We start from the raw sequence: 55,862 nt of genomic DNA, 5'->3' as shown, positions 1-55,862 counted from the left end.
CCAGCTTGACCAGCTTGACCGGCTTGATCCGTGGGCCGGGAGACGGTGCGCACGGTGCCCCGGAGGATCTCGGCGCCGTAGCGGGTCGCCTCGGCCCGGCCGGCGGACAGGATCTCCGCGGGCGCGGCGCCGTCCCTGGTGAGGAGGCCGTGCGCGTGCGCGGCCGGGGCGTTGCGCGGTCGGCCGCCGTCGACGACCAGCACCGAACGGCGGGCCCTGGCGAGCGTCAGCGCTCCGCTGAGCCCCGCCGCTCCACCCCCGATGATCACCACCTCGTAGCGGTCCTCGCGTGGGTTCTCTTCGTTCATCTCGGTCTGCTCCCTGTCGTCGGCCGATCGCACAAGCTCTCCCCGGTCGTCCCCGGTCGTCCCCCGTCGTCCTCCGCTGGCGACGATGCGGGAAGGGAGACCGGTTTGACAAACATCGTTGCCGTGTCGGCAAATGGAGGGATGGTGGAACAGCACACACGGTGGCGAGCGGACCCGGACCCGGACGCGGAGCCCGACAACGACGAGGGGGGCGCGCTCGCCAGCGTGCTGAGCGGCGTCGGCCCTCGGCTGCGCGCCCTGCGACGGGAGCGCGAGATCACCCTGGCCGCGCTGAGCGAGCGGACCGGGATATCCGTGAGCACCCTCTCCCGGCTGGAGTCGGGGCGCCGCCGCCCCACCCTGGAGCTGCTGCTGCCGCTGGCCACCGCCTACCATGTGCCGCTCGACGAGCTGGTGGGCGCGCCGGCCACCGGCGATCCCCGGATCCACCCGCGTCCCTTCACCCGCTTCGGGCAGACCTTCGTCCCGCTCACCCGCTATCTGGGCGGGCTGCACGCCTACAAGCAGATTCTGCCCCCGGGCTACAACTGCGGCGCCGACGGGCGGCCGGCGGAGCCGCGCACCCATGAGGGGTTCGAATGGCTCTATGTCCTCTCCGGACGGGTGGCGATGACGCTGGGGGACCGGCAGTTGACGCTGGTCGCGGGCGAGGCCGCCGAGTTCGACACCAGGGTGCCGCACGCGTTGGCCAACCCGGGGGCCCAACCCGCCGAGTTCCTTAGCCTGTTCGGGGCCCAGGGCGAACGCATCCATGTCCGCGCCCGACCGGGTGGCGGCGCCCCGGCGGACGGGCCCTGATCCGCTGTGGCAGGCTGCGGACATGGGCGACCGTGGAGAGGCCGGGACGGGCCCGGCCGAGCAGCCGCTGCCGGGGGGCTTTGTCAACGAGGTGACGCGCGTCGGGGACACCGTGCGGCGCGTCCCGCCGGCGACGGCCCCGTTCACCCACGCCCTGCTGCGGCATTTCACGCGCGCCGGCTGGCGCGGGGCGCCCCGGCTGCTCGGCGTCGACGAGCGGGGGCGCGAGGTGCTGGAGTACCTGCCGGGGCGCGCGGCCCACACGCCGGCCGAACGGCGCGCGGCGCGCGGGGACGAGACGCTTGCCGAAGTCGCCACGCTGGTCAGGGAGTTCCATGAGCTGACGGCCGGCACCTCGCTGGCGGGCAAGCGCGAGGTGGTGTGCCACAACGATCTCTCGCCCAGGAACACCGTCTACACCGAGGAGGGTTGGCGCCCATTGGCGCTGCTCGACTGGGACGGCGCCGCGCCGGGCGAGCGGATCGAGGATCTGGCCCATGTCGGTTGGCAGTACCTGGGGTTGGGCCCCGACGCGGGCGAACCGGCCGAGGCGGCCCGGAGGTTGCGGTTGCTCTGCGACGCCTATGGGCTGGCCGGCCGCGCGGCGCGGGCGCCGCTGCCCGATGTGGTGCTGTGGTGGCAGGACCGCTGCCGGCGCGGCATCGAGGCCGGTGCGGAACGCGGTGAGCCGGCGATGGCGCGGTTGGTGGCCGCCGGGGTGCCGGCCGAGGTGCGGCGGGCGCACGCCTGGGTGGTCGAACACCGCGCCACCCTGGCCGCCGCGCTGCGTTGAGCCGGCGGGCCCCGCCCCCGGGAACGCGAAAGCCCCGGACCCCCGCCGAGGCGGGCGCCCGGGGCGCATCGACCGTCGTCCCCCGACCGACGTCCGATGTGCTGGTGGTCGAGCTGGGCCTGATCCGGACGATGCCCCCTCCGCACCGCCCGAACCACCCCCGCCCTGACCCTGTCCGGCGACTCCCCCGTCGCCGCCGAACAGGTCCACCGGGGAGGCCGGCCGCGCACCCCTGTGCGGCCGGACAAGGATGAGCATGTCAGGCAGTCATAAACGAGTGATAAACGTCTGCGGGCGGCCCCGGGAAGGGGCCGCCCGCGTGGTGGCATGCCGTCGGATCACACGGCGGGAGGCTCAGTCGCCGGACTGGGAGGTGCCTCCGCCGCTGATGAAATGGTCGGCCTGCGCGGTGCCGGCCACTCCGACCAACAGCGCGGTGGTCAGGGCGGCGCCGATAGCGAACCTTCTGAAACGGGTCATGCCGGGACTCCCTCGTTGCGAATACCGAACTGCGCTCGGTGCGTCGATCTACGAAACGTCAGTGCGAGGTGAAGCGGAAGTACGCAGACGCGAGGGCCGGTTCCCGGACCCGGGAACCGGCCCTCGTCCGCCTATTGTGCGGCTCAGGACACGTAGTGGTCTACCGGGGCGATCGGCCCCGGCTTGTCCTTGGGCTCGCTGGACACGTAGTGGTCCTGCGGCTTGACGCGAGGTTCGTCGTTCTCCTCGCCCTCCTCGGCCTCGGCCTTCGGGTCGTCACGCTCCGGCTTGTGGCCCGGGACCTTGGGCTCGCTGGACACGTAGTGGTCCTGCGGCCGCACGTCCGGCTCGTCCGTCTCCTGCGTCGGTGCGGTGGTGTCGGTCAACGTCAGCTCCTCGACGGTGTGGCTGAGGTGGGGCGACACGACAAGCCGACGAATCCCCTTGTCCGTCGACCGTTTCCTGGCCGGAAACGGTCACCCCCGTTGTCAGCGTTTGGTGCGCAGAGACTGACACGCCAAAATAAATGACCGATAAACGTGCCAACTCGGTGCGCTTTGGGCTCTAGACGCCCGCGGGCACCAGAAGGTTCCTTGTCATCTCCGCTTCGTGGCTGCCGAACTGCTCGAAAATGGACAGGGCTTCCTGCCAGCAGACCCGGGCCCGGTCCGTCTGGCCGAGCGCTTCCAGGGCCTGGCCGAGCAGCAGGAGCATCGTCCCCTTGCGCCACTCGCCACCGATGCCGCCCAGGGCCAGACCGCGCTCCGCGTGCTTGGCCGCCTCGGCGGGAGAGCCGGCCGCCAGGTGGAGTTCGCCGATGCGGAAATGCGTCACGCCCTCCCAGAGCCGCTGGCGGCTCTCCTGGAAGCCGCCGATCGCCGCGGCCAGCTCCACCAGCGCCTCCTGGTACCGCTTCGCCTGGCTCAGCGTGACGCCCAGCGCGTAGCGCGCGTTGGCCAGCCGGGTCGGCGGCTGGCCGTTGCTCCGGAAGCGGTCCACGCACTGCCGTGCCAGGTCGATGGCGCTGTCGACGCGCCCGGTGTCCAGATGGACTCGGGAGAGATTGCTGAGCGCGCTGGCCTCACCCGGCACATTGCCGTCCGCGCTGAAGTGCTCTATCGCACGGGTGAGATAACGCTCGGCCTCCTCGCGCCTGCCCTGGTAGATGGCGATGATGCCCCGGTCGTTGAGCGCTGTGGAGATGGCGTAGGTGTCGCCGGCGGTGGTGGCCAGCAGCATGGCCTGCTGAGCCTCGGCATCCGCGAGATCGAACCTTCCGCCGACCGCGTGGCTGTGCGCCAGCAGCCCGTGGAGCCTGGCCTGTGCCTGATCGTCCTCGGCCGCCTGAGCGGCGGCCAGCACCGCGTGTGCCACCTGGTGGAACTGGTAGGAGAACGCGCCCGATTCACCGAGATCCTGGGCCGTGATCAGGGTGTCGACACTGCGCCGCAGCATCGCGGGGCCGGCTGTCTGGCGCACGCAGGCCAGCACGCACTCCGCCTCGGTGTAGAACCAGTCGAGCGCCGAGGCGAGATCGGGGAAGGACAGCCCCGGGTGCTCCGTGATCGCCAGATGGTCGACCAGTCGGTCGCCCGGGCGTTCCAGCGCGTAGACCTGTGCGCAGCTCGCCAGGTAGAAGTCCAACAGGCGGGCGCGGGCCGCGTCCCGTTCGGCCGGGGGCTGTTCGTCCCGTTCGGCGCAGGCGCGGGCGAAGAGCCGCACCAGGTCGTGCATCCGGTAGCGGCCGGGGGCGGCCGACTCCAGCAGCGAGGTGTCCACCAGGGACTCCAGCAGCTCCTCGGTGGTCTCCAGATCGCGCGCCAGCAGCGCGGCGGCCGCCGGCAGCGAGATGTCCGGGCCCTCTGTCAGCCCCAACAGCCGGAACGTGCGGGCCTGTTCCCGCTCCAGCTGGCCGTATCCCAGCTCGAAGGTGGCCTTGACCGCCTGGTCGCCCGCCTTCAGCTCGTCCAGCCGGCGCCGCTCGTCGCTGAGCTTCCGCGCCAGCGTGGACACCGTCCAGGTGCGGCGGGCCACCAGCCGGGCGGCGGCGATCCGGATCGCCAGCGGGAGGAACCCACAGGCGCCGACCACGGCCATGGCCGCCTTGCGCTCGCCGCGCACCCGGTCCTCGCCGACGATCCTGGTGAACAGGGTCAGCGCCTCGTCGGGGCTCATCACATCCAGATCGACCAGATGCGCCCCCGCCAGGTCGACCATCCGCAGCCGGCTGGTGATCAGGCTGGCGCAGCCGGGCGTGCCGGGCAGCAGATCCCGCACCTGGGCGGCGTCCCGCGCGTTGTCCAGCAGCGTGAGCACCCGGCGGCCGTCGAGCAACGAGCGGTAGAGCGCGGCGCGTTCGTCCACGCCGTCGGGGAGCGACCGGTCGGGGATGCCCAACGCCCGCAGGAACGAGGCCAGTACGGCGGCCGGATCGGCCGGCGCCGCGCCCGCGCCCTGGAGGTCCACATAGAGCTGACCGTCCGGGAAGTGGTCCCGCGCGGCGTGCGCCACCTGCACGGCGAGCGTGGTCTTGCCGACCCCGCCGATGCCGGCCACCGCCGAGACCGCCATCACCTGGCCGCCGGCCGTGGCGAGTTGGGCGCCCAGCTCGGCGACGAACGAGGCCCGCCCGGTGAAGTCGGGGACGGCCGCCGGCAGTTGCGCGGGGCGGACGCTGGGCGTCGGCGCGCTGCTCTGCTGGGTGGCGAGGTTGAGGCCCGGATCGGCGTTCAGGATGCGCTGCTGGATCTCGGACAGCTCGGCGCGCGGCTCCACACCCAGCTCGTCGATCAACAGCCGCCTGGCGTCCGCGTAGACGGCCAGCGCCTCGGCCTGCCGGCCGGCCCGGTAGAGCGCGAGCATCAGCAGCTCGCGCAGCCGCTCCCGCAGCGGGAAGGTGGTGGTCAGCTCCGTCAGTTCGGAGATCGAGTCCGCGTGCAGGCCGGCCTGCAGGCCGACGTCCAGGCGCTGTTCGCGCAGGCTGAGCCGCTGTTCGGACAGCCGGGCGCGTTGCACCTCGGCCTCCGGGCCCGGCACGCCGGCGAGTGCCTCGCCGTCCCAGTGGTCCAGCGCCTGGCCGAACAGCTCGTGCGCCTGCGTCAACTCGCCGGCGGCGGCGGCCTGCTCGGCGGCCGAGGTGATCGACGCCACCTCGTCGAGGTCGAGTCGGTCGCTGGGGTCGAGCCGCAGCGCGTAGCCGCCGAACTGACTGACCAGCACCGCCGATCGGGGGCCGAAGGACTTCCGCAGGCGGGAGGCGTAGGTCCGCAGGGCCGCGACCGCCTGCTGCGGCGGCTCGTCCCCCCACAGCGCGTCGACCAGCTCGGACACCGACACCGGGCGTCCGCGCCGCAGCAACAGGACGGCCAGCAGCGCGCGTTGCTGCGGCGAGCCGGCGGGCAGTAGTCGGCCGCCCTGCCAGGCACGAATCGGGCCAAGCACCGCGAAGCGCAAGGCAGGCGTGTAACCTCCCGTGTTCCCCGTCCCCTCACCAACGGCCATGGCGTCCTCTGCTTCTAACCTCTGCGCGTATGGGGCGAACGTTGGAGTCTATCCGCCCGAACCGGCATCGATAAAGACCGGGTGGTCGAAGTCCTCGCAGTGTGGCATGGACTCGACCAACGGGGGAGAAGGATTCTCCCGGGACGCGCGACTCCTGGCCATGTGCCCTTCGCCTCATGGAGGGCTGTGGCGCATCCTCTTATCCTCGGAAGCATGACGACAAGTGCGCACGTTCCCACGGCCAACTCGATGCGGCGAGCGCTGCGGAGGGCCCAGGACGGGGTGGCCCTGGATGTGGCGGAGGCGACCGTTCTGCTCCAGGCGCGCGGCGCTGACCTGGAGCGCCTGGCCCAGTCGGCGTCGCGGGTGCGGGACGCGGGCCTCGCGGCGGCCGGCCGGCCCGGAGTGATCACCTATTCCAAGAAGGTCTTTATTCCGCTCACGCGACTCTGTCGGGATCGTTGCCACTACTGCACGTTCGTGACCGTTCCGGGCAAGCTGCGGCGCGCCGGGCACGGCATGTTCCTGTCCCCCGACGAGGTGTTGGACATCGCCAGGGCCGGCGCGGCCATGGGCTGCAAGGAGGCGCTGTTCACCCTGGGCGACCGGCCGGAGGACCGCTGGCCCGAGGCCCGCGAATGGCTGGCCGCCGCCGGCTACGACGACACCCTCTCCTATGTACGGGCCATGGCCATCCGGGTGTTGGAGGAGACCGGGCTGCTGCCGCACCTCAACCCGGGCGTGCTGACCTGGACGGACTTCCAGCGGCTCAAGCCGGTCGCCCCCTCGATGGGGATGATGCTGGAGACCACCGCCACCCGGCTCTGGTCCGAGCCCGGCGGCCCGCACCACGGCTCCCCCGACAAGGAGCCGGCCGTCCGGCTGCGCTCCCTTGAGGCCGCGGGACGTTCCAGCGTCCCCTTCACCAGCGGGATCCTGCTGGGCATCGGCGAGAACCACACCGAGCGCGCCGAGTCCCTCTTCGCGCTGCGCAAGGTCGCCCGCACCTACCGGGGCGTCCAGGAGATCATCGTGCAGAACTTCCGCGCCAAGCCGGACACGGCGATGCGCGCCATGCCCGACGCCGAGTTGGAGGAGCTGGCCGCCACCATCGCGGTGGCCAGGCTGCTGCTCGGCCCCGACGGCAGGATCCAGGCGCCGCCCAACCTGGTCGACGAGGAGTACGCGCTGCTGATCCGCGCCGGCATCGACGACTGGGGCGGCGTCTCCCCGCTCACCCCCGACCATGTCAACCCGGAACGCCCCTGGCCGGCGATCGACGAACTGGCCGCACGCACCGCGGCCGCCGGCTTCGAACTGCGCGAACGCCTCACCATCTACCCGGAGTTCATCCGACGCGGCGAGCCCTGGCTGGACCCGAGGCTGCTGCCGCACGTCACCGCGCTCGCCGATCCCGAGACGGGCCTGGCCCGCCCGGACGCCGTCCCGCGCGGCCTGCCCTGGCAGGAGCCCGACGAACCGCTCACCGCCGGCGGCCGGGTCGATCTCCACCACACCATCGACACCGAGGGCCGCACCGGCGACCGCCGCGCCGACTTCGACGAGGTCTACGGCGACTGGTCCGAACTCCGCGAGCTGGCCGCCCCGGGACTCGTCCCCGACCGCCGGCGGCCGGAGCGTCTTGACGACGAGGTCACCGACGCGCTGCGGGTGGCCGCCGACGACCCCACCCGGCTGACGGACGCCCAGGCCCTCGCCCTGCTGCACGCGGACGGGCCGGCCCTGGACGCGCTGACCGGAGTCGCCGACGAGCTGCGCCGCTCGGTGGTCGGCGACGAGGTCACCTATGTGGTGACCCGCAACATCAACTTCACCAACATCTGCTACACCGGATGCCGGTTCTGCGCCTTCGCCCAGCGCCGCACCGACGCCGACGCCTACACCCTCTCCCTGGACCAGGTCGCCGACCGGGCCCAACAGGCGTGGGAGGTCGGCGCCATCGAGGTGTGCATGCAGGGCGGCATCCACCCCGACCTGCCCGGCACCGCCTACTTCGACCTGGTGCGCGCCGTCCGGGAGCGGGTCCCCGGGATGCATATCCACGCCTTCTCCCCGATGGAGGTGGTCAACGGCGCCACCCGCACCGGGATGTCGATCAGGGAGTGGCTGCTCGCCGCCCGGGAGGCCGGGCTCGACACCATCCCCGGCACGGCGGCCGAAATCCTCGACGACGAGGTGCGTTGGGTGCTGACCAAGGGAAAGCTTCCCGCTGACACCTGGATCGAGGTCATCAGCACCGCGCACGAGCTGGGGCTGCGGTCCTCCTCCACCATGATGTACGGCCATGTCGACCAGCCCCGGCACTGGTTGGGGCATCTGCGCACGCTGGCCGGGATGCAGCGCGCCAACCAGGAGAAGGGGGTCGCCGGCTTCACCGAGTTCGTCACCCTGCCCTTCATCCACACCAACGCCCCGGTCTATCTCGCCGGAATCGCCCGCCCGGGGCCCAGCGCGCGCGACAATCGGGCGGTGACCGCGATGGCGCGGCTGCTGCTCCACCCCTACATCACCAATATCCAGACCAGTTGGGTCAAGCTCGGTGCCGAGGGCGCGGCGGAGATGCTGCGTTCGGGCGCCAACGATCTGGGGGGAACCCTGATGGAGGAGACCATCTCCCGCATGGCCGGCTCGGCCTACGGCTCGCACCGTTCGGTGGCCGAGCTGACGGCCATCGCCGAGCTGGCCGGCCGCCCGGCCAGGCCGCGCACCACCACCTACGGCGAGGTGCCGGCCGAACGGGTCGCCGCCGCCCTCGCCGCGGACGGCCAACTGCCCAAGCTGCTCCCGGTGGTGGGGGGAGTCGAGTGACCGCCCCGGTCGGCGGCGCGCTCTGGGGGCGCGCCGACCAGCAGGACTTCCGCAGCCGGGTGCGCGGCTGTCTGCTGGGCGGCGCGATAGGCGACGCGCTGGGCGCCGGCGTGGAGTTCGACTCGCTGGATTCGATACGCGCGGCGCACGGCCCCGACGGCGTCACGGACTACGTGTCGGCCTACGGGCGGCGCGGCGCCATCACCGACGACACCCAGATGACCCTGTTCACCGTGGACGGACTGATCCGCGCCCATGTCCGCCGGGACACCGGCGCCTGGCATCCGCCCACCGATGTGCACGCCGCCCACCGCCGCTGGTACCGCACCCAGCACGAGTGGGGCCCCGACGAACGCCGGCCGGACGACGGCTGGTTGGCGCGCCAGGAATGGCTCTACAGCCAGCGCGCCCCGGGGCGGGCCTGCCTCTCGGGGCTCGCCGACGCCACCATGGGCACCGTCGAACAGCCGAAGAACCCGAACTCCAAGGGCTGTGGAACGGTGATGCGGTCCGCGCCGTTCGGCCTGCTGGTCGGCTGGGAGCCGCAGTTGGTCTTCCAGCTCGGCGTCGAGTGCGCGGCGCAGACCCATGGCCACCCGACCGGCATGCTGGCGGCCGGCGCCTTCGCCGCCATCGTGCACGCGGTGGTGCGCGGCGACGAGTTGGACGCCGCCGTGCAGAAGGCCCTGGCGCAGCTGGCCACCAGGCCGGGACACGAGGAGACCACCGACGCCCTGAAGCAGGCCCTGGGCGCGGTCCGCCAGGGCCTGCCGAGCCCCGAGCGGGTCGCCGCGCTGGGGGAGGGGTGGACGGCCGAGGAGGCGCTGGCCATCGGCGTCTACTGCGCGCTGGTGGCCCAGGACATCCGCCATGGCCTGCTGTTGGCGGTCAACCACGGCGGGGACTCCGACTCCACGGGCTCCGTCGCCGGCAACCTGCTGGGCGCCCTGCACGGCGAGACGGCCCTCCCGCCCGCCTGGCTGGCCGAGTTGGAGGGGCGCGCGGCGATCCTGGAGCTGGCCGACGACTTCTCGATGGAGATGACCCAGGGGCCGGCGCTGCACGGCCCGGGGGACTCGGCCAAGGTCTGGCTGACGCGCTATCCACGCGGCTGACACCTCGGCCGTGGCGCCGTCCCGGCCCTGGCGCCGTCTCGGGGCGGGTCGGTCCCGCCCCAGGACGGGTCGGCCCCGTCTCAGGGCGAGTCGGCCCCGCCCGTTCCGCAGGAGTCCCGGATGGTGAGGCGCGGGTGGAGCACCACATGGCGGGTCGCCGGGGGGCCGGCCGCCGCCGGGGCGTCCATCCGGTCGAGCAGCAACTGGGCGGCCACCACGCCCAGTTGGTGCTTGGCCGGGGTCACCGCTGTGAGCGGCACCTCGGCGAGCGAGGCGATCTCGTCGTCGTAGGCGATCAGCGCCATGTCCTCGGGAGTGTGCAGCCCCCTGGCGCGGAGCCGCTGCAGCAGCTCGATCGCGTCGTAGTCCGAGTGCACCAGCGCCGCCCTGGTGCCGGTGGCCAACAGCTGGTCGATGAAGGGGTCATAGGGTTTGGCCCCGGTCTGGTAGCTGGGGAGCGAGCCGCCGCCCTCCAGCACGGGCGCCCGCCGGTCGAGGCCGAGGCTTTCGACGGCGTGCTCGTACCCCTCGCGGATCAGCGGCGCGGTCGGCGTGCGGTTGAGGTAGAGCGCGATGGAACGGTGGCCGAGTTGACGCAGCCGACGCATCGCGGTGAAGGCGCCCATCCGGTGGTCGGAGATCACGAACTCGCAGTGCTCGTACGGGTCTTCGGGCTGCCGCTCCAACAGCACGAACGGCAGCCCGGTGGCCCGCAGATGATCCAGGGTGGCCTGCGGCAGATAGTGCCCGCCGGTCGAGGCGATCAGCAGACCTGAGGCGCCGGACGCGCTCAACTCGTCGATCTGCTGGATGTCGCGCGGCCGGTCGTAGTCGGTCAGCCCGATGACGATACGGGCGTGCCGCCGGTTGGCCACCGTGCGCACCCCGGCCACCACGCTCGGGTAGTAGTAGGTCGCCGAGGGCACCAACAGCCCGATGGTGCGGTCGGCCTGGCCCTCGTCGGCCCCGTCGGCGACGGCGCCGAGTTGGTCGGGCTGGCCGGACCGGTTGGTCCCCTGTTCCGCACCGTACTCCAGCCGGATGTCTGCCGGCTCGGTGCGCGCGCCCGGCAGTATCGCGCCGCCGCGCACCTTGGTCAGCTGTCCCGACTCGGCCAGCTCCGCCAGGTCGCGTCTGATGGTGCCGGCCGACACCTCGAAACGCGCGGCGAGTTCGGCGACCCGCACCGCACCGTTGACACGTAGCTCCCGCAGCAGCAGTTCATGCCGTTGTTCTACGAGCATCTCGGCAACCCCTCTCGGTCCATCATTGAGCTTAATGGTTGTTCGTAGGTGATCATCAACGTTTCTGCACACTTCTCTTGACTCATGAACGAACCTGGTTCATGGTGCATGTCATCCGGTCACTCAAGGAAGCGGAGCCGTTTGTGTTTCCTCATCGATGCCGTGCAACGTTGCGGAGCATCCTGATCAGCGCCGCCACAGGTGCGTTGCTCACCTCCTGTGCGCTCACGGGCGGCGCCTCGGACGAGGGGCCGACCACCATCACCTACTGGTCCTGGATCTCCGGTTCACAGCAGATCGTGGACCGGTTCAACGAGACCCACGACGACATCCAGGTCGACTTCCAGCTGATACCGGGCGGTGGCGACGGTGGGTACTCGAAGATGTTCAACGCGGTGCGGGCCGGCAAGGCACCGGACGTGGTGACCGTGGAGTATCCGCAGCTCAACAGCTTTATCACACAGGATCTGCTGCGCCCGATCACGGACTACGGAGTGGGCGAACTGGCCGACCAGTACCCGGAGTGGACCTGGGAGCAGGTCTCCCCGACCGGCAGCGAGGTGTACGCGCTGCCCAAGGACGTCGCCCCCACGGTGCTCTACTACCGGGCCGACCTCTTCGAGGAGTACGGCCTGGAACCGCCCGCCACCTGGGACGAGTTCCGCACCACCGCCGAGCGGGTCAAGGAGTTGGAGCCGAGCGCGGCCCTCACCACCTTCGGCCACAACGACGCGGGCTTCCTCTCCAGCCTCGCCTGGCAGGCCGGGGCCGAGTGGTTCGACACCTCCACCGGCGAGTGGACGGTCAACACCACCGACGAGGACACCGTGCGGATGGCCCAGTACTGGGACGGCATGATCACCGACGGGCTGGTCAACGCCGAGGCGCTGTACGCGGAGAAGCACATCACCGACCTGCAGAACGGCAGGTCGCTGACCATGATCGGCGCGCCCTGGACGGCGGCCAACCTCTCCCGTTTCCTCCCCGAACAGGCCGGCCTCTGGGATGTGGCGCCGATCCCCCGATGGGGCGACGAACCCACCGCCGGCAACTTCGGCGGCTCCACCATGGCCCTGCCCAAGGGCTCGCCCAACCCGGACGCGGCCATCGAGTTCGCCCGCTGGGTGTCCACCTCGCCGGACGCGGTGGCCGCCGCCGCACCGGTCAGCACGGCCTACCCGGCCAACGTCAACCTCCAGGACACCTGGGCCGAGGAGGTCAGCTCGGTCAACGAGTGGGTCGACGGCATGAACCTGCCGGATGTCACCTCGCCCGCCGCGCAGGAGATCAACCCCGCCTGGGAGTGGGGCCCCGACATGACGGAAAGCTTCTCCCGGCTCGGTGACGCGGCCAGTTCCCGGGTCGGACGGCCCGGCGGCCTGGAGGCCGCGCTGCGCGACTGGCAGGACGGCACCGTCGACCAGCTGCGGCTACGCGGCTACAACGCCAGCGACTGACCCGTCCCGTCGACGCGTGAACCCCCGCCCCGATCCGACCGACTCCTGGGACAACCCATGGCCTCACTCACCTCGACCCGAGCACCTCGGGTCGGCGGACCTCCCCGCCCCAAGCGCGGCAGGCGCGGCTCCGGCCCGGTTCTGCTGCTCGCCCCGTTCTTCATCCTCTTCTTCTTCACCTATGTCGGCCCGATCCTCTACGCCGTCGGCCTGAGCTTCTTCAGGGAACGCTTCGAAGGCATCGGCTGGGACGGCCCGCAGAAGGTCTTCGCCGGCTTCCACAACTACTCCCGCGCGCTCACCGACACGGAGTTCCTGCAGGGCGTCGGCCGGGTGCTGCTCTACGGCGCGATCTACGTCCCGCTGCTGATCGCGTTCGCCTCGCTCTTCGCCCTGCTGCTGGACAGCGCCCTCACCGCGTTCCGCAGGACGTTCCAGACGGTGCTCTTCCTCCCGCACATCGTGCCGGGCCTGATCGCGTCGATCGTCTGGCTCTACCTCTACACCCCGGGGCTGAGCCCGGTCATCGACGGACTCGACGTCTTCGGCGTGGAGATCGACTTCCTCAACGGCGCCACCGCGCTGTTCTCCCTGGTGAACATCGCAGTCTGGAGCAACCTCGGCTTCAACGTGGTGCTGATCTTCGTCGCCCTCCAGGCGATCCCCCGCAGCACCATCGAGGCGGCCAAGCTGGACGGCGCGAGCGAGGCGCTGATCGCCTTCCGCGTGAAGCTGCCGCAGGTCTTCCCCGCCGTGATGGTGGCGACCCTGTTCACCATGATCGGCTCCCTCCAGCTCTTCACCGAGCCGTTCATCCTCCAGTCCTCGGGCCTCAGCGACGTCAACTCCACCTGGACGCCCAACATGCTGGCCTACACGGCCGCCTTCCAGTCCAACGACTACCACTACGCGGCCACCGTCTCCGTGCTGATCGCGGTCCTGGCCGGCGTGCTGTCCTTCACCGTCACCAAGCTCTCCAACAGAAGGGCACTGCGATGACCGCCCCGGTAAACCCCGTGGGTACTGTGGGTAGCGCGGGTACCAACGACCGCGCCTGGTGGATGCGTCGCTCCTTCGCCACGCTGATCTGTCTCCTGGCCGCGCTGTACACCCTGATGCCGCTGATCTGGCTGTTGTTCGGCGTCACCAAGACCCTGCCCGACCTGTACAGCAGCAACGGCTTCGCGCCGTCCGCCGGCTTCCACGTCTGGGACAACATCACCGACCTGTTCTCCAGGGACGGCGGGCTCTACGGCCGTTGGATGCTGAACACGGCGATCTACGCCCTGGGCGGCGCCGCCGTGGCCACCCTGCTGTCCGTGATGGCCGGCTACGCCTTCGACAAGTTCGAGTTCCGCGGCCGGGAGAAGTGGTACGCCCTGGTCATCGCCGGCGTGCTGATCCCCAACACCGCCATCGTGGTGCCGCTTTACCTCCTGATGTCCGAGATCCGGATGACCGACACCATGTGGGCGGTGCTGATCCCGGTCATGGTCAACCCCTTCGGGGTCTATCTGGCGCGCGCCTACTCCTCGGGCGCCATCCCCGGCGAGCTGCTGGAGTCCGCCAGGATCGACGGCGCCGGCGAACTGCGCACCTTCTTCTCCGTCGGCCTGCGGCTGATGGGCCCCGGGGCGCTCACCATCTTCCTCTTCCAGTTCATCGCCATCTGGAACAACTTCTTCCTGCCGATGGTGATGATCACCAACAACGACCTCTTCACCCTGGGCCAGGGCCTCTTCACCTGGAACACCGGCGTCGGCCAGGACCCGGACTACGCCAGAATGGTCGTGGTCGGCTCCGCGCTGGCGACCATCCCGCTGATCCTGCTGTTCATCCCGCTGCAGCGCCGCTGGCGCGCGGGACTCACCGAAGGTGGCATCAAGTGACGAACGAGCACCAGGATCTGGCGCTCTCCCCGCACACCGGCTGGACCCGCCAGGACTGGCTGGACACCGCCGACCGGATGCTGGCGGCGGTCCGCCCGCACGCGACCCCAGGCAACTCACTGATCCACCTGCCGGGACCGCCCAGCCGCTCCGGCCGGCTCAGCGACGGACTCGAAGGCTATGCCCGCACCTTCCTGCTGGCCGCCTTCCGCACCGGCGGCGCCAACCTGGACGATCCGCGCTCCGCCGAACTCCTCGCGCCCTACGCCGAGGGGCTGGCCGCCGGCACCGACCCCGACCACCCCTATGCCTGGCCACGGCCCAGCGAGGTGCCGCAGGCCAGGGTGGAGGCCGCCTCGGTGGCCATCGGGCTGCACGAGACCCGCGCCCTCCTCTGGGACCGGCTGCCGGCCGACGTCCAGGAACGCACCGTCGACTGGCTCTCCGAACTCGCCGACGCCTGGGTGCCGGAGAACAACTGGGTGTGGTTCCGAGGCTGTGTCGCCGCCTTCCTCCGCTCCGTGGGCGCGCCCCACCAGGCCGGCGACATCGCGTACGCCATCCACGAGACCGACGGCTGGTACGCCGGCGGCGGCTGGTACGCGGACGGCGCCCACCAGCGCGGCCAGTTCCGCAACTTCGACTACTACAACGCCTGGGCGATGCACCTCTACCCGCTCTGGTACTGCCGGATCTCCGGTGCGGACGCCGAGCCGGGACTGCTCGACCGCTACCGGGCGCGGCTGCGGACCTTCCTTGAGGACGCCCAGCACCTGGTCGCCACCGACGGCGGGCCGCTCTTCCAGGGCCGCTCCCTCACCTACCGGTTCGCCGCCGCCGCCCCGTTCTGGACCGGCGCCCTCTTCGACGCCAGCCCCCTGCCGCCCGGCCGCACCCGGCGCGCGGTCAGCGGACTGCTCAGCCACTTCGTCGACCGGGGCGCCACCGAGGAGGACGGCATCCTCTCCCTCGGCTGGCACCGCCGCTTCGAGCCGATCCGGCAGATGTACTCGGGGCCCGCCTCGCCCTACTGGGCCAGCAAGGGCCTCGCCGGGCTGATGCTGCCCGCCGACCATCCGGTGTGGACCGCGACCGAGGAGCCGCTTCCGGTGGAGAGCGGCGACTTCACCCGCGCCATGGCCGCCCCCGGCTGGCTGGTCACCGGCACGACGGCCGACGGGATCGTCCGCGTCGCCAACCACGGCACCGACCACACCCCGCCGGGACGCCCGGGACGTGACGACCCGTTCTACGCCCGCTACGCCTACACCACCCACACCGGCCCCGAGCTGGGCACCACCCCGCCCCCCGGCGGGCGCCGCGACGACCACCAGCGGGACGGCGACTCCCGGCTCGGCAGCAGCCTCGACGGGCAGGTCACCGTGCTGGACGCGGCCGGCGTGCCCGCCCACCGCAGCCCCTTCCAACGCCTCGCGCTCACCGACACGTTCGCCCTCTCGCGGCACCGCGCGCACTGGCCGGACGACCGGGCGGCCGACGAGGCGGCCGACCGCGACGACTGGCGGCGCGGCCCCTGGCTCACCACCGCATCGGTGCCGCGCGGCCCCTGGGAGGTGCGGCTGGTCCGCGTCTCCCAACCCCAGGGGGACCACCCCGTGTCGGTCGGCGGCCACGCGCTCGCGGACGACACGGCGCCGGCCGGGGACGACGGCGGCGTGCTGCGCCGTGCCGACGGGCTCACCAGCGCCGTACTGCCGCTGCACCCGGCGGACGGCGAGGTCACCGTGCACCGTTCCGAGGGCACCAACGCCTTCGGCCGGCACAGCGCCACCCCGGCCTACCGGGGGGCGGGGCCGCTGCACGCCGTCGCGGTCTTCCTCGGGCGGACCGGGCCGGACGGCGGCCTGCCGCCGGCCCCCTCGGTCTCCTTCCCGACGGCGGACACCGTCACCGTCCACTGGCCGGACGGGGCGCGGACGACCGTGCCCCTGACCGACTGAACCCGCCTGCCCACCCCTCTCCTCCGCTTCCTGCCCTCCCCGGCACGTCCCGGCGGCCGGCCATCGCCGACCGCCGGGACGCCCGTGCGTGCGCCAGGCCGCCGCCCACTGGCAGACTCCTCGACCATGCAGCGCTCCGTTCCCGAAGAAGTGCCCCTGACCGGCGGCAATGTCAGCGGCGGCGTGGTGCGGATCGGCGACACCGTCCGCCGCCCCGCCGGCCCCTGGACCCCCGCCGTCCACGCCCTCCTCGACCACCTCGCCGCCGTCGGCTACCCCGCGTCCCCACGGGCCCTGGGCATCGACGAACAGGGCCGCGAGGTGCTGACGTTCGTCCCCGGCAGCACCGTCTGGCCCGAACGCTTCGCCCAACTGGACCCGCCGACCCGACTGGCCCGCGTCGCCCGACTGATCCGCGAGTTCCACGACGCCGCGGCCGACTTCACCCCGCCGCCGGACGCGCGCTGGCGACGGATGATCCCGCCGGACGGCGAGGAGCAGATCATCCACCACGACCTCGCGCCCTGGAACCTGGTGGTCCCCGAGGGCGCCGAGGACAGCGGCGCCGGCTGGGCCTTCATCGACTGGGACGGCGCCGGGCCCGGCACCAGGCTCTGGGACCTGGCCTACGCCGCCCACGGCTTCCTCCCGCTCTCCGCCGACCCGGCCCTCCGCCGCATCGACCAGGACGCGGCCCGCCGGCTGCGGCTCTTCGCCGACTCCTACGGACTGACCGAGGCCGAACGCCAGGCGCTGGTGCCGCTGCTGGGGGTGCGCGCCCGCTCCATGCACGACTTCCTGTGCGACCGGTCGGCCGTCGGCGCCCAGCCCTGGACCGACCTGTGGCGGGACGGTCACGGCACCGTCTGGCGCGCGGACGCCGACTACGCCGACGCCCGCCAGGACCTCTGGCGCACGGCCCTCCTCGACTGAACCGGCCCTCCGGCGGGTGATATACGTCACCCTCGGCACCGCCGCCGGAACGCCCCGGGGAGAGTCCGCGCGGCCCGGGGAAGTCGGTGCGGCCCGGGGGCGTCGGTGCGGTCCGGGCGCCGTCAGTGCGGCAGCGCGGCGGCGAAGCGATCCGCGAGGCCCCGCAGCCGGTGCACCGGCTCGTTGGCGAAGACCAGGCGCAGATAGCGCTCGCCACTCGGCCCCCAGCCATCCATCGGGGTGGCGACCACCTTGCCCCTGGTGAGCAGCCGCTCGGACAACTCCACGGGCCGCAAGCGCAGTTGCCAGGCGTCGACCAGCAACGACCAGCCGCCGCCCGGACGCACCACCGGATAGTCCGCCAACTCGTCGAGCACCGTCTCGCACCGCAGCCGCCACTCGTCCGTCATCGCGGCCATCTCCTCCTCGGCGCCCCTGGCGGTCAGCGCCTCGGCCACCGCCCGCTGCGCGAGACCCACCTGGCAGACCACATTGGTCAGCCCCACCAGCCGGATATCGCCCAGGATCGACGCGGGCCCCACCACCCAACCGACCCGCCAGCCGATCATCCGCAGCTCCTTGGAGGCCGAGCCCACCGTGATGGTCCGCTCCGCCAACCCGGCGTCGCGCGCCGGATGTCGCGGCGGCAGGCCGTCGAAACGGATGCGTTCCATCGCTGCGTCGTAGATCAGCCAGGCGTCGTGGCGCCGACACGGCTCGGCCAGCGCCGCCCAGTGACGTTCGTCGAGCAGCAGGCCGCTGGGCATCGACGGGCTCATCAGCAACACGGCCGCCGTGCGCGGGCCGACCGCCGCCGCCAACTCCTCCGGATCGACCTCCCACCCCGCGTCCGTCGGCCGCGACCGGACAAACCGTGGCACCCCACCGGCCAGCCGCACCCGATTGACCAGCCCCGCGTAGATCGGGTCGCAGAGCACCACCTCGTCGCCCGGTTCGACCGTGGCCAGCAGGGAGTTGAGCACACCGTTGAGACCACCGGCCACCACCACGCACTCGGTGGCCGGATCGTAGGACCGGCCCGCGATCCGCCCCACATGCGCGGCGGCGGCCTCCCGCAGCGCCATGCCGCCCTGGAACGGCAGATAGCTGTTGGCCGCGTCCTGGTCCACCGCCTGGTGGGTGGCGATCAACGCCGCGTGCGGCGGGCGCAGATCGGTGTCCAGATTCTCCAGGCGCAGCAGCTCCGGATCGGCCAGGGCGTCCGCCGCGTCCCCGAGCACATCCACACCGATCCCGGGGATGTCGCGCAGCCTGCTCACGGTCATCAGGGGCCCCCTGCTCGAACGGAGTTGATGGCGCCCATGACATCACGCGACCCCACCGGCACGGGACCCCACGGCACCGGCCCGACCAGCCGTCCGGAGCCCCGCGCGCCCTGGCGCGCATCAGCCGGGCGGCCCGCTCGGACAGCTCGCGGTAACCATTCGCGCGCCCGCCGCCCGCCGTCGATGACACGATCTCGCCATGAACGCTGATCCGCCGGTGTCTCCGCTGACGCGTCGAGCCCGGGCCCTCTGGTGTGAACTGGCGGGCGAGCCGGTGGCCTTCCCCGCCGCCCCCGGCGAGTTGGCCGCCGTGGTCGCCCCGGCGTCGCGACTGGCCCCCGAGGGATGGGTCGGCGTGCTGGAGTTGGGCGGCTCGGCCATCGCCACGGCGCCCGACGAGGAACAGCGCCGGCGGCTCCTCGAAGCCCTGCCCGCCCCGGCCACCCGATCCGCGCCGCCCACCGAGGGCGTTTCGCTCACCGACCCCGACGCCGCCCTCGCGGCGCTGCCGGTGCGCGAGGTGCTGGGCCCCGCCACCCTCGGCTACACCTCCGCGGCCGACTTCCGCCCGGCGCGACCGACCCCGGGGATCGGGGAGTTGCCCGCCAGGGACCTGCGCCTGGCCGCGTTGCTGGAGCGGGTGGCGGCGGACGAGGCCAGCGAGAGCGGGCTGGACGAGATCGACTCGCCGGCGTTCGTCCTCACCAGCGGCTCCGAGGTGCTTGCCGCCGCCGGCTACGTGGACTGGCCGGGCGCGGCGGCGCATGTCTGTGTCCTCACCGCTCCCGAGCGGCGCGGCCGCGGCCTGGCCCGCCGGGTCGCGTCCGCCGCCGTCGAGCACGCGTTGGCGCGTGGACTCCTGCCCCAGTGGCGCGCCAGGCCGCCGGCCTCCCGAGCGGTGGCCAGGGCACTGGGATTTCAGGAGCTCGGCACGCAACTCAGCCTGCTGCTCGGCCCCTTCGACACCCCCTCGCCCCAGGAACCGACCCGGCCCGCCGACGGGCCCGGCCCCGCGCCGGCGGCCCGCACCGCCGGCGCCGAAAAGACGCTGGGGTAGCGTGCCGATATGTCGCACCAAGCCGTATCGCCCCAGGTCACTCCCGCAGCACAGGACTTGCTCGATCTGCTCCACCGGGTCTCGGGAGCGGCCACCCTCTCCGGCCAGCACAACCAGCCGGTGCATCGCTCCGCCTGGACGGAGCGGATCTCCGCGATCACCGACCGGGTGCCCGCCGTCTGGGGACAGGAGATCGGCTTCTCCGCCCCCGGCACCCTGGACGGGGTCGAGCACCGCGCGGCCAACGCCGACGAGGCCATCGCCTGGCACCGTCGCGGGGCCGTGATCACCTACACCTGGCACGCGGTCTGCCCGGCCGACGAGGAGCCCGTCGCGTTCGACGGCGGCATCATCCGCGACCTGGACCCGGCCGAGTTCGACGCCGTCCTCGAACCGGGCTCCGCCCTCCACACCCGGTGGTGTGCCCAAGTGGACGAGGCGGCCAAGGTGTTGCGGCGACTGCGCGACGCCGATGTGCCCGTGCTCTGGCGGCCCTACCACGAGATGAACGGGCCCTGGTTCTGGTGGGGCGCTCAGCCGGAGCGCCTTGTCGCGCTCTGGCGTCAGCTCTTCGACCGCCTGGTGCACCACCACGGGCTGCGCAACCTGATCTGGGTCTGGAGCCCCAACGCGGCCTACGACAGCGCCGAGCCGTTGGCGCCCTACTACCCCGGCCACGATGTGGTCGACGCGCTGGCCTCGGACACCTACGGGGGCCACTACGAGCCGGAGCACTACGACAACCTGCTCGCCCTCGCCGAGGGGCGCCCCATCGGCCTCGGCGAGATCGGCGATCTGCCCTCGGCCGACGTCCTGGCCGAACAGCCGCGCTGGTCCTGGTTCATGGCGTGGCCCGATGTCGTCACCGACCGGAACAGCGACGCGGCGATCCGCGCCCTCTACCACCATCCCCGCGTCGCCAACCTGCCCGACCTGTCGAACTGGCGGAGCTGAACCGCCCGTCACGCGGCGGGCGCCCGGCCGCCCGGGCGACCGCCGCGCCGACACCCCCACCAGTGCGCCGAGCCTTCCGAGCCACCCTCTCAGTCCCACCAGAACTCCCAGCACTTCTCCCCGACGAGCTCCTGCGCGTAGGCGGCCAGGGTCTGAGGGCCCTCGCGCTGCCAGACGTTGTCCGGGCAGAAGGCGAAGTGCTCCGCCGCGATCGGCAGCGCCTCCGCCAGGGACCGCGCCGGGGAGGCGACGCTCAGAAACAGCGTGTCGAAGCCGACCGCCACGACCCGGGCACCGAAGCGCGCCTCCCAGTCGCGCAGGACGGCGGCGAACTCGCCCGTGTCGCCGTAGTTCATCGGGCCCGACCAGCCGGCGACGGCCAGCGCGTCGGCACCCGAGCCCGTCGTCTCCACCAACCCCAGCCGTGGCTCGGGCAGTTCCTCCGCCAGGCGGACGGCGCATCCGGCGGCCATCTCCTCCGGGTCCGCGATCGGCGAGCCGGCCGGCGCCCGCCCGGGCCACGATCTCCCGAAGGGGGCGACGACGGCGAGCCGTTCCTCCTCGGACAGCTCGTCGCCCTCGCCTGGCAGGGCGTGCTCCCGCCACCAGCCGGCCAACAGATCGGCCGCGTCATGGCTGTCGGGAGAGGACGTCTCCGCCGGAAACAACTCGCCCGAGGCCCAGGGGCGGTACTCGTCGGCCTCCGGGTTCTCGGGATCCAACGGCTCCAGCGGCTCCAACAACAGGGCGCGCACGCCCGTCTTCCCATGGGCCGCGTTGATCCGCCCCCACAGCTCGCCTGAGACCGGCCCATCGCTCAACCACAGCGGCCGCTCATCCCCCTCGCCCTCGTCCGCCGTGACCAGCCGACCGGCCGGCAGCTGGATGTCGAGGGCGACGAAGCGATTACTCTCGGTAGTCATGCGGGTATCCTAAGGGCAGGGTCTGACACTGCGGAGTCGCCGGAGCGGATGTCGGTCCCCACAGGGCAGAACGGCCCGAAAAGAGGCTGGCGTTGACGCCGACGTCAAGCCCTACGGTCAAGTCGACCGGCGCGAGAAGTCGGAAAGGGGTCCTGATGCGCATCGGAGAGCTGGCCCAGGCGGCCGGGACAAGCACGCGCACCCTGCGTTACTACGAGGCGCGCGGTCTGCTCACCGCGCGCCGAGACCACAACGGGCACCGCACCTACGGCCCCGAGGATCTGCGCCTGCTGCGTCAGATCCGCATGCTGCAGTCCTTCGGCTTCGGCCTGGAGGAGACACGGCCCTTCGTCGAATGCCTCCGCGCCGGCAACCCGGCGGGCGACACCTGCCCCGCCTCCCTCGCCGTCTACCGCGCCAAGCTCGCCGAGCTGGACGCGGTCATCGCCGAGCTGACCGAGGTCAGAGCGGTGGTCGGCGAACGCCTCAGCCGCGCCGAGGCCGCCGCGACCCCGGCTCCCGGCTGCGCCTTCGCCCTCACCCCACCCGCCGATCCCACCAGGAGTTCGCCATGACCCACACCGCCGCCACCCTGGTCACCCCGACCAGCGACGCCACCTTCGCCGAGGACGTCCTCGCCGCGCCGCTTCCCGTGCTGGTCGACTTCACCGCCGACTGGTGCCCGCCCTGCCGCATGATCGCCCCGGTGCTGGAATCGCTCGCCGCCGATCTGCGGGACGAGCTCCGCATCGTCTCCCTCAATGTCGACCACAACCCCTGGACCACCGCCCGCTACGGCGTGCTCTCCATGCCCACCCTGATGCTCTTCCACGCCGGCGAACCCCTCAAGGCCCTCGTCGGCGCCCGCCCCAAGGCCCGCCTCCGTGCCGAGCTGGGTGATCTCGGCGAGCTCGGCGATCTCCGGTGAGCGGTGGGAACGCCGCGGCTCTCCCGACGGTCAGTCTCCTTCCCCGGTCCGGCGCCTCCCGGCCGGGGGCGGTGGCGGGGGCCGGCGTGAATCGTCCGGCGGGTCGGGCAGCGCCAGGCAGAGCGCCGCCAGGGCCGATGCGAAGGCGTGGTCAGGGGGTGTGCCATAGCCGATGACCAGCCCTTCGCGCCGTGGCATCGCGCTGTCGGGGTGGCGGTAGGGGCGCAGGCCGTCGAGGGCCAGCCCCTGTCGTCCGGCCGCGCGCACGGCCGCTTCCTCGGTGTCCGCCGGCAGTTCGAGCACGGCGTGCAGTCCGGCCGCGATGCCGCTGACCCTGATATGCGGGGCACGTTCCGCGAGCGTGCTGACCAACTGGTCGCGGCGGCGCCGGTAGTGCTGCCGCATACGCCGCAGATGCCGGTCGTAGGCGCCGCAGGCGATGAAGTCGGCGAGAGTGAGCTGGTCGACGGCGCTCGACCATATCTCCCGGGGGCCCTTGGCGGTGACGATCTCGTCGACGAGCCAGGGCGGCAGCACCATCCAGCCCAGCCGCAACGCCGGTGACAGACTCTTGCTGGCCGAGCCGACATAGACGACCCGGTCGGGATCGAGCCCCTGGACCGCGCCGACCGGCTGCCGGTCGTACCGGAACTCGCCGTCGTAGTCGTCCTCCACCAGCAGCCCCCCGTGCGAACGGGCCCAGTCGACGACCGCCGCCCGGCGTTCGGGATGCAGCGGCCCGCCGGTGGGGAACTGATGCGCGGGGGTGAGCAGCACGGCTTTCGCACCGGTGCGCGGCAGTTCGTCGATCCGCGCGCCATGGGAGTCGACCGTCAACGGGACGGTGCGCAGGCCGGCCGCTTCGAGCAGGCCCCGGTGGAAGTCCAGACCATAGGACTCCACCGCGACCGGGCCCCGCAGCACGCCGCCCAGCAGCTCAAGACCGTGCGCGAAGCCGGAACAGATCACGATCCGGTCGGGCTCGGTGCGCACCCCCCTGGCGCGGGCCAGGTACTCCGAGAGCGCTTCGCGCAGTTCGACCCGGCCACGCGGATCCCCCACGCCGAACGCGTCGTTGGGCGCCGCGGCGACGGCTCGGCGGGTGGAGGTGAGCCAGGCGGAGCGCGGGAAGGCGGCGGCGTCGGGCGAACTGGGCATCAGACTGTGCGGAACACGCCGGTGCCGCGGATGCCGCGAGGGACGGGCACGGTCCACCCGCAGCGGAACGGCCCGCCTGGCCACCCGGGTACCGGAACCCTGCCTCGCCTGCAGCCAGCCCTCGGCGACCAGTTCGGCATAGGCGTTGGCGACGGTGTTACGGGCGATGCCCAGGTCATGGGCGAGACCGCGGTGCGGCGGCAGCCGGGTCCCGGGCGCGAGCCGGCCGGAACGAATGGCCTCCCGCAGAGCGCCCATCAGCCGGCTGCGCAGGCTTCCCTCCCCGGAGAGATCCAGATAGAGGTCGGAACCCGACAGCTGGCCGGGCTCGACCCCATCGGCCCCCGACACCTGGACATTGGCCCACGTTTCCGCCATGGAAATGCACCATACTCCGGGCCTTTCTCGCTCATACGGTCAAGGCATGCCAACGATCCAGGTGCCTGAGCGCATGAACTTCTCCGCCGTCGCCCCCAAGGTCTTCAAAGCCGTCCTGGCCCTCGACGCCGCCGCCCGCGACGGACTCGACCCCGTGCTGCTGGAACTGGTGCAGATCCGCGCCTCGCAGATCAACCGCTGCGCGTACTGCATCGATTACCACACCTCCGACGCCCGTAAGGCCGGCGAGACGGAGGAGCGCGTCTACCAGCTCTCCGCCTGGGAGGAGTCGAGCCTGTACACCGAGAAGGAACGAGCCGCCCTCGCATTGACAGAGGCCGTCACTCTCCTGCCCCAGGGCGTGCCCGACGAGGTCTACCACGAGGCGGCGAGGCAGTTCGACGAGAAGGAACTCGCCCAGCTGATCGCGCTGATCTTCACCGTCAACGCGTGGAACCGGATGAACGTCGCGACGCGCAAGACGCCCGGCACCCCCTGACCCACGACCTCCGCCACGGGCGGTGGCCGCCCGAGCCGGCCACCGCCCGTCGCCCATCGCGTTCGACGAAAGGCCGATGAAGCCGTGACCACCGCCGACCCCCTGGTGTCCGCCGACGCCGGCCGTTCGCCCGTCAAGGGCTGGCTCGCCGTCCTGGCGGTGACCCTGGGCATCTTCTCGCTGATGACCTCCGAACTACTGCCCGTCGGCCTGCTCACCCAGGTCGGCTCCGCGCTGGAGGTGTCCGAGGGCACCGCAGGACTGATGGTGACCGTTCCCGGCCTGGTCGCGGCCGTCGCGGCGCCCGTGGTCACCGTGGCCACCGGCCGCCTCGACCGCCGCGTCGTGCTGATGGTCCTGATCGGCCTGATGGGCGCGGCCAACCTCGCCTCCGCCTTCGCGACCAGCTTCGGCGTCGTCCTGGCCGCCCGGTTCCTGATCGGTATCAGCGTCGGGGGCTTCTGGGCCATCGCCGGCGGGATCGCGCTGCGCCTGGTGCCGGAGAAGCACGTCCCGCGCGCGATCGCGGTCATCTTCGGCGGCGTCGAGGCCGCTTCGGTCCTCGGCGTCCCCACCGGAACGTTCATCGGTGACCTCAGCGGCTGGCGCACCGCGTTCGCCGCCGTAGGCGTCCTGGGCCTCGCCGCCCTCACCTGCATGGTCTTCCTGATGCCGGCGCTGCCGGCGGAACGCACCATCACCTTCGCCGAACTGCCCAGGGTCTTCCGTGGCAACGCCGGCGTACGAGCCGGGATCGCCATCACCTTCCTCGTGATCACCGGTCACTTCCTGGCCTACACCTTCGTCCGGCCGATCCTCCAGGAGGACGGAGTCGACGCCGGCATGATCGGCGCGCTGCTGCTGGCCTTCGGCGTCGCCGGCATCTGCGGCAACTTCATCGCCGGAGCGCTCGTCGTCAGGCGACTGCGGGAGACCGCGGCGGGCATCGCCGTGATCCTCACCCTGGCCATGGTGCTTCTCGCCGTCACCGAGCCCTCCGTCGTCGGCGCCGGGGCGCTGATGATCCTGTGGGGCCTGGGCTACGGCGCGGTCCCGGTCACCTTCCAGACCTGGATCCTCAACGCTGCACCGGACGCCGCCGAGGCCGCCTCCTCGCTCTATGTCTCCACGTTCAACCTGTCCATCGCGCTGGGCGCACTCCTCGGCGGCCTGGCCGTCGACGGCATCGCCACCACCAGCGTCCTCTGGATCGGCGCCACCCTCGCCCTCCTCACCCTGCTCCTGCTGACCCCGGCTCGACGCGCCCGCCGCCACTGTCAGAGGTAGCGGGGAAGATGGGCGTCATGACGAGGACAGCGGCGGACTACACCTGGTTCGAGGACGATTTTCCCGATCTCGCCGAGGCATACTGCTTCACCCTGGCGCGGGGCCCCTCACCCGCCGAGCTGCTGTCCCGCCTCGACGCCCGCCCCGCCCCGTCCCTACCGGGCATAGCCGCGGTCGTCGAAGCGCCCGCCCAGCAGCGCCGACAACTGGTCGCCATGACCACAGTTGGCGCCTGGACGCTGCTGATCGAACCCAACGGCTACCTCGGAGTCACCGAGGACCGCGCGCTGCCGGCCTCCACGGGGGCGAGCTGGGTCTCCCACTTCTCCAACGTCAACGGCGTCGGCACGTTCCTCTGGGCCGAGGACCAGGACCTGCGACTGTGCTTCGACCCCATGTTCCCGACGGACCGCTGGGGCAGGACCCCCGACGAACTCCTCGACACCATGCGGCGCATCGGCTTCCACCTCGACGACGAAGACCCGGACCCGGACCTGTCCGCACCAGCGGCCTTCGCCCTGGCCGAACACCTCACCGGCATCGCCATCACCCCCACGCTGCTCCACACCACGACCTTCACCTGCGCCACCGTGGAAACCCACTGACGGATCTCCATGATCAAGACCCAGACAGGACCCAGAAGCGCGAAAGAGACCCCATCCCGCTCCCGGGACAGGGCCTCTGACCTGTTCAAACACTGTGGACCTGAGGGGATTTGAACCCCTGACCCCCTCGTTGCGAACGAGATGCGCTACCAGGCTGCGCTACAGGCCCGTGTTGACGCCGAAACTCTAGCACTTCGGGGACGGTGCTCCGAAATCGTGGCGTCGGGGCCGTTACTCGCCAGCCGCGCGGGGGTGGTCGTCGTCGGCGAACTGGTCGAAGAGGGGGGTGCGCTGGGGGCCGCGGGATTCCGAGCGGGGGGCCGGGGGCTGTTGCGGGGTGCCGGCCGTGGCGGAGCGGGCGGCGCTCCAGGTGTCGGGGGACTCCAGGTCCACGCCGCGCGAGGTGCGCGGGGCGACCGGGGCCTTGACGTAGGTGGGCAGTGGCACGGGCGCCGGGTCCCAGCTCTGCGGCTCGTCCTCGGGCGCCGGGCTGCGGCGGCGCTGCTGGTCGACCCACTCGGCGTGGTCCGTCTGCTCGACCACCGCCCGCGCCGGCTTCTCCGGGACGACCGCCGCGTTGGCCTGGGTGCGTTCCCGCAGCCGCCGCGCCGCCTCCTCGGCGCGGCGGCGGTCCACCGCGACCGCGTAGCGGCGGCGCTCCTGTTTGCGCAGGTGGACCACGTAGGCGACGAGGAGAAGGGCGGGGATCGCGGGCAGCCAGAGGTAGCCGGCGCTGCTGGACACGGCGAAGATGCCGGACAGCGTGAAGGCCAGAAAGAGCACCATGGTGGTGCGACGGCGGCGCGCGAGGACCCTCGCGCGCGGGTCGCCCGGCGCCTGGGGCGCCGCCTTGGGCGCGGCGGCTGGGCGCGCCATGGTGACGGGCTCGGCGAAGGCCCGGAGGTCGGCTGACCCCTCCGGGGCGGCGGTCTCGTCGGGCTCGGCCGAGCCGGTCTCCGGCATGTCCCCCTGCTCGGCCGGTGCGGGCGCGCGCTTACCGCGCGTCAGCAGCCGGATGGCGGTGCTGAAGCGCTCCGTCGGACGGGAGTCGTTCAACTCGTCCTGCCGGCGGAGCCACATCGGCACGAGGTACGCGGCCCAGGCCCCGACGATCATTGCGAAGATGAGGCCACTGCTGCTCACGGTCACACCGTAGAGGGGATGGCGGGCGTCCATCTGCCAAATAGAGCGGTGTGTCGCACGATCAGGCGGTCATCCCAGGGCTTTCTTCGGATTGTTATGAAGTCAGCCTCGCGTTCGGCTATCCGAGGGGGCCTGGAAGAGTCCAGCTAGGGGCCTTGAATAGACAGAAAATCGAACACGCTTTCCTATTTTTGGGCCGTGTCCTGGCCGGGGTCCTCGCGGATGCCCTCGTGAGAGCCCTCGTGAAGCTCGTCGCGGTCGTTCCGCTGTCCGCCGGCGCGCTGCCAGCGGGTCAGCAGGCCATGGGGAACGTCCTCGACCGTCAATGAGTAGATCAGATGGTCGCGCCACGCTCCGTCGATATGCAGATAGCGTGGTCGCACGCCTTCTTCACGAAATCCCAGTTTCTCCACCACGCGGCGGCTCGGTCCGTTCTCCGGGCGAATGCAGATCTCCACTCGATGGAGACCCATGGCGAGGAAACAGTGGTCGACCGCGAGCGCCACCGCCGTCGGCATCACGCCTCGTCCGGCGACCGACCGGTCGATCCAGTAGCCGATATGGGCCGAGCACATCGACCCCCAGGTGATGCCGGCCACGGTCAGCTGTCCGGCGAGTCGCCCCTGGTAGGTGACCACGAACGGCAACATGCGCCCGGACTGGGCCTCGCCGCGCAGATGCCGCACCATCTGCCGGAACGTGGGCCGACGCGGGGTCAGATGCCCGTGCGGCGGGGGCGGGATGGTGGCCTCCCAGGGCCGCAACCAGTCGCGGTTGCGTTGGTTGACCTCGCGCCAGGCGCGGTGGTCCCGCTGTCGGATGGGTCGCAGCCCGGTGTCGCCCGCGACCAGCTCAACGCTCCAGGAGGCGCTCACCGTCGGTGGTCGCCGCCCCGGATCTGGTCCACCGCGTGCCGCAGCAGCGGACCCAACACGGCGAGACCGTCCCTGACCCCGCCCGTGGACCCCGGCAGATTGACGATCAACGTGCGCCCCGCCACCCCGGCGAGACCACGGGAGAGAGCGGCCGTCGGCACCTTCTCCCGCCCTGCGGCGCGGATCGCCTCCGCGATCCCCGGCACCTCGTGGTCCAGCAGCCGGCGCGTGGCCTCGGGGGTGCCGTCGGTGGGGGAGAGGCCCGTACCGCCGGTGGTGAGCACCACGTCATAGCCGGCGTCCACCGCCTCGCGCAGGGCGCGTTCGACCGGTTCGCCGTCCGGGACCACCCGGGGGCCTTCGGTGGCGAAGCCGAGTTCCGTCAGTGCTTCGACCAGCAGGGGGCCGCCCTCGTCCGCGTAGACGCCGGCGGCGGCGCGGTTGGAGGCGGTGATCGCCAACGCCCGATAGCCGTCACTCATCACTCGCGGCTCCAGTTCCCCGACGCGCCCCCGGTCTTCTCCTCGACCCTGACGTCGGTGATGGTGGCCGCCTTGTCCACGGCCTTGACCATGTCGACCAGCGTCAACGCGGCGACGCTCACCGCCGTCAGCGCTTCCATCTCCACCCCGGTGCGGTCCGTGGTGCGCACCTGGGCGACGATCTCGATCGCGTCGTCGGCGACCGTCAGATCGACCGTGACGCTCGAGACGGCCAGTGGATGGCAGAGCGGAATCAGCTCGGGGGTGCGCTTCGCGCCCATGATGCCGGCGATTCTGGCGGTCGCCAGGGCATCGCCCTTGGGCATCCCGGCGCCACGCAGCAGCGTGACGACCTGCGGGGCGACCAGCACGCGGCCGGTGGCCCTGGCGGTGCGGGCGGTCGTGTCCTTCTCCGTGACATCGACCATCCGAGCCGCCCCGGTGTCGTCGAGGTGGCTGAGACGAGGGCTGTTCATGACGGCTTACCGTACCGCTCCCGCTCCCCGGGCAGCACCACCGAGCTAGCCGAGCAGCACCACGGAGAACTCGCCTCCGGGGGTGGCCTCGGTGACGTGCTCCGGGATCTCGATCAGCGCGTCGGCGCGCGACAGCGCGGCGATCAGATGGGATCCGGAGGCGCCCACCGGTCGGACCGTGCCGGTCGCGGCGCCGGGCGCGGGCGGCGTGTAGCGGCCACGGAGGAACTGCCGCCGGCCGGCCGGGGAGTTCAGCGGGGTGTCGGCCACCAGCTGGGCCGGTACGCGCGGTCGGTGCAGCGCGTCCGCGGGGTGCCCGGCCATCGCGCGCAGGGCCGGACGCACGAACAGTTCGAAGGAGACATAGGCGCTCACCGGGTTGCCGGGCAGGGCGAACAGCGGCGAGCGGGCGCGGCCGACCAGGCCGAAGCCCTGCGGCTTCCCCGGCTGCATGGCGAGCCGGTGGAACTCCACCGAGCCCTGCTCCGGGGGCAGTTCGGACAGCGCCTCCTTGACCACGTCATAGGCGCCGACGCTCACCCCGCCGCTGGTGACCACCAGATCGGCGCTGGCCAGCTGGTCCTCCAGGGTGGCGCGCAGGGTGCCGGGATCGTCCGCGACTGCGGCGACCCGGTAGGCGACCGCGCCCGCCTCGTTCGCCGCGGCGGCCAGCATGAAGCCGTTGGAGTCATGGATCTGCCCCGGGCCCAACGGCGCCCCTGGCGGCACCAGTTCGCTGCCCGTGGAGAGCACCACCACGCGCGGGCGCGGCCGCACCGGAACGGTGGCACGGCCGAGGGCGGCGAGCAGCCCGAGCTGGGGCGCGCCGAGGACCGTCCCGGCGGTCAGCGCGATGGCGCCGGCCGCCGCGTCGCTGCCCGCCTCCCGCACGAACTGGCCGAGGGCGGCGGGCCGGTGCACCCGCACCTGGTCGCCGGACGGGCCCGTCATGTCGACGGCCGGCCCACCGCCGGAGCCGCCGTCCGTCCACTCGACCGGGACGACCGCCTGGGCGCCCGGTGGCAGCTGGGCGCCGGTCATGATCCGCACCGCCTCGCCCGGGCGAACCGGCGGCGGCGCCTCGGCGCCGGCGGCGACCTCGCCGACCACGGTGAGCGAGGCGGGGAACTCCTCCGTGGCACCTTCGACATCGGCGACCCGCACCGCGTAGCCGTCCATCGAGCTGTTGGCGAAGGGCGGCAGGGCGGCCCCCACGGTGATGTCCTCGACGAGCACACAGCCCTGGGCGTCGAGCAGCGGGAGCTCGATCGGATCCAGGGGGCGGACGGCGCCCAACACGTCGTCCAGGTGCTCGTCGACGGACCGGATGTCAGTCAAGGCGGGGCATCTCCTCGTCGACGTAGGAACGCAGCCAGGAGCGGAACTCCGGGCCCAGGTCGGGGCGTTCACAGGCCAGTCGGACGATGGCCCGCAGATAGTCGGCGCGGTCGCCCGTGTCGTAGCGGCGGCCCTTGAACGCCACGCCGTGCACGGGGCCGCCGAGCGTCGGGTCGGCGGCCATGGCCTGGAGGGCGTCGGTGATCTGGATCTCGCCGCCGCGTCCCGGCTCCGTCTTGGCCAGCACGGCGAACACCGCGGGATCCAGGACATAGCGGCCGATCACGGCGTAGTTGCTCGGGGCCTCGGCCCGGCTGGGCTTCTCCACCAGCCCGGTCACCCGCAGCACCCCGTCGGCCGCGGGCTCGACGGCGGCGCAGCCGTAGAGGTGGATCTGTTCGGGCGCGACCTCCATCAGCGCCACCACACTGCCGCCATGCTGCTCGCGGACCTCGATCATCCGGGCCAGCAGCGGATCGCGGGGATCGATCAGATCGTCGCCGAGCAGCACCGCGAACGGCTGGTCGCCGACGTGGGGTTCGGCGCAGAGGATGGCGTGGCCAAGGCCCCTGGGGTCGCCCTGGCGGACATAGTGCATGGTGGCGAGGGCGGTGGACTGCTGGACGCGGGAGAGACGTTCGGTGTCCCCCTTGCGGCGGAGCGCGTCCTCCAGCTCGTAGTTGCGGTCGAAGTGGTCTTCCAGCGCCCGTTTGTTGCGTCCGGTGATCATCAGGACGTCGGTCAGTCCGGCCGCCGTCGCCTCCTCCACCACATACTGGATCGCCGGTTGATCGACGACCGGCAGCATTTCCTTGGGCGTGGCCTTGGTCGCGGGCAGAAACCGTGTGCCGAGACCAGCGGCGGGAATGACAGCCTTACTGATCCGAGGGCGCGCTGAGGTCATGCCGGTCACTTTATCCACCTGGTCCCTGCGTTACCGACACCCGCCGCTGAGGCGCCGTGTTGTGAACGGTTTTGGCTCCAGGGTTGCGTACGGGTTACCTGCTGGTTATTGGTTGGGGCGACTGAAGGGACGGTTGTGGAAGAAAAGATGCGCGTTATTCACATGGCGGATCGGGCGCGAGCCCGGAACGGCGCGGCGGGGGCGAGGCGGTGGTGGTGACGGAGGCGACGCGGCTGAAGCGCGCGGTGCGACGTGATCTGCTGGCCGTGCGTGCCGCGCTCGCCGACGACGAGGTGGCGCAGGCCGCCGAGGCGCTGGCGGCGGGGGCACTGGAGCTGACCGAGCTGGCCGAGGCGGGCACGGTGGCGGCCTATGTCTCGGTGGGGCGCGAGCCGGGCACCCGACCGCTGCTGAACGCGTTGCGCGAGCGCGGGATCCGGGTGCTGCTACCGGTGTTGTTGCCCGACAACGACCTGGACTGGGCGGAGTTCGAGGGGCCGGGACGGTTGGTCGAGGCCGAGCACGCGGGGCGGGTACGGCTCTTCGAACCGGCCGGCCGACGCCTCGGCCGCGCCGCGGTGACCTGGGCGGACACGATCCTGCTCCCCGGTCTCGCGGTCGACGCGCGCGGGATGCGGATGGGGCGGGGCGGCGGCAGCTACGACCGGGTGTTGGCCAGGATCGACGGTTCGACGGCTGATCCCGCGCTGGTCGCCCTGGTGTACGGGCACGAGCTGGTCGACACCCTGCCGAGCGAACCGCACGACCGACCGGTGCACGCGGCGCTCACCCCGGAGGGCGTGCACCGGTTCGGATCGTGAACGGCGCGTCCGTCAACGGCGCGTCCGTGATCGGCGGCCTCGGGTTCCTTATTCGTTCTGATCGTTGGGTGTCGAACTCGCTCCGGACGGGGTCAGGGTGAGTGTGTTGACCGACCGTTCGGTGACCGCTTCCGGGCTGCTGGGCCAGGGCAGATACTCGCCCCGCGCCCAGAGGTCGGTCTGGTCGGTGTAGTTGTCGTGGTAGGCGTGGCCGGAGGCGCCGGTGAGGTTGACCCACAGGGAGTCGTCGAACGCGTCCAGGCTGATGATCATCCGCATGGACGGGACCCAGGTGATGTCGTAGCCGCCGGCCGCGTTCCAGCTGCTGGCGTCCACCGCGTCGGCGCCGCCGGCGAGGTTCCACGGGCCACGGTTGAGCAGCCACTGCACGGGGCCGGGACCCTCGGTGCCGAGCGTCTGGTTGTTGAGCATCAGCCGGTGCAGCCGGCCCCAGTTCCAGGTGTCGATGTCCTTGCCCAGCTTGGCCGTCAGCTCCCAGCGCGCGTCGCGCATGGCGCGGGCGAGCAGTTCGTCGCGGTTCTCGGCGCCGGCGGCCTGGCTGGTCGCCGGCGTGCTCCACCAGTCGCTCTCCGGGTCCTCCAGCAGGTTGCGCACCACCTCGAACCAGCGGTCGCCGCCGTCCGGTTGGGCGTTCTCCGGGGCCCGCTCGCCGCACTCCTCGATCAGCCGCTCGCCGCCGTCCAGGTCCTCCATGGGCTCGGAGTCGTCGGCCGGCGGGACCCACAGACACTGGTCCTCGACGCGCAGTTCCTTGGGCAGCTTGTTGCCGAAGGCCAGTTGCAGCAGGTTGCGCCAGACCGCGTTGTAGTAGGCGGCGCCGGGTGAGTCCGCGTCCTGGCTGAAGTCCCAGCCCACAAGCAGCTCCTGGGCGTCGCGCACATAGGGATCGGAGATCTCGATCTCCAACAGGTGCGGCACCAGGACCTTGGCCATCTCGTTGCTGTTGTCCAGCTGGATCGCCTGCATGTCGCCCATCGAGATCTTGCCGCCGTCCTCGATGGTGGCCTGGATCAGATCCTCGATCCGCTGACTGCGGGTGCCGTAGCTCCAGTCCTCGGTGAGGTGGTAGCGGTACTCGGCCGGGGCGATCACCGACTGGTTGGCGGTGACGATATAGCCCCGCTCCGGGTTGAACTCCCAGGGCAGCTCCTCCTGGGGGATGTAGCCGACCCAGTCGTAGGAGGAGTCCCAGCCGGGGGACGGATAGCGGCCGTCGCCGGTGCCCCTGATCGGGATCAGGCCGGGGGCCTGGTAGCCGATGTTGCCCGCGGTGTCGGCGTAGACGAGGTTCTGCGAGGGCACCGCGAAGTCCTGCGCGGCGGCCCTGAACTCGTCCCAGTCCGTCGCGGTGTTCAGGCCGAAGACCGCGTCCATGCTGTTGGTCGGCTCCAGCGCCGTCCAGTTGAGCGAGATCGCGTAGCCGCTGCCCCGGTCGGGCGCGCCGGCGTCCACCGGAGCGCTGCCCCCGACCGCCTCCAGCTCCTCGTGCCGGTCGGAGACGATGGGGCCGTTGACCGTGGAACGAACGGTGATCTCCCTGGTCTCCCCACCGGCCACCCGAATTTCCTCGGTCCGGGTTTCATAGGCGATCTGCTCGCCATCGCGCAGATACTTGCCGTGATCGAGCTTCTCCAGTCGGAGATCGGTCACATCCGCGCCGAGATTGGTAAGCCCCCAGGCGATGTTCTGGTTGTGTCCGATGATCACGCCCGGCATTCCGGAGAAGGTGAAGCCGGAGACGTCATAGGGGCACTCCGCCGAGACCTCGACGCAGTGCAGGCCCATCTGGTACCAGACGCCGGGCAGGGAGGGGGCCAGATGCGGGTCGTTGGCCAGCAGGGGCGCCCCGGTGGTGGTGTAGTCGCCGTGCACCACCCAGGAGTTGGATCCGATGCCGCTGCCGTTGGGGCCGAGCAACGCGGGGATCTCGTCCAGGGTCTCGGAGAGCGAGGACAGCTGGGTCGAGACCCCGTCCGCTGCCTCGGCCGCGTCGTCGGGCAGCGCGTCGGCCGGGTAGATGTCCCCGTTCTCCGCGCCGTTCTCGGTCACGATCGGTCGGTTCCGATCGTACGGATAGGCCGGATACAGCTCCTCGACCTGCTCGGGAGTGAGGCGTTCCGTCAGGAACGCCCGGTCGATCTCGTCCTCCATGTTGCCGCGCAGATCCCAGGCCATCGCCTTCAGCCAGGCCACCGAGTCGACCGGCCGCCACTCCTCGGGGCGGTAGTCGTTCACCAGGTCGAGCGCGGCGTACTCGACGGAGATCTCCTCCACGCTGTGCTCGGCCAGGTAGGCGTTGACGCCCTCGGAGTAGGCGACCAGGAAGTCCTTGGTCTCATCCGAAAGTTCGTTGTCGTATTCCTCCTGCGCGACCCGGTGCCAGCCGAGCGTTCGTAGAAACGCATCGGTCTCGACCTGGTCTTCGCCAAACATCTCCGAAAGTCGCCCCGCGGTCAGATGGCGGCGCACATCCATTTCCCAGAACCGGTCCTGGGCGTGCACATATCCCTGCGCGCGGAACAGATCCTCCGCCGTCTCCCCGTACAGCTGCGGAATGCCGTTGGCGTCGCGTTCCACGGAGACGGGAGCGGACAGTCCGTCGATGGCGATCTCTCCCGAGACCTGGGGGAAGGACGCGCGTACGGTGGAGACGCTCCAGTAGGCGCCGTAGCCGAGACCGGCCATGAGCAGCAAGACGAGCGCGATCACGATCAGACGACCGCGTCGCCTGGGCTTCTTGGCGGGCATCTCTGTCCTTCAGAGGGCAGCTGAGGCGGGTGGGAGCAACCATAGACATACGGCCACTGGGGTGAGCCTACGGGGAGTGGGAGGCCCGGGGCGCCGCGCTCCCATGCCGGGCGATGTGTGGTGAAAACGCGCCAACCGTCGCGCTCCGGGGTGTCGTCCGGGCCGCGATGCCACGGCCGGGGGCGGTCGCGGAGCGGCCGTCGGGCGCCCCGGGCGACGGTGCCGGAATGTTCCGGCGTGCGGGGGAGTGGGAGGGGGCGAGCGCGCTCCGTCGGGGCGGTGTGAGCGACGTCGGAGGGGGCGCCGGTGGACTTCCGGCGGTGGAATGTTGCACGATGGGTCGTCGTTAGCACTCCACAGTGCAGAGTGCCAGGAGGAAGACGTGCCGACCTATCAGTACCAGTGCACCGCGTGCGACGAGGGTCTTGAGGTGGTGCAGAAGTTCACCGATGACGCCCTGACCGAGTGCCCCAACTGTCAGGGGCGCCTCAAAAAGGTCTACTCGGCGGTCGGCATCGTCTTCAAGGGCTCCGGCTTCTACCGGAATGACAGCCGGAACGCCTCGTCCAGCAGTACCCCGGCCTCCAGTGGGTCCAAGAGTGGCGAGAAGGCCACCACCTCGTCCGGCGACTCCTCGAAGTCCGGCTCGGACTCCTCGTCCTCCTCGTCCTCGTCCTCGGGCGGGTCGGCCACCACGGGCGGCGCCGGGCTCACCAGCGGCTCGTCGAGCAAGAGCACGGGCACCGCGGCGTCCGCCGCATGAGCCCTGCCGGCGCGGAGGCGGCCGACTCCGTCGGCGTCGAGGCCGCCGAGATCGGTGTCATCGGCGGCTCCGGGTTCTACTCGTTCCTGGACGACGTGACGGAGATCACAGTCGATACGCCCTATGGCGCGCCCAGCGACTCCCTGTTCCTGGGCGAGATCGCCGGCCGCCGGGTGGCGTTCCTGCCGCGCCACGGCCGGGGCCACCATCTGCCCCCGGCCCGGATCAACTACCGGGCCAACCTCTGGGCGCTCCGGTCCGTGGGCGTGCGCCAGGTGCTGGGGCCGTGCGCGGTGGGCGGCCTGCGGCCCGAGTACGGCCCCGGCACGCTGCTGGTGCCCGATCAGCTCGTGGATCGCACCAAGACCCGGGTGGGCACGTTCTACGACGGTGAGACGCGTCCGGACGGGCAGCGGTCGAACGTGGTGCATGTCTCGCTGGCCGACCCCTACTGCCCCGTCGGCCGCCGGGTGGCCCTGGGGGCCGCGCGGGCCCGGGACTGGGACGCGGTGGACGGCGGCACCATGTGCGTGATCGAGGGGCCGCGCTTCTCCACCCGGGCCGAATCCCGCTGGCACGCGGCCCAGGGCTGGTCCGTGGTCGGGATGACGGGCCACCCCGAGGCGATCCTCGCCCGCGAACTTGAGCTGTGCTACACGTCGTTGGCCCTGGTCACCGACCTTGACGCGGGCGCGGAGGCGGGCGAGGGCGTCTCGCACGCGGAGGTGCTCGAAGTCTTCGGCCGCAACGTCGGGCGGCTGAGGGACGTGCTCTTCGATGTCGTGGGCGGGCTGCCGAGGGAGCGTGACTGTCTCTGCGCCACGGGGCTGCTGGGGCAGGACCCGGGCATCACCCTGCCGTAGGGATTGCCCGTCAGCCCCGGGCGGGGCTCGCGGGCCGGCCCTGCCGGCCTGGGCCGCCCCATGGACCGGCCGGGGCCGACCCATGAAGAAGTCTCCCTGGGGTGACGGCTGTTCAGCCAGTGCGTCGGCGCGGTATCACTCGTTCGGGTGATGGGCTTTTCCACAGGTCAGAGGTTGTCCACAGGCTTCGGCGAGATTTTCGCGCGGCGTGCAGGGTGGGCGTCATGAGTCTCTGTACGGATGCCGCCGAAGCGGCCCAGAGGAGGCCCGGCGTCCCCGCCGTGCCCCCCGATCCCATCCAGCACGCCCGCCGGGGCCCCGCCCCCGACGAGCGCCCACCCCCCGCTTGGGCGGCGGTCGGCGACGGCCCCCGGCGGAGGCCGGCCGCGCGGGCCCCGTCCGGCGCTGGTGCCCGCGCGCCGGAGTTCGGCGTGGTGCCGTCCTTCGCGCCCATCCGCCCGCGTGGCTCCCGTCGATCGTTGCGGTGGCTGCTGCGCCGGCGGCGGCCGGTCGCCGGGGTGCTCGCGCTGCTGGCTGCGCTCCTGTCGCTGTTGCTGCCCGACCCCGGCGGCGAGCCGGCGAGCCCGCCGAACGCCCTGGTCAGCGGCGATGCGACGGCCGCTGCCGGAGGAGCGGATGCCGATGTCGCGGAGCAACGGGCGCCCGCCGCGGAGCCGAGGCAGCTCTCGTTGACGCTGCCGATCGCGGACCCGGCCTCGGTCCGCTCGCTCAAACCGGGAGATCGCGTCGACGTGTTCGCCACCCCGCCGTCGGGGGCGGGAGCGGTGGCGGAGGGAGCCTCCGCCGTTGTGCCCGAGGCGAGGCTGGTCGCCGGCGGCGCCAGGGTGGCCGAGGTGCCCGAACCACCGGGCGGGCCGGATGCCGGGCAGGGCGCGGCGCTCGCCCCGGGGCTCGAGTCGGGAGGTCTCGGCGCCCGGCTGGTGGTCTCCGTCGACTCCGACACGGCGGCCGCGCTGGCGGGCGCGGCGGCGGGTTCCACGCTGGTGGTCGCGCGATGGTGAGCGTCCGGTGGCGAGGGTGGCCTGATTGGACAGCTTCCCGCAGCGTGTTGCACGGTGACCCGCACGGATTCCAGGGTCCCCGGGGCCGGCGCGATGTGCGGCGGCCGAGCGGGGCGGAAGAGAGGCGAGACGGTGAGCGAGGAAGATCGGGACGGCAAGCGGGCTCTCACCGAGGTGAGAGGGGTGCTGGCCGGCTTCCGCGAGTTCCTGATGCGCGGGAACGTGGTGGATCTGGCGGTGGCCGTGGTCATCGGCGCCGCGTTCACCAACATTGTGAACTCGGTGGTGGAGGGGGTGATCAACCCCCTGGTGGGCGCCTTCGGCACCCAGGACCTCAACGAGTACCAGTCCTGCCTCCGCGGTCCCTGCAAGGAGGTGGACGGCGTGATGCAGGGCATCCCGATCAACTGGGGCTCGGTGATCAGCGCCTCGCTGACCTTCCTGATCACGGCGGCGGTGGTCTACTTCCTGATGATCCTGCCGATGACCCGCTATCTGGCGCGGCGCAAGGCCAAGCAGCCGGTGGAGCCGGCAGCGAAGACCGATCTGGAGCTGCTGGCCGAGATCAGGGACGAGCTGGTGGCGCTGCGGGCGGCGGGCGGCTCCGCCGGTGGCTCCGGTGGCTCGGGCGCTGTCGGCGGCACTGCCACGGTCGGGGCCCAGCGTCCGGCGCCGGAGGGCGCCGCCGGCGAGGGAGCGGATTCCGCCGCGACGGGCGGGGACCGCGAGAGCTGAGGGCCCTGGCCGCCGGGGGCGGCTCAGAGGTGGTGCGGCGGACGCTCGTTGATCAGGCGCAGCAGGTTGCCTTCGGATGCCTCCTGGGTGGGGTCCTCGCCCCAGCCGTGGTCACTGTCGTCCGGGGAACGGCTCGACAGCGGGTCGTCGAAGACCAGCTCTTCGGTGCCCGGGGTGCCGCCCGTCGGTGGGATGTCCGCGCTCATATGGCCAGGATACGGCCGGGGCGGCAGCGTCCGAGGCGTCAGATCCTCGTGCCACCAGCGGTCCCGCCCCGGCTCCCAGGGCACGGGGCGCGCGAGCTGCCTGACCACCAGGACCTTTTCCACCTTGGGGCAGCCGGCGAGAGTCCGGTCCATGTTGGCCTTGACGTTGTGCACCCGCCCGTCGGCCTCACAGGCGTCCGCGCAGATCACCACCCGGGCCCCGCTGGTGTTGAGGCGGTCGCGCACAACATCCCGGTTGTTCCCGATGGGCAGGGTGATCCGCTGGGCGCCGATCTTCAGGCAGGCCAGGGTGATCACCACCGACTCAAGGCACATGGGCAGTTGCACGGCCACCGGGTCCTGGGCGCGGACCCCGTGGCTCAGCAGGGCGGCGCTGGCCTGGTCCCCCATGCGCAGCAGCTGGCCGTGGGTGAGCACGTCGGCCGGACCGGACCAGCGCCCCCCACCATGTTGATCTCCCGACATGTGCCCAGCCTCGTCGGTGTCGGTAGACGTTCCATAAACGTCCTCTGTACGGGCTGGCGGCGAGCCGGACCGGGCTTCCCGGGACGGTTGATGGCCACTGCCGGTCCCGGAGCGTCGGCGCGCGGCCGCCGGCCGGCGCTTCCGTCCCGCCGACGCCGTGCTCCCACGGCTGGTGCCCGGGGCGGTCCCATGGGTCGGCCCCACGGCCGAGAGTCGGTCGTGGGGCCGGCGCCCGGCGGGTGCCGGGTGGGTTGTTCCGCGTCAGTGCACGAGCACCGGAGCCGGTTGGTCCCCGGCCTCCTGGCTGTCGGTCTTGCCGAGCGCGCCGCCGCGCTCCGCGTTGATCAGCAGGAACGCGATCACCGACGCCGCCGCGATGATGGCGAAGCCCCACCAGATGGCCACGCTGTAGCCGTGCACCTCGGACGCCAGGTGCAGTCGCAGTTGGGCGTCCTCCGTGGTCGCGTCCTGCAGGCGGGAGGCCAGATAGCTGGTGGTGGCGCTCGCGGCGATGGTGTTCAGCAGCGCGGTGCCGACCGCCCCGCCGATCTGCTGTGCGGTGTTGACCATCGCCGAGGCGACCCCGGCGTCGGTGGGCCGCACACCGGAGGTCGCCAGGCTCATCCCCGCCATGAAGGCCGTTCCCATGCCGAGGCCGAGCAGCACCTGTCCGGGCAGGATCACCGCCACATAGGAGGAGTCCACCTCCAGCTGGGTCAGCCAGAGCATGCCGAGCGAGGCCACGAACAGGCCGGGCCCCATCAGGAAGCGCGGCGCCACCCGGGTGGCCAGCCGGGGAGCTATCTGCGTGGACCCGATGATCATGCCGGCGACCATCGGCAGGAAGGCGACGCCGGTCCGGACCGGCGAGTACTCCCGAACGATCTGGAGGTACAGCGTCAGGAACAGGAAGAGCCCGAACATCGCGATCACGGCGAGCGCGAACGCCAGATAGGTGCCGCCCCGGTTGCGGTCGGCGATCACGCGCAGCGGCAGCAGCGGGTGCTTGACCCGGCTCTCCACCAACACGAAGGAGATCAACAGCGCCGCGGAGGCCACAAAGCTGGCGACCACCCAGGTCTCGGTCCAGTCCTGGTGCTCGGCCCGGCTGAAGCCGTAGACCAGGGCCACCAGACCGAGTGTGGCCAACAGCACACCTGGCACGTCCAGCGGGGAGCGGTTGCGCGCCTCGTCCGGCTCGCGGATCACCAGGATGGCGCCGATCACGGCGACCACGGCGAAGGGCACGTTCACATAGAAGGTCCAGCGCCAGTCCAGGTAGCTGGTGAGCACGCCGCCGAGCAGCAGGCCCACAGCGGCGCCCGCACCCGCGATGGCACCGAAGATGCCGAACGCCTTCGCGCGTTCCTTGACGTCGGTGAACATGACCGTGAGCAGGGCCAGTGCCGCGGGGGCGAGCAGGGCGCCGAAGACCCCCTGCAGGGCCCGGGCGCCGAACATCATCAGCTGGTTCTGCGCCGCTCCGCCGAGGCCGGAGGCGAACGCGAAGCCGACGAGGCCCAGGATGAAGGTCCGCTGCCGGCCCCAGATGTCGGAGATGCGTCCGCCGAAGAGCAGCAGACCACCGAAGGCCAGGGCATAGGCGGTGATCACCCACTGGCGGTCGCCCGCCGAGATGCCCAGGTCCTCCTGGGCGGTGGGCAGCGCGATATTCACGATCGTGCCGTCGAGCACGACCATCAGTTGCGCCAGCGCGATGAAGAAAAGAGCCTGCCAGCGCCTGGGATTGGCGCCGATCGGCGTCGGGCGCACGGTGGTGTCGGGTGGCATGGAGTTTCTACCTCATAAGGGAGATAAGGGGCGAAGTTTGGGAAGGGGAAGCCCACGGTCGGGCATCCGGCCCGCCCGACTCGGTGATGAAGCCGATGAGATGGACCCGGCGTCGCGCGGAAACTCAGCGCTGAGTCGCCAGCCGGGAGGAGCTCAGCGGATCTCCTCCTTGAGATCCGCCAATCGCAGGGCCCCTCCGGCGAGTTCACTGCGTGAGGGAGTCCGCAGGCCGTCCAGGAAGATCTGGAGATGGCGGCGGGACAGGTCGACGTCGTCGGAGCACGGGCTGCCCGGCACGGAGAGCGTGAGCCGGCTGACGGCGATCAGCAGGTCTCCCGCGCCCACGTCGGTGCGCAGCTGGCCCGAGGCGTGTGCCCGTGCCAGCAGTTGTTCGGTGATGTCGAGGGCTCGGTGCCGGCTGGCGGCCAGCTCCGGGTTCTCCCCCTCGGCGCCGACCCCGAGCAGATGGCACAGGCCGCCGACTCGTTCCTCGGCCGAATCGAGGACCAGCCGGCTCAGCGCCTCGAAGGGGTCACGCTCGGCCTCCAGAGCCTGTCTGGCGCGCTCGGTGATCCGGTCGCTGACAAAGATCAGCATCTGGAGCAGCAGAGACTGCCGGTCGGGAAAGTGCCGGTACAGGGTGGCATTGCCCACTCCGGCCCGTCGAGCGATTTCGTCCAGGGCGACCTCGGGCCCGTGCTCCACCACCGCCTCGCGCGCCGCGCCCAGGATGCGCTCCCGGTTGCGCGCGGCGTCGGCGCGCAGCGGAGCGCGCGCTCCGCCTCGCGCGGCAGTCGTGGACTGGCTCATGAGGATCCCTCGCTGCGTGAGACTCAACAACCGGGGAAAGCCTCCCCGCTTGATCGGACTCAGGCTTAAACGGGCAGTGGCTCCCCACTTATTTCGGCAAGAAGTGTGTGCACGGTCACACTTGCCGCCTCGTCGGGTGGCGCGGACAGAACGCGGACAGAACGCAGACGGAACTCGGCCCCGGCGCCTGGGCGCCGGGGCCGTTGAGTGGTGATGCCGGGACTCGTGGTGTTCGGTTGGTCGTCGCGTCCAGTCGCCGGTGGTGGCGGACGCGGTCGCGGTGGCTGTGGCAAAGGGCCCGGCCGGACGGGGCGGCTCAGGCCGCCGCGTCGAAGCCGGAGTCGTTCGCCATCTTCTTCAGTTCGAGCAGCGCGTGCTTCTCGATCTGCCGGATGCGCTCCCTCGTCAGGCCGTGCTGCTTGCCCACCTCGGTGAGCGTGCGCTCACGCCCGTCCTCGATGCCGTAGCGCGCCTTGATGATGGCCGCGGTGCGCTGGTCGAGCCGCCCGATGAGGTCCTCAAGGCCCTCCCGGCGCATCATCACCAGCACCGACTGCTCGGGTGAGGCCGCCGAGGTGTCCTCCAGCAGATCCCCGAACTGGGTCTCGCCCTCGTCGTCCACCGCCATGTTCAGGCTGACCGGGTCACGCGCCCAGTCCAGTACGTCCTGCACGCGCTCCGGCGTGGAGCCCAGCTCGGCCGAGACCTCGGCCGGCTCCGGCTCGCGACCGTGCTCGCGGTTGAACTCCCGCTGCACACGACGGATCCGGCCCAGCTCCTCGACCAGATGCACCGGTAGCCGGATGGTGCGCGACTGGTCGGCTATCGATCGGGTGATGGCCTGCCTGATCCACCAGGTGGCATAGGTCGAGAACTTGAAGCCCTTGGTGTAGTCGAACTTCTCCACGGCCCGCACGAGGCCGGCGTTGCCCTCCTGGATGAGATCGAGCAACGGCAGCCCACTGCGCGGGTATCGGCGTGCCACGGCGACCACGAGACGCAGGTTGGACCGGATGAAGCTGTCCTTGGCGCGGTCGCCCTCGGCGACCAGCGCCGCGAGCTCCGCCCGCGAGGCCGAGCCCGAGGGCCCTTCGGCCACCGGCTCCTCCTGCTCGTTGAGCAGGCGCTCCGCGTACAGCCCCGCCTCGATGGCGAGGGACAGCTCGACCTCCTGCGCCGCGTCGAGCAGCGGAGTGCGGGCTATCTCGTCGAGATACATTCCGACCAGGTCGCGCTCCGTGGCATCGCTGCTCGCGCTGGACCGGACACTGCCCGTCGCGACACTGTCATCGGTGTCCTGACGCCGGGCGACGGCACGGGTTGCCATACGTGCTCCCTTGCGAATTGATCAGAGGTGATCTGGGCGATCACACAAGGTCCTCCTCGGACCGGACCGGGATGCCCCCTTGCCTCCCGAGCCCGTAACGATCTAACGACGGGAATCCGGACAGAATTCCCAACCGGTGCATCTTTTTCTCGCCGATGGAGTACCCTGCCCGGCCACAGATACCGGCATGGCCGGATCGGGCCGTGTGCGTCATCCCCTCCACACCCCTGAAGACGAACAAAAGCAAGCGATAGTTGCGTTCGGGTACCCCGGGCTGTAGGACGCCATGCCCCTACCGCCCGGAGGCCACGCGGTTTGTCCGACGGGGTCTCCCGTTTCAACGAACGCGGCCGCCGCACCCTTCCCGCGCGCGGGATCCTCCCCGTCGCCTCACCCGTTCGGCCCAGTGGGTGCGCGGGTGCGGCGTTCGCGCCGCATGGGTAGGTTGCGGACGGCGCGCGCCGCTTCCGCCGCGACGGCCGGTCTTCCACCGGCCGTCGCGGCGTGTGTGGAAGGCCACACCGGCGCGCGGACCGACACGGGGGTGGGGATGGGATGGGCAGAGACAGCGCGGGGGCCACGGGCTCCCGTCGGCGGGGCTGGGGGCGCCCCGTCGAGTCGCCCGGCGTGCGCGCCTGGACCGCGCGCCGGCGCAATCTCGAACTCGCCCTGGTGATCTTCGCCGTCGCGATCGTCGCCTCGGGCCACACCATCGTCGGCCTGACCGTGCTGGATCGCCCGCCGCCCGGACTCCTCGCCCACACCGCCGGCCTGGGCGCGCTGGCGTTGGCCGCGCATCTGGTGGTGCGACGGTACGCCCGCTTCGCCGACCCGCTGATCCTGCCCGTCACCGTGCTGCTCACCGGCCTCGGCCTGGTGCTGATCGACCGGCTTGACCACGCCTATGCGACGCACTTCCCGGAGACCGACTACCAGTCCGCCCCGGTCGCCTCGGACCAGGTGCTCTGGACGGTGGTGGGCGTCGGCCTGCTGATCGGCACATTGGTGGTCCTGCGCCACCACCGGGCGCTGCAGCGGTACACCTATCTCGGCATGACCGTGGCGATGGCGCTTCTGATGGCGCCCGCCCTCTTCGGCGCCGATGTCTACGGTGCCAAGCGGTGGATCGTGGTGGGGTCGCTCTCCGTCCAACCGGGCGAGTTCGTCAAGGTCATGATCGTTGTCTTCTTCGCCAGCTACCTGATGGCGAACCGCGACGCGCTGGCGCTGGCCGGGCGCAGGGTGCTCGGCCTGGACCTGCCGCGTGGGCGGAACGCGGGCCCGGTGCTTCTGGTCTGGGCCGTCAGCCTGGTGGTTCTCTTCTACGAACGCGACCTCGGCACCTCGTTGATCTTCTTCGGTGTCTTCGTGGTGATGCTCTACATCGCCACCGGGCGTCCCGGATGGCTGGTGTTCGGCGGGTTGTTGGCCGCGTTGGGGACGGTCGTGGTCTCGGCCACCCAGGAGCATGTCAAGGGTCGGATCCGCATCTGGCTGGACCCGATGGTCGCGTTTCTGCCCGAGGACGAGCGGCCCGCGGGCTTTGTGTCGGACCAGGCGGCCCAGGCGCTGTTCAGTTTCGGTGCCGGCGATCTCCTCGGCACCGGCCTCGGACAGGGGCACACCTATCTGGTCGGCTTCGCGGGGCGCAGCGACTTCATCCTGACCGCCGTGGGCGAGGAGCTGGGGCTGCTGGGCGTGACGCTGGTGCTGCTGCTCTACGCCCTGCTGATCCAACGCGGCTTCCGCGCCGGCCTCGCCACGCCCGATCCGTTCGGGAAGCTGCTGGCGGCCGGGCTCGCCTCGGTGATCGCGCTGCAGGTCTTCGTGGTGGTCGGCGGTGTCACCGGGCTGATCCCGCTGACCGGCAAGGCGCTGCCGTTCCTGGCCCAGGGCGGTTCGTCGACGGTGGCCAACTGGCTGCTGGTGGCGCTGCTGATCCGGGTCAGCGACCGGGCGGGGCGGGCCGCCACCGAACCGGCTGGCAACGCGACCATCCTCTTCCCGGCCGCCGTGGCCCGGCCCGATCCGCTGTAGCCGGCCGGCCCTCGGGGGCCTCGCGCCGGGATGCCTCGCCTGCCCGCGAGGGGACCCCGGGAGGGGACCCCGGCTTGGGGCTTCCGGCCATAACTCCCGCCCACAGGGCTGAAATCGGCCAATGTGGGCAGATATTCACGATGAACCTTCTCGATGACGCCAGGGCGCTGAGCGACGAACTCGTCCAACTCCGCCGCCGGTTGCATACGATCCCCGAGATCGGGCTCCAACTGCCCCGCACCCAGGAGGCCGTGCTGGCCGCGCTGGAAGGGCTGCCCATCGAGGTCAGCACGGGGCGGGGGCTGACCTCGGTCACCGGGGTGCTGCGCGGCGCCCGCCCGGGGCCCACCGTGCTGCTGCGGGGCGATATGGACGCCCTGCCGGTGTCCGAGCGCACGGGCCTGCCGTTCGCCGCCGAGGCCGAGCGGATGCACGCCTGCGGTCACGACCTGCACACCACCATGCTGGCCGGCGCGGCCCGGCTGTTGGCCGCGCACAGAGACCAACTGGCCGGAAACGTGCTGTTGATGTTTCAGCCAGGGGAGGAGGGATACAACGGCGCCGGCCAGATGCTGGACGAGGGTGTGCTCGACGCCACCGGCGAGCGCCCGGTCGCCGCCTACGCGCTCCATGTGCTCTCCCACACCTGGCCGGCCGGCGTCTTCGCCGGCCGTGGCGGCCCCGCCCTGGCGGCCTCCAGCGTCCTTGAGGTGACGGTGCGCGGCGCCGGCGGCCACGGTTCGGCGCCCTATCGCGCCAAGGATCCGATACCCGCCGCCTGCGAGATGGTCACCGCGCTCCAGACCTGGATCAGTCGCAGCTTCGACGTTTTCGATCCGGTGGTGCTCACGGTCGGTCGTTTCCACGCGGGTACCGCCACCAACATCATTCCCGACACCGCGACCTTCGCCGCCACGGTGCGGACCTTCTCGCGCGAGGCCAGAACCCGGGTCGGCGAGGGCGTCGTCACCGTCTGCGAGGGCATCGCCGCCGCGCACGGACTGGAGGTGGACGCCCGCTTCGTCGAGCAGTACCCGGTCACGGTCAACGACGCGGCGGAGGTCGCGTTCGCCGCCGACACCGTCCGCGAGGCGATCGGGGAGGAGCGCTTCGCACCCCTGGAGAACCCGCTGACCGGCGCTGAGGACTTCTCCCGGGTGATCGACGAGGTGCCGGGCGCGATGATCTTCCTCGGTGCCACGCCGGAGGGCGTCGATCCCGAGGTCGCGCCCGCCAACCACTCCCCGCTGGCCGCCTTCGACGAGTCGGTGCTGGCCGACGGCGCCGCGCTCTACGCCGAGCTGGCCGTGCGCCGACTGGCGGTATAGCGCCCGGCGGGTCCCTCCCGGCCGTCCTACCGTGATTCCACTGCCCGGACAAAGGGGGCAGACGGGATAGAGGAGGGCGGCCGGGATGGCGTCGGAAGCGTCTCGCCCACATATGGCCCCGTCGGGTCCCTCGCGCCCCGGGGCGGCCACCCCGCGCGCGCCCCGCGGCGCGCCACCCACCACGCCGGAGACGTTTCCCGACGACAGCCCCGACGCCCCCGACGCGTCGCCGCTGAGCGAGCGGGACGCCGAGGAACATGTCGCCCGTGGCTGCGTCCGGGTGGGCGCTCCCGCCCGGACCGGGGTCGAGCTGGAGTGGCTGGTGCGCCGGGTCGACGATCCGGCCGCCGAGGTGCCGGCCGAGGCGGTGCGCGCCGCGCTCGCCCCGCTCCACGACACCGCGTCGCCGCCCGCCGACCCTCCGTGCGACGCCGTGCTCCCCGGCGGTGGACGGCTCACCCGCGAGCCCGGCGGTCAGCTGGAGATCAGCAGCGCGCCCGGGGCCTCGCTGCTCGCCTGCGTCGAGGCGACCGGAACCGATCTGGCGCGGCTACGCGAAGCGCTGGCCTCGGCCGGCCTTGAGGCCGCGGGCCTGGGGCTCGACCCCTACCGCGACCCGCCCCGGGTGCTGCACCACCCGCGCTACCAGGCCATGGAAAGCTTCTTCGACCGGCAGAGCCCGGGCGGTCGGCTGATCATGCGGGCCACCGCTTCCGTGCAGATCAGCGTGGACGCCGGCGACGACTCCGGGGGCCCGAGCGGATATCGCGCCCGCTGGGCGCTGACCCACCGGCTGGGCCCGATCCTGACCGCCGCCTTCGCCAACTCCCCCGTCTGGCGGGGCCGCCCGACCGGCTGGCGCTCCACCCGGCAGGCCCTGTGGACCCGCCTGGACCCCGGCCGCACCCGGCCGTTCACCCCCGAAGCCCACCCCGCCCCCGGCTCCGGCGGTGTAGGGGAGGGCGAGGATCCGCGCGCGGCCTGGGCCCGTTACGCCCTGGACGCGTCGCTGCTCTGCGTGCGCCGGGGGGCGCCCGCCAACTGGGTCGCGCCCCCCAATCGCTCCTTCCGCTCCTGGTTGCGCGGGCCGACCGCCGACCGGCGCGCGCCCGTCCTGGCCGATCTGGACTACCACCTGAGCACCCTCTTCCCACCGGTGCGCCCCCGTGGCTGGTGGGAACTGCGGATGATCGATGCCCAACCCGGGGATGACTGGATCGTGCCGCTGGCGGTGACCAGCGTGCTGCTGGACGATCCGATCGCCGCCGAGGCCGCACGACGCGCGACCGAGCCGCTCATCCGGGGCGGCGCGAACCACGCGGTGCCCGCCTTCGACCTCTGGCTGCGCGCCGCCCGACACGGTCCGGCCGATCCCGAGCTGGGCCCGGCCGTCCGCGCCTGTTTCGCCGCCGCCGACGCGGCGCTGGCCCGCCTGCCCGGCGCCGGCCACCTCAGGGAGGCCGTCGCCTCGTTCGCCAACCGCTACCCGGAGCACGGCCGTTGCCCGGCGGACGACCAACTGGACGCCCTGGGCACGCCCCCTGGCCCGCCGCCGAGACGGGCCCGAAGAGCCGGCCGTCCCCCGCCGGCCCCATCCCGGCCAGCGGCCGGACCCCGGCCAAGGGACCGGACCCCACGACCGGACCATCCCCATCGCGCGGCAGCCAAGGAGACCCCCGAATGACCGAGACCCCCGTCGCGCCCACGCCCCCGACGCCGCCCAAGCGCCGGGTGGGCACCCCCGGCGCACTCGACGCCGTGTCCGCCCCCGACGCGCGCGCCCCCATCGACCCGGGCGAGTTGGCCGCCGCACTGGAGGCCGCCCGCCGGCGCACCCACGAACTCACCGACTGCCTGCCGGCGGACGAACTCACCGCGCGGCACTCGCCCCTGATGTCGCCGCTCGTCTGGGACCTGGCCCATATCGCCAACCAGGAGGAGATCTGGCTGCTGCGCCGGGCCGGCGGACGCGCACCGCTCCGCGCCGACCTCGACCACCTCTACGACGCCTTCCGGCACCCCAGGGCCGACCGCTCGGCCCTTCCCCTGCTGTCCCCCGCCGAGGCCCGCCACTACGCGGCCGAGGTGCGCGCCCAGGCGCTTGAGGTGCTGGACCTGCTGGCCGGCGAGCCCGAGCGGGCGTTCCTCTTCGCCATGATCGCCCAACACGAGCAGCAGCACGACGAGACCATGCTCGCCACCCACCAACTGCGCCGGGGGCGCGGGGTGCTCTACGCGCCGGCGCCCGCGCGCCCCCGTCCCGGGCACCGGCCGCCGGCCGAGGTCCTGGTGCCGGCGGGCCCCTTCACCATGGGCGTCGACCCGGCGGACGACCCCTGGGCGCTGGACAACGAGGGCCCGGCGCACCGGGTCTTCGTCCCCGCGTTCTGGCTGGACACCACGCCCGTCAGCAACGTCGCCTACCAGGAGTTCATCGCCGACGGCGGCTACCACCAGTCCCGCTGGTGGCACCCGGAGGGCTGGGCACACCGAAAGCAGGCCAATCTGACGGCGCCGGCCTTCTGGCACCGCGACCTCGAAGGGCAGTGGCTTCGCCACCGGTTCGGGCGCGCCGAACCCGTGCCACCCGACGAGCCGGTGCTCCACATCAGCTGGTACGAGGCCGATGCCTACGCCCGGTGGGCCGGCCGGCGGCTGCCGACGGAGGCCGAATGGGAGAAGGCGGCCCGACACCACCCCGCCACCGGCCGCTCCCGCCGCTACCCCTGGGGCGACGTGGCCCCCGACGCGCGGCACGCCAACCTCGGCCAGCGTCACCTCCGTCCGGCACCCGTCGGCGCCTACGCGGAAGGGGCCGCGCCCAGCGGGGCACGTCAACTCCTCGGTGATGTCTGGGAGTGGACCGCCACCGAGTTCACCGGCTATCCCGGCTTCGCCGCCCATCCCTACCGCGAGTACAGCGAGGTGTTCTTCGACGCCGGCTACCGGGTGCTGCGCGGCGGCTCCTTCGGCACCGATCCGGTCGCCTGCCGAGGCACCTTCCGCAACTGGGACCTCCCCGTCCGCCGCCAGATCTTCGCCGGATTCCGGACCTGCCGCGACGCGCGCCCGGGCCTCGGCTGATGTGCCGCCACCTCGCCTACCTCGGGCCCCCGCGTTCCCTGGCCGAACTTCTCACCACCCCTCCGCACAGCCTCTATGAACAGTCCTGGGCGCCCAAGTGCCAAGTGGGAGGTACGATCAACGCCGATGGCTTCGGCATCGGCTGGTACCCGCCGGACGACGGGGCGGGCCCCGTGCGCTACCGCCGCGCCGTTCCCATCTGGGCCGACGAGAACCTGCCCGGCCTGGCCGGGCTGCTGCACAGCGGCGCCGTGCTGGCCTCGGTGCGCTCCACCACCCCGGGCGGCAGCAACCACGAGACGGCCGTGGCCCCCTTCGCCCTGGGGCGTTGGCTGTTCAGCCTCAACGGAAGCGTCGACCGCTGGGAGCAACTCCCCACCGACCTCGGCGAGCCGCTGACCCCCGCCGAACTCCTGGGCATCGAGGCGCGCGTCGACGCCGCACTGCTCTGGCTGATGGCGGCCCGACGGCTGGTGGCCGGCCAACCAGCCCCCGAGGCGCTGGCCGAACTCGTCGCCGCCGTCCTCACCGCCCGGCCCGACGCCCGCCTCAACCTCCTCCTCACCGACGGCAGCACCGTCGTCGCCACCCGCCACGGCGACAGCCTCTGGTACCGGACCGAGGACGAACGGCTGCTCGTCGCCTCCGAGCCGGTGCCGGAACAGCCGGGCTGGCGCGAGGTGCCCGAGCACTCCCTGCTCCGCGCCAGCCGCACCTCGGCCGATGTCCAAGCCCTGCCACGACTCTAGGCCCCGCCACTGACAACCGCCCCCGCGCCCGCGCCCCGCGCCGGCCGGCGACCGTGGAACGGGCGGGCAGGAAACCGCCGAAAGGAACGCCATGACCAGCAGCGTCACCGTGCACGACACCCTGCCGGAGGACCACTTCGCCGAGCGCCTGCACGCCGATGTGCGCACCGGCCTGACCGCCGACCCCAAGTCCCTGCCGCCCAAGTGGTTCTACGACGCGCGGGGCAGCGAACTCTTCACCCGCATCACCCGGCTGCCCGAGTACTACCTCACCCGCGCCGAGCGACAGATCCTCCGCGCACACGCCCCCGACATAGCCGCCCACACCAACGCGCGGACCCTGGTCGAACTCGGTTCCGGCTCCTCGGAGAAGACCCGGGTGCTGCTCGACGCCCTCACGGCCGGCGGCACGCTGCGCGCCTACGCCCCCATCGACGTCTCGCGCACCGCCCTGACCGAGGCCGCCGAATCGATCCTGGACGCTTATCCAGGGATCGAGGTCGATGCCACTGTGGCCGACTTCGATCAGGAACTGCCCATACCCGAAGGCCCTGGCCCACGACTGGTCGCCTTCCTCGGTTCCACCATCGGCAACTTCGACACGGCGGAACGCGCCGCCTTCCTCAGCCGCCTCGGCGCCGCGCTCACCCCCAACGACGCGATCCTGATCGGCGCCGACCTGGTCAAGTCGCCCACCACCCTGACCCGCGCCTACGACGACGCGCAGGGCGTCACCGCGGAGTTCAACAAGAACCTGCTGCGTGTCCTCAACCGCGAACTCGACGCCGACTTCGACGCCAGCGCCTTCGACCACGTGGCGACCTGGAACGAGCGCGCCGAACGGATCGAGATGTCCCTGAAGGCCCGCTACGGCCACACCGTCAAGATTCCGGTGCTCGACCTCGAAGTGGGCTTCAGCCAGGGCGAACTCCTGCGCACCGAACTCTCCACCAAGTTCCGCCGCCCCCGCCTCGCCGCCGACCTCGGCCGGTCCGGCCTCACCCCCACCCACTGGTGGACCGACCCCCAGAACCGCTTCACCGTCCTCCTGGCCCGCCCCACCGACCGAACCGGCTAGACTGATCCGCGCTGTCCCGGCCTCCGTAGCTCAGGGGATAGAGCACCGCTCTCCTAAAGCGGGTGTCGCAGGTTCGAATCCTGCCGGGGGCACCAGGGAAAACGCCCCGGACCGATCATGCTCCGGGGCGTTTGACATCCACTTCTGACATCAACGGCGGCGGTCAGTCACGACCGGGGTGCCTCCTGAGCAGGCGGTCCATGTGGCTGATCGCCTCCCGTTGGGTGTCCCGCACGACGTGTGTGTACACGCCCATGGTGATGCTGATCTGGCTGTGTCCGAGGATCTCCATCACCACCCGGGGAGCAACCCCCGCAGCGGTCAGAAGCGTGGCGCAGCCGTGTCGGGCGTCGTGCAACCGGATCACCCGGAGCCCCGCGTTCCCGGCGACCCGGGTGAACGACCGGTACACGTTGCGCGGTTCGACCGGCCGCCCGGTGCGGGTGGTGAACACGTAGTCGCCGCCCGCCCACTTCTCGCCCGCCTGCTTCCTGACGGCTGCCTGCCGCAACCGCTGCCACCGCAGCGGCGCCACGCACATGGCCGGAAGGGGAACGGCCCGGCGACGCCGGCCCTTGGGATCGTCGTCATAGAGCCGCCCACGCCGACGCTGCGTCTGCTGCCGGATATGGAGAACCCGGTTGTCCAGGTCCACATCCGACCAGCGCAGGCCGACGATCTCTCCGCGCCGCAGACCCATGGTGATGGCGAGCACGAACGCCGCATAGAGCGGGTCCTTCCGGGCCGCCGCGAGGAACGTGAGCGTCTCGTCCAACGTCCACGGCGTCAGCTCCCGCGACGTGGGACGCGGAGGCTCCACCAGCGACGCCACATTCCGACTGATCAGCTCCTCCCGGCAGGCTGCCGTGAGCGCGCTCCGCAGTACCCGGTGTGCCTCCTTGGCCGTCGCCGCAGTGGTCCGCTTCTCCAACCGGGTGAGAAAGCGCCGCACGTCCGCGACGCCCAACGACTCCAGTCGCTTGGTCCCGAGCAGCGGCATCAGATACAGCCTGACGTGCGCCTCGTACTTGTCGTAGGTGCTCAGCTTCCGGCGCGGCCGGACCACGTTGTCCAGCCAGTAGGGCAGCCACTCGGCGAGCTTCGCCGACCGGGTGGGCACGGGCACGCCGCTCTCCGCCTTGGCCAGCAGCGCGCGCCGCTTGGTGTCGCACTCCGTCCACGTCTTGCCATAGGCGTACTTTCGGGCGCGGGTTCCGTCCGGCTGAAGCACATAGACGGCCGCCTGATAACGACCGTCCGACCGTTTGGTGATCGTGCCCGTGCCGTTCGGGTTCCGCTTTCGTTGCCGCGCCATCAGGCCGCCTCCCCGGTCTCGTTGGCGATGAAGTCGCGCAGTGCCGATACCGGGACGCGACGCGCGCGCCCGATGGTGAGGGAGGACAGCCGGCCGGAGCGGATCAGCTCATAGACCGCCGTGCGCCCGAGTTTGAGCCGGGCCATGACCTCCGGAACGGTCAACAGCGCGGCGGGGCCGGCCGGTTCAGTGCGTGCCATGAGGCTCACCTCCCTCGCGCACGGACGCGGCGATGAGTTCCCCGGCGGGGTCATAGCCACGTCCCGCGTAGTGCCACCGGCCCACGGTGACCGTGGACTTCCCACCGGCGCGGTGCGTGGCGCGGGCGGTGCGGAGGGCGGTCAGAGTGGTGGAGTAGCGGCGGGACTTGGTGGTGAAGTGGCCCCGGTAGCCGAGCATGTGGGCCCAACGACGCAGGCCGAGTTCAGCGAAGGGCGGCAGCCCACCGAGCCACCAACACGTCCCCGCCATGCGGAGCACGTGGTAGCGCAGGGGCAGGGCGACCAGTTCGGAAGCGTCGCGGATACGACTGGCGGTGGCGCCGGCAGTCTCCGCGCCCTTTGTCGCGTACTTGGCGATGTAGCCCGCCACGGCCGAGGAGGTCAGCCGTTGCCCGTCGCCGAACGCGGCGATGGGACGCACATCAACCTGAGGGCCGAAGCGGAGTACGCGAGCACCGATCACGTCCGCTCCGACCGCGCGGAGGCGGACCCGAGTAGCCGCCGTGCGCACCGCGTCGGCGAGCAGTTCGGTGCTCGCCCAGCGGGGCGGGACGGTCGAGGGCCCGTCGGGCCCGTCGAGGCGGACGACCGCGTGGAAGTGGACCAGGCCGCGACGTTGGTACTCGGCGACCTTGGCGTACGACAGGCGCACTCGTTCGGCGAACGCGGAGCGGGTAAGCCCCGCCCGCCGGGCCAGTTCGCGGCGCAGCTCCAGGGCGAAGCGGTGCCACAGCGTTCCCGCGTGCGCCTGCCACAGGACCGCCCCCGCGTAGTCGTAGCAGCGCGGGCACAGCGGTTCGCCCAACCGGGGATCGCTGTGAGTGTGCTGGATGCGGCAGCCGATCGGTCGCCCGTGCGGGCAGCGTTGGTCAAACGGTCGCGGCCGGCAGGGCAACGGTTCGCCGCTCCGCTCCCGACGGGTGTGGACCGCTCCGAAGCCGGGGGCGGTGAGCGTGGCGAACACCCGAGGGTGCCCACCGACCCGTTCCGTCACCTCCTTGCCACCGGTCAGCCCCGCGCGGATCAGATGGAAGGTGTCTCCTCGGTAGGTCCGGGCGCAGGGCGGGCAGACGACGGCACGTCGGTTGCCGCACGGGATGATCAGTCCCCCGCTCAGCGAGCGGAGCACTTCGCCCGTGGCCGCGTCCACGCTGACTCCGTGACCGGCCAGATTGACCGGGCTGACGCAGCCGCCGAGCCGGACGATGCCGCGTCGCCAGTCCTCGAAACCGGGGTGGGTGGCGCGTTGGAGCAGCGCGCTCAGGGAGTTGAGGGAGTCGTTCATCGCGGCTCCCCGAAGGCGTGTCGCATGACGTCGGCGATGCCGGCCGGCCGGGTCTTGGCGGAGAACCGGAACGTCGGGTTCGTCAGCCACAGGGCCGCGCCGTGGGCCGGACACAGGCGCCGTTCCTCGCCGTCCGCACCGACGAGCACGGCCTGTTCGGTGCCCGCACAGGTGGGGTGTTCCTCCTCGCGCATGACGCACACGGGAGGGCGCGACTTGCGCGAGCGCTTCTCGCTGGTCACAGTGTGGATGCTCCTTTCTCTGCTCACGTGGGGGTGGGAGTGGGCACCTGACCGGGTCGGGTTTGGCGACTTCGCGCCCGGTCGGGAGCCCGTTTTCTCTGGGGTCATGTCGCCCGGCTCTCGGGCGGTGGGATGATCTTGTTGACGCACCCGCAGCGTTTCCTCTCCTTGGCCGTCGGTCAGAACTGAAGGCGCGCTAGGAGCGCGCTGACTCCGTTGAGTGCCGTCTGAAGCATCGGGGCGGCTGCCGTTTGAGCGAGCAGGAAGCCGAAGGTCGTGCAGAGCACCGCCTCGAACGTGCGCAGGTAGCGGATGCGGACGAGGAACCAGATCAGCAGGCCGAGCAGTAACACGGCGGAGGCTGACAGAAGCACGGGGCATCTCCCTTCAGGGTGTGTCGTCGTGGAGTTGGGGCAGGTCCGGGGATGCTCTTATGGATGTCAAGCAGCGGTTGCGAGGTGATTCGGGGCCGGTGCGGTGGCGTTCGTGGTGGTCAGGACGTGGTAGACCTCGCGGGCGACGAACCGCTTGAGGCAGCGGATGATCTCCTTCTTGGACAGGCCCTCCTTGGTCCGTCGCTCCATGTACTGCTTGGTGCGCTGGTCCCAGCGCAGGCGGCAGAGCACGATCCGGTAGAGGGCCGCGTTCGCGGCCCGGTCACCGCCCCGGTTGAGCCGGTGGCGGTGGGTGCGGCCGGATGACGCGGGCAGCGGGGCGACGCCGCAGAGCATGGCGAACGCCGCTTCCGAGCGGAGCCGGTCGGGGTTGTCGCCCGCGGTGACCAGCAGCTGGCCGGCGACGTCCGGGCCGACGCCGTTCAGCTCGGTCAGGGCCGGGTTGATCTCCTGGGTGAGCGGGGCTATCAGCTCGTCCAGTTCGTCGATCTCCTGGCCCAGGTCGCGGTGGCGGCGGGCGAGAGAGCGAAGGGCGATCTTCGTCGCGGTGAGCGGACCGCCGGCCTGGTCCAGGCTCGGGCGGAAGCCCGCGCAGGTGGTCAGCAGGTCCTTGTCCTTCAGGTGCCGCAGCATGGTGCGGACGCCTTCCGGCGCGGTGACGATCAGGTTCTTGACCTGCCGCTGCACGTCCGAGCGCTGCTGGACCGCGCTGCGGCGGGCGACCCGCAACGCCCGCAGGGCCTCGACCCGCCCGTCGCGGAACTTCGGTGTTCCCGTGCGGCGTTCGGCGAGCGCGGCCCGGGCCGCTGCCTCGGCGTCGACCGGGTCGGACTTGCCCTGCCACCGACGTGCCTTGCGGTCCGGGCGGTCGATCTCGACCACCCTCACGTCACTTTCACGCAGGTGGCGGGCG

General features: G+C 71.8%; 52 protein-coding genes and 2 tRNA genes (1 of these 54 running past the window's edge). 28 read left to right on the top strand and 26 right to left on the bottom strand.

The annotated features are described in order from the left end of the window. On the bottom strand, positions 1-308 hold the beginning of the coding sequence (locus AOM46_RS28885; RefSeq protein ID WP_062217405.1) for an NAD(P)/FAD-dependent oxidoreductase. 718 nt of this gene lie to the left of the window's left edge; only the first 308 of its 1,026 coding nucleotides appear in the window; its start codon is at positions 306-308; its stop codon lies beyond the left edge, outside the window. A gap of 225 nt (positions 309-533) precedes the next feature. Between AOM46_RS28885 and AOM46_RS28880 the strand changes: the two genes are divergently transcribed. Both AOM46_RS28880 and AOM46_RS28875 read left to right on the top strand, forming a co-directional pair. Beyond that, on the top strand, positions 534-1,127 hold the full coding sequence (locus AOM46_RS28880) for a helix-turn-helix domain-containing protein (RefSeq protein WP_234314112.1): 594 nt from the start codon (positions 534-536) through the stop codon (positions 1,125-1,127). Positions 1,128-1,149: 22 nt separating this feature from the next. Beyond that, entirely contained in the window at positions 1,150-1,920 is a 771-nt protein-coding gene (locus AOM46_RS28875; RefSeq protein ID WP_062217399.1) for a phosphotransferase, read from the top strand. A gap of 354 nt (positions 1,921-2,274) precedes the next feature. On the opposite strand, the gene AOM46_RS35915 is transcribed toward AOM46_RS28875, so the two are convergent. The 3 genes from AOM46_RS35915 to AOM46_RS28865 all read right to left on the bottom strand — a co-directional run bounded on the left by AOM46_RS35915 (position 2,275) and on the right by AOM46_RS28865 (position 5,901). Beyond that, the gene (locus AOM46_RS35915) at positions 2,275-2,400 is read right to left on the bottom strand and encodes a hypothetical protein (protein WP_267887831.1); all 126 of its coding nucleotides are present in this window, start codon (positions 2,398-2,400) and stop codon (positions 2,275-2,277) included. A 143-nt stretch (positions 2,401-2,543) separates the two neighbouring features. Further along, complete coding sequence (locus tag AOM46_RS28870) at positions 2,544-2,825, bottom strand: hypothetical protein (RefSeq protein ID WP_062216972.1); 282 nt, start codon at positions 2,823-2,825, stop codon at positions 2,544-2,546. A gap of 139 nt (positions 2,826-2,964) precedes the next feature. Next, positions 2,965-5,901, bottom strand: a complete 2,937-nt coding sequence (locus AOM46_RS28865) for a BTAD domain-containing putative transcriptional regulator (RefSeq protein ID WP_062216969.1) — start codon at positions 5,899-5,901, stop codon at positions 2,965-2,967. Between the two features lie 213 nt (positions 5,902-6,114). On the opposite strand from AOM46_RS28865, the gene AOM46_RS28860 reads away from it, so the two are divergent. After that, a complete protein-coding gene (locus AOM46_RS28860) occupies positions 6,115-8,730 on the top strand; it encodes a bifunctional FO biosynthesis protein CofGH (protein ID WP_062216966.1) in 2,616 nt (871 codons plus the stop codon). Beyond that, positions 8,727-9,845, top strand: coding sequence for an ADP-ribosylglycohydrolase family protein (locus AOM46_RS28855; protein ID WP_062216961.1), 1,119 nt, complete (start codon positions 8,727-8,729; stop codon positions 9,843-9,845). Before AOM46_RS28860 ends, AOM46_RS28855 begins: the two co-directional genes overlap by 4 nt. Positions 9,846-9,925: 80 nt before the next feature. On the opposite strand, the gene AOM46_RS28850 is transcribed toward AOM46_RS28855, so the two are convergent. Continuing rightward, on the bottom strand, positions 9,926-11,089 hold the full coding sequence (locus AOM46_RS28850) for a substrate-binding domain-containing protein (RefSeq protein WP_062216958.1): 1,164 nt from the start codon (positions 11,087-11,089) through the stop codon (positions 9,926-9,928). 170 nt (positions 11,090-11,259) lie between these two features. Here AOM46_RS28850 and AOM46_RS28845 point away from each other — a divergent pair, with 170 nt between their 5' ends. The 5 genes from AOM46_RS28845 (at position 11,260) to AOM46_RS28825 (ending at position 17,329) form a co-directional block, all read left to right on the top strand. Then, the gene (locus AOM46_RS28845) at positions 11,260-12,546 is read left to right on the top strand and encodes an ABC transporter substrate-binding protein (protein ID WP_062216955.1); all 1,287 of its coding nucleotides are present in this window, start codon (positions 11,260-11,262) and stop codon (positions 12,544-12,546) included. Positions 12,547-12,603: 57 nt separating this feature from the next. Then, positions 12,604-13,545 carry a carbohydrate ABC transporter permease gene (locus AOM46_RS28840; RefSeq protein ID WP_067226695.1) on the top strand — a complete coding sequence of 314 codons (942 nt, stop codon included), beginning with the start codon at positions 12,604-12,606 and terminating at the stop codon, positions 13,543-13,545. Between the two features lie 62 nt (positions 13,546-13,607). Beyond that, complete coding sequence (locus AOM46_RS28835) at positions 13,608-14,435, top strand: carbohydrate ABC transporter permease (protein WP_062216951.1); 828 nt, start codon at positions 13,608-13,610, stop codon at positions 14,433-14,435. Beyond that, a complete protein-coding gene (locus AOM46_RS28830) occupies positions 14,432-16,396 on the top strand; it encodes a DUF2264 domain-containing protein (protein WP_062216948.1) in 1,965 nt (654 codons plus the stop codon). The genes AOM46_RS28835 and AOM46_RS28830 overlap by 4 nt, the downstream gene beginning before the upstream one ends. 126 nt (positions 16,397-16,522) lie before the next feature. Next, positions 16,523-17,329 carry a phosphotransferase enzyme family protein gene (locus AOM46_RS28825; protein WP_062216945.1) on the top strand — a complete coding sequence of 269 codons (807 nt, stop codon included), beginning with the start codon at positions 16,523-16,525 and terminating at the stop codon, positions 17,327-17,329. Positions 17,330-17,451: 122 nt separating this feature from the next. Here the strand turns inward: AOM46_RS28825 and AOM46_RS28820 are convergent, their stop codons facing one another. Beyond that, positions 17,452-18,615: a pyridoxal phosphate-dependent aminotransferase gene (locus tag AOM46_RS28820; RefSeq protein ID WP_062216942.1), complete on the bottom strand. Its 1,164-nt coding sequence runs from the start codon at positions 18,613-18,615 to the stop codon at positions 17,452-17,454. 199 nt (positions 18,616-18,814) lie between these two features. On the opposite strand from AOM46_RS28820, the gene AOM46_RS28815 reads away from it, so the two are divergent. Together AOM46_RS28815 and AOM46_RS28810 are read left to right on the top strand one after the other, a co-directional pair. Next, positions 18,815-19,672, top strand: coding sequence for a GNAT family N-acetyltransferase (locus AOM46_RS28815; RefSeq protein WP_067226694.1), 858 nt, complete (start codon positions 18,815-18,817; stop codon positions 19,670-19,672). Positions 19,673-19,681: 9 nt separating this feature from the next. Further along, positions 19,682-20,626, top strand: coding sequence for a glycosyl hydrolase (locus tag AOM46_RS28810; protein ID WP_078857292.1), 945 nt, complete (start codon positions 19,682-19,684; stop codon positions 20,624-20,626). A gap of 89 nt (positions 20,627-20,715) precedes the next feature. Here AOM46_RS28810 and AOM46_RS28805 read toward each other — a convergent pair whose 3' ends face one another. Next, positions 20,716-21,549 (bottom strand): DUF4253 domain-containing protein, encoded by an 834-nt coding sequence (locus tag AOM46_RS28805; RefSeq protein ID WP_062216939.1) that lies wholly within the window; start codon positions 21,547-21,549, stop codon positions 20,716-20,718. A 155-nt stretch (positions 21,550-21,704) separates the two neighbouring features. On the opposite strand from AOM46_RS28805, the gene AOM46_RS28800 reads away from it, so the two are divergent. Both AOM46_RS28800 and trxA read left to right on the top strand, forming a co-directional pair. After that, the gene (locus AOM46_RS28800; protein WP_062216937.1) at positions 21,705-22,124 is read left to right on the top strand and encodes a MerR family transcriptional regulator; all 420 of its coding nucleotides are present in this window, start codon (positions 21,705-21,707) and stop codon (positions 22,122-22,124) included. Next, positions 22,121-22,477: a thioredoxin gene (trxA, locus tag AOM46_RS28795; RefSeq protein WP_062216935.1), complete on the top strand. Its 357-nt coding sequence runs from the start codon at positions 22,121-22,123 to the stop codon at positions 22,475-22,477. Before AOM46_RS28800 ends, trxA begins: the two co-directional genes overlap by 4 nt. 30 nt (positions 22,478-22,507) lie before the next feature. On the opposite strand, the gene AOM46_RS28790 is transcribed toward trxA, so the two are convergent. Further along, on the bottom strand, positions 22,508-24,013 hold the full coding sequence (locus AOM46_RS28790) for a PLP-dependent aminotransferase family protein (RefSeq protein ID WP_062216931.1): 1,506 nt from the start codon (positions 24,011-24,013) through the stop codon (positions 22,508-22,510). A gap of 46 nt (positions 24,014-24,059) precedes the next feature. On the opposite strand from AOM46_RS28790, the gene AOM46_RS28785 reads away from it, so the two are divergent. From AOM46_RS28785 to AOM46_RS28775, 3 genes are all read left to right on the top strand, one after another. Next, positions 24,060-24,512: a carboxymuconolactone decarboxylase family protein gene (locus AOM46_RS28785; protein ID WP_234314099.1), complete on the top strand. Its 453-nt coding sequence runs from the start codon at positions 24,060-24,062 to the stop codon at positions 24,510-24,512. Positions 24,513-24,596: 84 nt separating this feature from the next. Continuing rightward, positions 24,597-25,799: an MFS transporter gene (locus tag AOM46_RS28780; RefSeq protein WP_062216926.1), complete on the top strand. Its 1,203-nt coding sequence runs from the start codon at positions 24,597-24,599 to the stop codon at positions 25,797-25,799. A gap of 17 nt (positions 25,800-25,816) precedes the next feature. Next, the gene (locus AOM46_RS28775) at positions 25,817-26,404 is read left to right on the top strand and encodes a DUF6461 domain-containing protein (RefSeq protein ID WP_062217393.1); all 588 of its coding nucleotides are present in this window, start codon (positions 25,817-25,819) and stop codon (positions 26,402-26,404) included. 95 nt (positions 26,405-26,499) lie between these two features. Here AOM46_RS28775 and AOM46_RS28770 read toward each other — a convergent pair. From AOM46_RS28770 to galU, 7 genes are all read right to left on the bottom strand, one after another. Next, positions 26,500-26,573: transfer RNA gene (locus tag AOM46_RS28770), tRNA-Ala, on the bottom strand. 62 nt (positions 26,574-26,635) lie between these two features. Beyond that, entirely contained in the window at positions 26,636-27,547 is a 912-nt protein-coding gene (locus AOM46_RS28765) for a hypothetical protein (protein ID WP_234314098.1), read from the bottom strand. A 185-nt stretch (positions 27,548-27,732) separates the two neighbouring features. Next, a complete protein-coding gene (locus AOM46_RS28760; RefSeq protein ID WP_062216919.1) occupies positions 27,733-28,422 on the bottom strand; it encodes a GNAT family N-acetyltransferase in 690 nt (229 codons plus the stop codon). Beyond that, positions 28,419-28,904, bottom strand: a complete 486-nt coding sequence (locus AOM46_RS28755; protein WP_062216916.1) for a molybdenum cofactor biosynthesis protein B — start codon at positions 28,902-28,904, stop codon at positions 28,419-28,421. The genes AOM46_RS28760 and AOM46_RS28755 overlap by 4 nt, the downstream gene beginning before the upstream one ends. Next, positions 28,904-29,380, bottom strand: a complete 477-nt coding sequence (gene moaC, locus AOM46_RS28750) for a cyclic pyranopterin monophosphate synthase MoaC (RefSeq protein ID WP_062216913.1) — start codon at positions 29,378-29,380, stop codon at positions 28,904-28,906. Before moaC ends, AOM46_RS28755 begins: the two co-directional genes overlap by 1 nt. 45 nt (positions 29,381-29,425) lie before the next feature. Further along, the gene (glp, locus tag AOM46_RS28745; RefSeq protein WP_062216910.1) at positions 29,426-30,718 is read right to left on the bottom strand and encodes a gephyrin-like molybdotransferase Glp; all 1,293 of its coding nucleotides are present in this window, start codon (positions 30,716-30,718) and stop codon (positions 29,426-29,428) included. After that, the gene (gene galU, locus AOM46_RS28740; protein ID WP_062216908.1) at positions 30,711-31,622 is read right to left on the bottom strand and encodes a UTP--glucose-1-phosphate uridylyltransferase GalU; all 912 of its coding nucleotides are present in this window, start codon (positions 31,620-31,622) and stop codon (positions 30,711-30,713) included. Before galU ends, glp begins: the two co-directional genes overlap by 8 nt. 209 nt (positions 31,623-31,831) lie before the next feature. On the opposite strand from galU, the gene AOM46_RS28735 reads away from it, so the two are divergent. Beyond that, complete coding sequence (locus AOM46_RS28735; RefSeq protein ID WP_370592775.1) at positions 31,832-32,443, top strand: 5-formyltetrahydrofolate cyclo-ligase; 612 nt, start codon at positions 31,832-31,834, stop codon at positions 32,441-32,443. A gap of 48 nt (positions 32,444-32,491) precedes the next feature. Here the strand turns inward: AOM46_RS28735 and AOM46_RS28730 are convergent, their stop codons facing one another. Continuing rightward, positions 32,492-35,212, bottom strand: coding sequence for a penicillin acylase family protein (locus AOM46_RS28730; RefSeq protein WP_062216904.1), 2,721 nt, complete (start codon positions 35,210-35,212; stop codon positions 32,492-32,494). 382 nt (positions 35,213-35,594) lie between these two features. Here AOM46_RS28730 and AOM46_RS32630 point away from each other — a divergent pair, with 382 nt between their 5' ends. The 4 genes from AOM46_RS32630 (at position 35,595) to AOM46_RS28710 (ending at position 38,595) form a co-directional block, all read left to right on the top strand. Beyond that, positions 35,595-35,975 carry an FmdB family zinc ribbon protein gene (locus AOM46_RS32630; RefSeq protein ID WP_078857291.1) on the top strand — a complete coding sequence of 127 codons (381 nt, stop codon included), beginning with the start codon at positions 35,595-35,597 and terminating at the stop codon, positions 35,973-35,975. Continuing rightward, positions 35,972-36,838 carry an S-methyl-5'-thioadenosine phosphorylase gene (locus AOM46_RS28720; protein ID WP_062216898.1) on the top strand — a complete coding sequence of 289 codons (867 nt, stop codon included), beginning with the start codon at positions 35,972-35,974 and terminating at the stop codon, positions 36,836-36,838. Before AOM46_RS32630 ends, AOM46_RS28720 begins: the two co-directional genes overlap by 4 nt. 224 nt (positions 36,839-37,062) lie before the next feature. After that, positions 37,063-37,860 carry a hypothetical protein gene (locus AOM46_RS28715; RefSeq protein ID WP_234314097.1) on the top strand — a complete coding sequence of 266 codons (798 nt, stop codon included), beginning with the start codon at positions 37,063-37,065 and terminating at the stop codon, positions 37,858-37,860. A gap of 210 nt (positions 37,861-38,070) precedes the next feature. After that, positions 38,071-38,595, top strand: coding sequence for an MscL family protein (locus tag AOM46_RS28710; protein ID WP_062217387.1), 525 nt, complete (start codon positions 38,071-38,073; stop codon positions 38,593-38,595). A 23-nt stretch (positions 38,596-38,618) separates the two neighbouring features. Here AOM46_RS28710 and AOM46_RS31440 read toward each other — a convergent pair whose 3' ends face one another. The 4 genes from AOM46_RS31440 to AOM46_RS28690 form a co-directional block, all read right to left on the bottom strand. Then, a complete protein-coding gene (locus AOM46_RS31440; RefSeq protein ID WP_067226692.1) occupies positions 38,619-39,287 on the bottom strand; it encodes an AMP-binding protein in 669 nt (222 codons plus the stop codon). A gap of 261 nt (positions 39,288-39,548) precedes the next feature. Then, positions 39,549-41,078: an MFS transporter gene (locus AOM46_RS28700; RefSeq protein ID WP_062216892.1), complete on the bottom strand. Its 1,530-nt coding sequence runs from the start codon at positions 41,076-41,078 to the stop codon at positions 39,549-39,551. 153 nt (positions 41,079-41,231) lie between these two features. Next, positions 41,232-41,888 (bottom strand): TetR/AcrR family transcriptional regulator, encoded by a 657-nt coding sequence (locus tag AOM46_RS28695; protein ID WP_062216889.1) that lies wholly within the window; start codon positions 41,886-41,888, stop codon positions 41,232-41,234. A 316-nt stretch (positions 41,889-42,204) separates the two neighbouring features. Further along, positions 42,205-43,215 (bottom strand): RNA polymerase sigma factor RpoD/SigA, encoded by a 1,011-nt coding sequence (locus tag AOM46_RS28690; RefSeq protein WP_062216886.1) that lies wholly within the window; start codon positions 43,213-43,215, stop codon positions 42,205-42,207. Positions 43,216-43,770: 555 nt separating this feature from the next. Between AOM46_RS28690 and AOM46_RS28685 the strand changes: the two genes are divergently transcribed. The 7 genes from AOM46_RS28685 to AOM46_RS28655 all read left to right on the top strand — a co-directional run bounded on the left by AOM46_RS28685 (position 43,771) and on the right by AOM46_RS28655 (position 51,586). Continuing rightward, positions 43,771-45,252 (top strand): FtsW/RodA/SpoVE family cell cycle protein, encoded by a 1,482-nt coding sequence (locus tag AOM46_RS28685; RefSeq protein ID WP_067226691.1) that lies wholly within the window; start codon positions 43,771-43,773, stop codon positions 45,250-45,252. 140 nt (positions 45,253-45,392) lie between these two features. Further along, entirely contained in the window at positions 45,393-46,580 is a 1,188-nt protein-coding gene (locus tag AOM46_RS28680; protein ID WP_062216880.1) for a M20 family metallopeptidase, read from the top strand. Positions 46,581-46,665: 85 nt separating this feature from the next. Continuing rightward, positions 46,666-48,264 carry an ergothioneine biosynthesis glutamate--cysteine ligase EgtA gene (egtA, locus tag AOM46_RS28675; RefSeq protein WP_234314095.1) on the top strand — a complete coding sequence of 533 codons (1,599 nt, stop codon included), beginning with the start codon at positions 46,666-46,668 and terminating at the stop codon, positions 48,262-48,264. Then, the gene (egtB, locus tag AOM46_RS28670) at positions 48,261-49,664 is read left to right on the top strand and encodes an ergothioneine biosynthesis protein EgtB (RefSeq protein WP_078857289.1); all 1,404 of its coding nucleotides are present in this window, start codon (positions 48,261-48,263) and stop codon (positions 49,662-49,664) included. The genes egtA and egtB overlap by 4 nt, the downstream gene beginning before the upstream one ends. Continuing rightward, complete coding sequence (egtC, locus tag AOM46_RS28665) at positions 49,664-50,413, top strand: ergothioneine biosynthesis protein EgtC (RefSeq protein ID WP_062216878.1); 750 nt, start codon at positions 49,664-49,666, stop codon at positions 50,411-50,413. The genes egtB and egtC overlap by 1 nt, the downstream gene beginning before the upstream one ends. Positions 50,414-50,504: 91 nt before the next feature. Continuing rightward, on the top strand, positions 50,505-51,491 hold the full coding sequence (gene egtD, locus AOM46_RS28660) for an L-histidine N(alpha)-methyltransferase (protein ID WP_062216875.1): 987 nt from the start codon (positions 50,505-50,507) through the stop codon (positions 51,489-51,491). Between the two features lie 19 nt (positions 51,492-51,510). Further along, a tRNA-Arg gene (locus AOM46_RS28655) sits at positions 51,511-51,586 on the top strand. A gap of 68 nt (positions 51,587-51,654) precedes the next feature. Here AOM46_RS28655 and AOM46_RS28650 read toward each other — a convergent pair. The 6 genes from AOM46_RS28650 to AOM46_RS28625 form a co-directional block, all read right to left on the bottom strand. After that, positions 51,655-52,806, bottom strand: coding sequence for a site-specific integrase (locus tag AOM46_RS28650; protein WP_062216872.1), 1,152 nt, complete (start codon positions 52,804-52,806; stop codon positions 51,655-51,657). After that, the gene (locus tag AOM46_RS28645) at positions 52,806-53,006 is read right to left on the bottom strand and encodes a helix-turn-helix domain-containing protein (RefSeq protein WP_062216869.1); all 201 of its coding nucleotides are present in this window, start codon (positions 53,004-53,006) and stop codon (positions 52,806-52,808) included. The genes AOM46_RS28650 and AOM46_RS28645 overlap by 1 nt, the downstream gene beginning before the upstream one ends. Further along, positions 52,993-54,312: a replication initiator gene (locus AOM46_RS28640; protein WP_062216866.1), complete on the bottom strand. Its 1,320-nt coding sequence runs from the start codon at positions 54,310-54,312 to the stop codon at positions 52,993-52,995. Before AOM46_RS28640 ends, AOM46_RS28645 begins: the two co-directional genes overlap by 14 nt. Continuing rightward, positions 54,309-54,554: a hypothetical protein gene (locus tag AOM46_RS28635; RefSeq protein WP_062216863.1), complete on the bottom strand. Its 246-nt coding sequence runs from the start codon at positions 54,552-54,554 to the stop codon at positions 54,309-54,311. The genes AOM46_RS28640 and AOM46_RS28635 overlap by 4 nt, the downstream gene beginning before the upstream one ends. Positions 54,555-54,733: 179 nt before the next feature. Then, positions 54,734-54,928 (bottom strand): hypothetical protein, encoded by a 195-nt coding sequence (locus AOM46_RS28630; RefSeq protein ID WP_062216860.1) that lies wholly within the window; start codon positions 54,926-54,928, stop codon positions 54,734-54,736. A gap of 66 nt (positions 54,929-54,994) precedes the next feature. After that, positions 54,995-55,862 (bottom strand): IS110 family transposase (locus tag AOM46_RS28625; RefSeq protein WP_062217381.1); only part of this gene is annotated, 868 nt, incomplete at its 5' end.

Origin of the sequence: Streptomyces sp. NBRC 109706 (assembly GCF_000974485.1) — a bacterium.
Classification (GTDB): domain Bacteria; phylum Actinomycetota; class Actinomycetes; order Streptomycetales; family Streptomycetaceae; genus Streptomyces.
This window is presented reverse-complemented; position numbering and strand designations above follow the sequence as displayed.

Bases quoted from the DNA above. Each gene is read 5' to 3' on its own strand.
- AOM46_RS28875 (WP_062217399.1), top strand. From the start codon at position 1,150: ATGGGCGACCGTGGAGAGGCCGGGACGGGCCCGGCCGAGCAGCCGCTG.
- AOM46_RS35915 (WP_267887831.1), bottom strand. From the start codon at position 2,400: ATGACCCGTTTCAGAAGGTTCGCTATCGGCGCCGCCCTGACCACCGCG.
- AOM46_RS28865 (WP_062216969.1), bottom strand. From the start codon at position 5,901: ATGGCCGTTGGTGAGGGGACGGGGAACACGGGAGGTTACACGCCTGCC.
- AOM46_RS28860 (WP_062216966.1), top strand. From the start codon at position 6,115: ATGACGACAAGTGCGCACGTTCCCACGGCCAACTCGATGCGGCGAGCG.
- AOM46_RS28850 (WP_062216958.1), bottom strand. From the start codon at position 11,089: ATGCTCGTAGAACAACGGCATGAACTGCTGCTGCGGGAGCTACGTGTC.
- AOM46_RS28840 (WP_067226695.1), top strand. From the start codon at position 12,604: ATGGCCTCACTCACCTCGACCCGAGCACCTCGGGTCGGCGGACCTCCC.
- AOM46_RS28835 (WP_062216951.1), top strand. From the start codon at position 13,608: ATGCGTCGCTCCTTCGCCACGCTGATCTGTCTCCTGGCCGCGCTGTAC.
- AOM46_RS28825 (WP_062216945.1), top strand. From the start codon at position 16,523: ATGCAGCGCTCCGTTCCCGAAGAAGTGCCCCTGACCGGCGGCAATGTC.
- AOM46_RS28820 (WP_062216942.1), bottom strand. From the start codon at position 18,615: ATGACCGTGAGCAGGCTGCGCGACATCCCCGGGATCGGTGTGGATGTG.
- AOM46_RS28815 (WP_067226694.1), top strand. From the start codon at position 18,815: ATGAACGCTGATCCGCCGGTGTCTCCGCTGACGCGTCGAGCCCGGGCC.
- AOM46_RS28810 (WP_078857292.1), top strand. From the start codon at position 19,682: ATGTCGCACCAAGCCGTATCGCCCCAGGTCACTCCCGCAGCACAGGAC.
- AOM46_RS28805 (WP_062216939.1), bottom strand. From the start codon at position 21,549: ATGACTACCGAGAGTAATCGCTTCGTCGCCCTCGACATCCAGCTGCCG.
- AOM46_RS28800 (WP_062216937.1), top strand. From the start codon at position 21,705: ATGCGCATCGGAGAGCTGGCCCAGGCGGCCGGGACAAGCACGCGCACC.
- trxA (WP_062216935.1), top strand. From the start codon at position 22,121: ATGACCCACACCGCCGCCACCCTGGTCACCCCGACCAGCGACGCCACC.
- AOM46_RS28790 (WP_062216931.1), bottom strand. From the start codon at position 24,013: ATGGCGGAAACGTGGGCCAATGTCCAGGTGTCGGGGGCCGATGGGGTC.
- AOM46_RS28785 (WP_234314099.1), top strand. From the start codon at position 24,060: ATGCCAACGATCCAGGTGCCTGAGCGCATGAACTTCTCCGCCGTCGCC.
- AOM46_RS28775 (WP_062217393.1), top strand. From the start codon at position 25,817: ATGACGAGGACAGCGGCGGACTACACCTGGTTCGAGGACGATTTTCCC.
- AOM46_RS28755 (WP_062216916.1), bottom strand. From the start codon at position 28,904: ATGAGTGACGGCTATCGGGCGTTGGCGATCACCGCCTCCAACCGCGCC.
- moaC (WP_062216913.1), bottom strand. From the start codon at position 29,380: ATGAACAGCCCTCGTCTCAGCCACCTCGACGACACCGGGGCGGCTCGG.
- galU (WP_062216908.1), bottom strand. From the start codon at position 31,622: ATGACCTCAGCGCGCCCTCGGATCAGTAAGGCTGTCATTCCCGCCGCT.
- AOM46_RS28730 (WP_062216904.1), bottom strand. From the start codon at position 35,212: ATGCCCGCCAAGAAGCCCAGGCGACGCGGTCGTCTGATCGTGATCGCG.
- AOM46_RS28720 (WP_062216898.1), top strand. From the start codon at position 35,972: ATGAGCCCTGCCGGCGCGGAGGCGGCCGACTCCGTCGGCGTCGAGGCC.
- AOM46_RS28715 (WP_234314097.1), top strand. From the start codon at position 37,063: ATGAGTCTCTGTACGGATGCCGCCGAAGCGGCCCAGAGGAGGCCCGGC.
- AOM46_RS28710 (WP_062217387.1), top strand. From the start codon at position 38,071: ATGCGCGGGAACGTGGTGGATCTGGCGGTGGCCGTGGTCATCGGCGCC.
- AOM46_RS31440 (WP_067226692.1), bottom strand. From the start codon at position 39,287: ATGTCGGGAGATCAACATGGTGGGGGGCGCTGGTCCGGTCCGGCCGAC.
- AOM46_RS28700 (WP_062216892.1), bottom strand. From the start codon at position 41,078: ATGCCACCCGACACCACCGTGCGCCCGACGCCGATCGGCGCCAATCCC.
- AOM46_RS28695 (WP_062216889.1), bottom strand. From the start codon at position 41,888: ATGAGCCAGTCCACGACTGCCGCGCGAGGCGGAGCGCGCGCTCCGCTG.
- AOM46_RS28690 (WP_062216886.1), bottom strand. From the start codon at position 43,215: ATGGCAACCCGTGCCGTCGCCCGGCGTCAGGACACCGATGACAGTGTC.
- AOM46_RS28685 (WP_067226691.1), top strand. From the start codon at position 43,771: ATGGGCAGAGACAGCGCGGGGGCCACGGGCTCCCGTCGGCGGGGCTGG.
- AOM46_RS28680 (WP_062216880.1), top strand. From the start codon at position 45,393: ATGAACCTTCTCGATGACGCCAGGGCGCTGAGCGACGAACTCGTCCAA.
- egtA (WP_234314095.1), top strand. From the start codon at position 46,666: ATGGCGTCGGAAGCGTCTCGCCCACATATGGCCCCGTCGGGTCCCTCG.
- egtB (WP_078857289.1), top strand. From the start codon at position 48,261: ATGACCGAGACCCCCGTCGCGCCCACGCCCCCGACGCCGCCCAAGCGC.
- egtC (WP_062216878.1), top strand. From the start codon at position 49,664: ATGTGCCGCCACCTCGCCTACCTCGGGCCCCCGCGTTCCCTGGCCGAA.
- egtD (WP_062216875.1), top strand. From the start codon at position 50,505: ATGACCAGCAGCGTCACCGTGCACGACACCCTGCCGGAGGACCACTTC.
- AOM46_RS28650 (WP_062216872.1), bottom strand. From the start codon at position 52,806: ATGGCGCGGCAACGAAAGCGGAACCCGAACGGCACGGGCACGATCACC.
- AOM46_RS28645 (WP_062216869.1), bottom strand. From the start codon at position 53,006: ATGGCACGCACTGAACCGGCCGGCCCCGCCGCGCTGTTGACCGTTCCG.
- AOM46_RS28640 (WP_062216866.1), bottom strand. From the start codon at position 54,312: ATGAACGACTCCCTCAACTCCCTGAGCGCGCTGCTCCAACGCGCCACC.